This is a genomic window from Streptomyces sp. NPDC021115 (assembly GCF_044333065.1).
Lineage (GTDB): Bacteria > Actinomycetota > Actinomycetes > Streptomycetales > Streptomycetaceae > Streptomyces.
In genome coordinates this window covers 111,895-152,565 of the sequence record NZ_JBIRQF010000021.1, presented here as the reverse complement: position 1 = coordinate 152,565, position 40,671 = coordinate 111,895, and the positions used below count along the sequence as shown (strand labels likewise).

Here is a 40,671-nt window from a genome sequence, read left to right as displayed (position 1 = left end):
GGTTACATTCCGAACCCGGAAGCTAAGCCTTTCAGCGCCGATGGTACTGCAGGGGGGACCCTGTGGGAGAGTAGGACGCCGCCGAACAAATTTTAAGAAAAGGCCCGGTCGGGAGCTTTGGCTCCGGACCGGGCCTTTTCGTCTTTGTAGGCTGAGGCCCATGCGCTATGACATGGTCATCTTCGACAACGACGGCGTCCTCGTCGACAGCGAGCCGATCTCCAACCGGCTCCTCGCGGCCTATCTCACCGAGCTGGGGCACCCCACCAGCTACGAGGACTCCCTGCGCGACTACATGGGCTCCGCCATGCACCGCATCCACGACCTGGTCCTCGAGCGCACCGGGCAGCGGCTGCCCGCCGACTTCGACACCACCTTCCACTCCCGCGTCTTCGCCGCCTTCCGCCAGGAGCTGCAACCCGTCTCGGGCATCGCCGCCACGCTGGACGGCCTGCGGGCGGACGGCATCCCGTACTGCGTCGCCTCCTCCGGAAGCCATGAGCGCATACGCGTCGCCCTGCGGAAGACCGGGCTCTACGACTACTTCGGCGAGGACCGCATCTTCAGCTCCGAGGACGTGGGCCGTGGCAAGCCCGCACCCGATCTCTTCCTCCACGCGGCGAGCCGCATGGGCGCCTCCCCCGACCAGTGCGCCGTCGTCGAGGACAGCCCGCTCGGCGTCCAAGCGGCCGCGGCGGCCGGGATGGACGCGTACGGCTACACGGCCATGACCCCGGCCGACCGGCTCCCGGGCGTCCGCGCCCACTTCTCGGACATGGCCGAACTGCGAATACTGCTCAGCTCTACCCACAAGTAGCGTCGGGGGCCTACGCTCCTCGGCCATGACGGATACGCGCCCGGGCCCGCGGCTGCGGCATGGCCGGGCCTCGCTGGCCATCAGCTTCTTCGTCCAGGGCGCGATCTTCGCTCTGCTCGTGACCCGGATACCCGCGCTCCAGGACCGCTACGGGATATCCGACGGGCTGCTGCCCCTCTTCCTCGCCGCCGTGCCGGTCCTCGCCGGGGCGGGCAGCGTGGCCACCGAACACCTCGTCAAGCGCGTGCGGCCGGGGCGGGTGCTGCGCTGGGTCCAGCCCGTCGTCTCGCTCGCGCTGCTCGCGGCGGGGTCGGGCTCGGCGGTGTGGCAGCTCGCCGTGGCGCTCGCGGTCTTCGGCCTCACCGTGGGGGCGCTCGACGCGTCGATGAACATGCTCGGGGTGAGCCTGCAACGCGCGTACGGGCGCAGCATCATGCTCGGCTTCCACGCCGCGTACAGCCTGGGCGGCATCGCCGGGGCCTCGCTCGCCTGGGTGGGCGCGCACTGGGACCTGCCGCTGCCCGTGCTCTACGCGCCGCTGGTGGCGGCCCTCGTGCCCGTCGCGTTCGTCGCCTCGCGGTGGTACGTGGACGACGCGGGCGGCACGCACGGGGAAGGAGAGGGCGCCGCGGAGCACGGCACCGTGAGCATGAGGCCGCTGCTGCCGCTCTGCCTCGTCATGGCCTTCGCCTACATCGGCGACTCCACGGTCTCCAACTGGTCCGCCAAGTACCTGGAGGACGTGCTGCACAGCTCCGACCAGCTGGCGACGGTGCCGTACAACGTCTACATGGTCACCACCCTCCTCGGCCGTTCCTTCGGCGACCTCGGGGTGCGGCGCTTCGGCGCGGCCGCCGTCGTGCGGGCCGGGGCGCTGCTCGCGGCGGGCGGGTTCGCCGTGGTCGCGGCAGCGCGGGGGGCCTGGGTGGGGATGCTCGGGTTCACGCTGCTCGGGCTCGGGCTGTGCGTGCTGGTGCCGCAGACGTTCGCCGCCGCCGGGCGGCTGTTCCCCGGGGCATCGGACGCGGCCATCGCGCGCCTGAACATCTTCAATTATGTGGGCTTTCTGATCGGTTCGCCGCTCGTGGGCGCGCTGGGGGGCGCGTGGAACTACCGCGGGGCGATGCTCGTGCCGATGGCGCTCGTCCTCGTGACGCTGGCCTACGCGAGGTCGTTCACCCCTGCACCAGCCCGATACGGTGACGGACATGAGCGGCCGCGCACAGTTGATGTGGGATGAGGAAGTAACCGGATACGACTTCGGTGCCGGGCATCCGATGGACCCGGTCCGGCTCGCGCTGACCATGCGGTTGGTCGAGGCGTACGGGCTCGACCGGGCGGTGGAGGTGGTGGCCGCCAAGGCGGCCGGTGACTCGACGCTGCGGCTCGTCCACCGCCAGGAGTACATCGACGCGGTGCGGCGGGCCTCCGCCGATCCGGCGGGCGCGGACGGTTCGTACGGGCTCGGGACCATGGACGACCCGGCGTTCGCCGGGATGCACGAGGCGTCGGCGCTGATCGCCGGGCAGTCGGTGGGCGCGGCGGAGAGCGTCTGGCGGGGTGCTGCGCTGCACGCGGTGAACTTCTCGGGCGGACTGCACCACGCGATGCCCGGCGGCGCCGCCGGGTTCTGCGTGTACAACGACGCGGCGCTCGCGGTGGCCCGGCTGCTGGAGCTGGGCGCCGAGCGGGTCGCGTACGTGGACGTCGACGTGCACCACGGCGACGGCGTGCAGGCGGCCTTCTGGGACGATCCGCGGGTGCTGACGATCTCGCTGCACGAGCATCCGCGCACCCTCTTCCCGCAGACCGGATGGCCCGAGGAGACGGGCGGCGCCGGTGCCGAGGGCTCGGCGGTGAACCTGGCGCTCCCGGCAGGGACCGGCGACGCCGGCTGGCTGCGGGCCTACCACGCGGTGGTGCCGGAGCTGCTGGCCGCCTTCCGCCCGCAGGCGCTGGTGACCCAGCACGGCGCGGACACCCACGTCGAGGACCCGCTCGCGCACCTGGGCGTGACCGTGGACGCGCAGCGCGCTGTGGCCGAGAGCTGCCACCGGCTGGCGCACGAGCACGCGGACGGGCGCTGGATCGCCCTCGGGGGCGGCGGCTACGCGGTGGTGGACGTGGTGCCGCGGTCGTGGACGCATCTGGTGGCGATCGCGGCGGGGCGGCCGGTGGAACCGGAGTCGGCGGTGCCGGAGGAGTGGCGGCACGAGGTGTACCGGCGGACACGGCTGGAGGCGCCGCGGCGGATGACGGACGGCCGCGAGCCGCGCTGGCAGGACTTCCACGAGTCCGGCTACGACCCGGCGGACCGCCTGGACCAGGCGATTCTCGCGACCCGCCGGGCCGTCTTCCCTCACCGCGGCCTGCTGCCCTGAGCCCGGGGCGCACCGCGCTCTCGTACGCCAGTGTTAGGCCGACCGTGGTAACTCGGGGCGTTCCCCTTCGGGCGCGGACGGTGATCCAGCAGCATCGGTGGGGTGTTGAGTACCGCCGCGCTGCGTGCGCATCTGCTGGCGGCGCGGCTCGCCGGGCCGGTGGCCACCAGCCGGGAGGAGAGCCTGCGCCGCTATCGGCTCTTCGCCGCCCGCGACCCCCGGGTGTTGCTCGGCCTTGAGCCCGAATACGACTGGTCCTTCGCCGAATTACTTCGCCTCATGGGGAGTAAATGCGGGGTTTCGGTCAACCCGGCCCATGTCTCCGGTCACGACGTGATCGACCCGGAGCGTACGATCGCCGCCCTCCAGACCTTCGCCGACCGCCTCCGGGTGGCCGCCGAGACCCGGGCGCCGGTGCTCCTGGGCACCGGCCACCCCCACCGCCTCCTGGGCTTCTACGCCGCGTTGGCGTCGGCCCTCTCGGCGGCGGGATGCCCGATCCTCACCCCCGCGCAGGGTAGATGTGTCGACATAACGACTCGCTTTGGCGTACGTACGTACCAGCTCACCTACGTACGGGGAGTCGCGATGGTGCGGGAGCCCGGCGCCCGCGCGACCGCGAGTGAGCCGGGAGCCCACAGCCATTCGCCGCTCCCGGTTCGCGTCGCCCTCGCCTGTGCCGCGGAGTCCGGAGGCCCCCTGCCGGGGCTGGTGATCGGGGACCACGGATGGGTCTGCGGGGCAGGTCAACTGGGGTTTGCCGCCATCGGCCTTGGCGACACCGACGACCCCGCGCTGTTCGTCGGGGAGGCCGAGGGGCAGGTGTCCGTCGCCGTTCCACTTGATGACGCTGTGCGGTCTGGTTACTACCGGCCGCTTACTCGCTATGTACTCAATCGAGCGTGTCTGTCACAGTAGGCGTGCGATCGCTACTCCTCTTCCCCACTCGCATCACCCGCCCCTAACCTGGGGATGAGCGCGCATGCGAGCAGGAGTCACCGGAGGGGAAGCCGGTGCCCGACATGTGCGGAAGGTTCAGGTGGTGTGTCATGGCTGCTGGCGAACGGCCTCTGAATGAGGTTCAGTTTCTGACCGTGGCGGAAGTCGCCTCGGTGATGCGAGTCTCCAAGATGACCGTGTACCGATTGGTGCACAGCGGTCATCTGCCGGCGATCAGGGTGGGCAGGTCCTTCCGGGTCCCGGAGCAAGCGGTGCATGAGTACCTCCGCGAGTCCTATGTGGGGGTGGAGTCCGCTTAAGCCGACGACCCTCGGATTACGTGGTTCGCCCGGTGGCGGGTAGGCTGGCCCGATGTAGGTCGTGTGGGCTCGGACGCCCCGCACCGAGTGATTCGAAGTGAGCGAGGGTAGTCGTGGGCTCTGTTATCAAGAAGCGGCGCAAGCGGATGGCGAAGAAGAAGCACCGCAAGCTGCTCAAGCGCACGCGCGTCCAGCGTCGTAACAAGAAGTAGGACCAGCGGCGCTGTGTTCGTCCCGCAGCCCTTCCACCCATGGGTGGAAGGGCTGCGGTGCGTGCGGGCGGGGGTCCGGCTCAAAAGGTCGCACCGCGCGGCGAGTGGTCATCACAGCGCAACATCGAGCGGTTACGGTGTTCCGCACAACCCAGCTCGACAGCCCCAGCTCGGACGAGGGTGGGAAGGAAGGCGCTGATCTTGGGAAAGGTCGTGCTCGTCACCGGAGTCGCCCGTCGGCTGGGGGGCCGCTTCGTGCGGCGCATACAGCGCGAGCCGGACGTCGACCGGGTCATCGGGGTGGACGCCGTCGCCCCCGAACACCAACTGGGCGGGGCCGACTTCGTCCGGGCCGACATCCGCCACCCCACGGTCGGGAAGCTGCTCGCCGAATTCGGCGTCGACACCGTCGTCCACATGGATATCAACGGCACCCCGCTCGGCACCCGCGGCAATCGCACCTCGGTCAAGGAAACCAACGTCATCGGCACCATGCAGCTGCTCGGTGCCTGCCAGAAGGCGCCCTCGGTCCAGCGGCTCGTGGTGAAGTCCAGCACCAGCGTGTACGGCTCCGCGCCCCGCGACCCCGCCGTCTTCAGCGAGACCACCCCGCCCAAATCGCTGCCGAGCGGTGGCTTCGCCAAGGACACCGTCGAGGTCGAGGGGTACGTACGCGGCTTCGCCCGGCGCCGCCCGGACGTCGCGGTGTGCGTGCTGCGCTTCGCCAACATCCTGGGGCCGTGCGCGGACTCCCCGCTCGCCGAGTACTTCGCGCTGCCGGTGCTGCCCACCGTGATCGGCTACGACCCGCGGCTCCAGTTCGTCCACGAGAAGGACGCCATCGAGGTGCTGCGGATCGCCGCCTCCGAGCCGCGCCGCGGCACGCTCAACAGCGGCACGTTCAACATCGCGGGCGACGGGGTGCTGCTGCTCTCCCAGGCCGCCCGGCGCCTCGGCCGCCCCACCCTGCCGCTGCTGCTGCCCACCCTGCGATGGGCCCGCACCGCGCTGCGGTCCGTCGGCGTCACCGACTTCTCGCCCGAGCAGATCCGGCTGCTCACCCACGGCCGGGTGGTGGCCACGACCCAGATGCGCGAGACGCTGGGCTTTGACCCCGAGTACACCACCGCAGGCGCCTTCGCGGACTACGCGCACAGCCGCGGTCCCGGGCTGCTCCCGCCCGAGACCCTCGCCCGTACCATCGACCGGCTCGCGGCGCTGCTGCCCGCCGGCGCCCAGAAATGAGGAGCGCGACCACCATGGCGGACGCCAAGGTCATTCCGTTCGGTGAGGAACCCCGGTCCCGGCGGAAGGGACTGCGCACGGGCCGTTCGAACCGGTCCCAGGGTCCGCTGAAGCCCGTACCGCAGCAGCGCGACGAGGAGCTGGAGCACCACCCCGAGACCTCAGCGGCCGCCGCCCCGCCACCGCCCCCGAACCCGCCGAAGCGGGCGCCCGGCGGCGGTGACTGGGAGCGCAAGCTCGCCCACGGGCTGAGCTTCCTGCGCCGCCGGATCACCGGCGAGTACGAGGTCGACGACTTCGGCTACGACGAGGACCTGACCGACCAGGTGCTGATGTCGATGCTCCGCCCGATGTATGAGAAGTACTTCCGGGTCGAGGTGAAGGGCATCGAGAACATCCCGGAGGACGGCGGCGCGCTCGTGGTCGCCAACCACTCCGGGGTGCTGCCGCTGGACGGGCTGATGCTCCAGGTCGCCGTCCACGACAACCACCCGGCCCAGCGCCATCTGCGGCTGCTCGCCGCCGATCTGGTCTTCGTGCTGCCCGTCGTCAACGAACTCGCGCGCAAGGCCGGTCACACCCTCGCCTGCTCCGAGGACGCCCAGACGCTGCTGGAGCGCGGCGAGGTCGTCGGGGTGATGCCGGAGGGCTTCAAGGGCATCGGAAAGCCGTTCGCCGACCGGTACAAGCTCCAGCGGTTCGGGCGGGGCGGCTTCGTCTCGACGGCGCTGCGCGCCGGGGCGCCGATCGTGCCGTGCTCGATCGTGGGCGCGGAGGAGATCTATCCGATGGTCGGGAACGCGAAGACGCTGGCCCGGCTGCTGGGAATCCCGTACTTCCCGATCACGCCGACGTTCCCGCTGCTCGGGCCGCTGGGGGCGGTGCCGCTGCCGACGAAGTGGACGATCCAGTTCGGCGAGCCCATCCCGACGGACGGGCATCCGCCGGAGGCCGCGGACGACCCGATGCTGATGTTCAACCTGACGGATCAGGTAAGGGAAACGATCCAGCACACGCTGTACAAGCTCTTGGTGCAGCGCCGCTCGGTGTTTTTCTGAGGCCGACGCTTTCTTGAGCGCTGGCGGTGAGGGTCCGGCGGCGGGACCGCCGGACCCTCACCGCGTCACCGCGTGTCGTCGCCGTCGAGATCGAGCCCCGGCAGCAGGTCGGGCAGCAGCGGCGGGATGGTGATGTCCGGCTGGGACGGCTTGCCGCCGCCCGTGTCGCCCTTGCCCGTGGACGGGCTCGGCGTCTCCGCGCCGGTCGGCGGCTCCAGCAGCCCCCCGGTGCCGCCCACCAGGCCCTGCTCCTCGGGGTCGGCCGACGCCGACGGGCGCGGCCGGTCGGGGGCGTCACCGGCGTGGCTGTGGCTCGGCGGGGCCGGGGAGGACGCGGACTGACCGCGCTCCGGCTCCACCACGCCGGGGCGCGGCGGCAGCTCGCCGCTCGGCTGACCGGACTGCCCGTGCTGGTCCCGGGAGGTGGGCAGCAGCGAGCGCAGCGGACCGACCTCATCGTCTATGGCGTCGAAGACCGAGCTGACCTGCTCGCCGACGTCCATCAGCTGGACCGGCAGCTGCTCGCGCAACCGGCTCCAGCCGTCACGGTGCGCCGTGGCGAAGGTGGACAGCTCCCGCATCGCGCCGAGCGAGCCGTCCCGCTTGTACACCGCGCGCAGCAGCCGGTGGCCCTCGGAGGCGTCATGCCGCATCCCCGACAGGGCCCGGCGGACCTCGCCGAGCTGATCGTGGTCGAGGTCGCCGGAGCGGGCTCGCTCCATCAGCCTGCGCGCCTCGCTCAGCCGGGTGGACGCCTGGTCGAGATAGATCCGGCCGCGGTCGGCGTCGCCGTCGGCCATCTCCAGTTTCAGGTCCTCCATGCCCCGCTTGACCCCATACAGGGTGTCGCCCGGGAGCGCGTCGGAGCTGGCAGCGGCGACCCCGCCGAAAGCGCCCGCCGCGACTCCCACGGTGAGCCCCCCGGCCGCGAGCCCCTTGGACCAGCGGGAGCGGGGCCGGAGTCTGGCCACCGGGGGTTTCGCGCGGTGGGCACCGCTGCTGCGGCGGCGCTGCTCGGGCACATGGGACGCGCCGTCGGCGAAGGCGGCCTCCATGGCGGCGATCAGCTGGGCCCGCTGGGTGGTTTTGACCTCGGCGGACAGCGTCGGCGTGGGCAGCTCGCCGAGCTGCCGGGTCAGGCCCACCAGCCGCTGCTGGCCGTGGTGGTCCGCCGCCGGGCCGGACGGGGCGGCCGCGGCCCCGGTCTCGGCTCCGGTCGCCCCGGTCGTGTCCTGGGACGCCTGGTGCCGGCTCTCCAGAGCCTCCAGGGCCTCCAGCGCCTCGGCGAAGGCGTTCGCCCGCCGGTGCGCCGATACGTTCGCGATCACGGGCGGCACCTCCTCTTCTCGTGACGGTCGACTCCCCAGGACACCTGGAGGTTCCGTGCCATGCGCGCGTCCACCCGATCGAGTGAGGGAACTACGGGCAGGGTACGACCGCGAGGTGCCTGCATCTCCCACAACGAGCGGCGCGGCACAGGGGTTACGCCCTCCCGATGATCGGACCACACCTCGCGGCCGCGCCGTCCGGGGCCTGCGGGGTCAGCGCGCGTCGTCCGGCAGCAGCCGCGCCAGGGTGCGCACGGCCCGGTACTGAAGCGTCTTGATCGCGCCCTCGTTCTTCCCCATGACGCGGGCGGTCTCGGCGACCGAGAGGCCCTGGAGGAAGCGGAGCGTCACGCACTCCTGCTGCTGCGGGTTGAGTTTTCGCACCGCCTGGAGCAGCGCCGCGTTGGAGAGGGACTCCAGGACGGAGTCCTCTGGGCTGCGCTCGACCTCGTTGGCGTCGAGCATCTCGCCGGTGGTGACCTCCAGCCGGAAGCGGCTGGATTTGAAGTGGTCGGCGACGAGGTTACGGGCGATCGTCACCAGCCAGGCGCCGAAGTCGCGGCCCTGCCAGGTGAAGGTCCCGATGCGGCGCAGGGCGCGCAGGAACGTCTCGCTGGTGAGGTCCTCGGCCGTGGCCCGGCCGCCGACCCGGTAGTAGATGTAGCGGTACACCGTGTCGGCGTACTGGTCGTAGAGCCGGCCGAAGGCCTCGGCCTCGCCCGCCTGGGCGCGCTCCACGAGGTCCATCATCCGGCGGCTGTCGCTGTCCGCGCTGGGCCGCCGGGCGGTGGAGGTGGAGGTGGAGGTGGAGCCGCGGGAGCGTCTGCCGACCGCCGCGCCGCCGTCGGTGAGGGCATAGCACGGACCGGCGGTGCCGGACCGGCTGACCGTGCCGTGGGCGGGACCGGCCGGACGTGCGGCACCGGCCGCACCGGCGGGCACGGGCGAGGCGAGGGCGAGGGCGGGGACGGCATACGCGGTGGGGACGAAGCCGCGCAGACAGTCGAGGACCGTTGCGCGCAGCGTAGCCAGGCCCGAGGCGTCAACCCCGACGTGTGGGTACACGGGACTCCCAGAGGCAGAGCTTCCATCACGTGCAGTACGGGACCGTTCACCCGCCGTAGGGACGCGTGGGTACCGGTTTGCGTCTAAGGAGAATAACGCTTCGTATAGGCGGTGCTACACCCAGTTGCTCAAATCATCGTTTCCGTCTGCTTCGTTATGGATTGATGACGGATCAAGTGCCGAATGAAGTAAGAGAGTTGATCGAAAAGCTTCGCTGCTTGTGCGCTGGTATGGCGTGTTGTGACAAACCAGCGGTAAGGGGACTGGCGGGGGCGCTATGGGGCAGCAAACGCGGATTGACTGAAACGGGACGGGAGCGGTCGCTCGATGACCGTCCGGATCGCTGCCCATGCCGTCACGCAGCGCGACGATCAGTCAAGGCCGGGCATGCCCGGTCACCCTCGTTCGGCGACGGTCGGTCACGGTGACGGGGCGCCGCCGGAGGGCGCCGGGGTGTACCTAGCGGCGTCGGCGGTGGAGGGCCACGGCCGCGGCCGTACCGCCCGCCACGGCGCCGACGCCCGCCGCGGCCGGGATGCCGATGCGGGCCGCCTTGCGGCCGGTGCGGTAGTCGCGCAGCCGCCAGCCGCGCTCGCGGGCGTGCTTGCGCAGCTGCCCGTCGGGGTTCACGGCGTAGGGGTGGCCGACGATCGACAGCATCGGGATGTCGTTGGAGGAGTCGCTGTACGCCGCGCAGCGGCTCAGGTCGAGCCCCTCGGCCGAGGCCAGCGCCCGTACGGCCTCCGCCTTGGCCGGGCCGTGCAGCGGCTCGCCGACCAGTTTGCCGGTGTAGACGCCGCCGACGGACTCGGCCACCGTGCCCAGCGCCCCGGTCAGCCCAAGCCGCCGGGCGATGATCGTGGCGGTCTCGACGGGGGCCGCGGTCACCAGCCACACCCGCTGCCCGGCGTCCAGGTGGGCCTGGGCGAGGGCCCGGGTGCCGGGCCAGATGCGGTCGGCCATGTACTCGTCGTAGATCTCCTCGCCGATCGACATCAGCTCGGCGACCCGGTGGCCCTTGACGATCGACAGCGCGCTGCTGCGCACGTCCTCCATGTGCGCCGGGTCCTCGACCCCGGCCATCCGGAACCACGTCTGCTGCCAGGCGAAGCGGGCCAGCTCGCGTTTGCGGAAGAAATGGCGCTTGTAGAGGCCGCGGCCGAAGTGGAAGAGCGCGGCGCCCTGCATGACCGTGTTGTCCAGGTCGAAGAAGGCGGCCGCCTGCTCGTCCCCGACGACGGGGAACTCCGGCTCGGCGGCGGTCTGCGGCGGCGGAGTCCCGGCCGACGACTTGCGCGCCGCCTCGGCCGAGGCCTCACCAGCGAGGACACTCCGCTCCGTAGCGGGCTGTCGACGTCGGGTGAACCATCCCAGTGCGGCCATGGAGCGAGCATAGTCACGCCCGAGGTGCTTCCCGTTACGCCCCGGTGTCGAGCGGATTCAGGTTGCGCGAAAGGGGGCGGACGCGGGCATCCGGAGGCGGGCCGCCGTCAGCCGCCGAGGGCGGTGCGCAGCCGCTTGGGATCGACCCGCCAGAAGTCGTGCTGGGCGCCGTCGACCAGGATTACCGGAATCTGCTCCCAGTACTTGCGGTACAGCTCCTCGTCCTGGGTGATGTCCTTCTTCTCCCAGGGGGTGCCCAGCTCGCCGCAGACCTTCTCGATCACGGCCTCGGCGTCCTCGCAGAGGTGACAGTCGGGCTTGCCGATCAGCGTCACCGTGCGCTCGCTGGGCTTCTTGCGGGGGGTGCGACGCAGCAGCGGACTCATGCGTCCCATTGTGCGCGCCCTCCCGGCCGCTTCCGCCGCGTTCGGCGGTGGGGCCCGGACCGGTTTACGATCGTGGGCGATTTGTTGCTGTCCGGGGGTAAAGCGGTGAGGAGTGAGGGCCCGTGCTCCCCTCGGTGTCTTCGCGGTGCATGCGTGTCCACGGGGAACGGTGCGACGCTGGTGGTGGTTCCGTGGCCAGGTCGAATGGGTGCGTGACACCGGTCACTTTGCTCGGACAAAGCGGACACCATCTTTGTGCACGCGTTCACAAAGACATAGCCTGGCGTCGATGGGGCGGCCTCACGCCAACCGGCCGCCCGCAGCCCCGCTCTACCCGCAGGAGCACCGTGGCAACTGGCCGAACTCACCGACCGGCGACCCGAAGCCGAGGAATCCCCGAGGCCACCGTCGCCCGGCTACCGCTGTATCTGCGCGCCCTGACCGCGCTCTCCGAGCGCTCGGTGCCCACGGTGTCCTCCGAGGAACTCGCGACCGCCGCCGGGGTCAATTCGGCCAAGCTGCGCAAGGACTTCTCGTACCTCGGCTCGTACGGCACCCGGGGTGTCGGCTACGACGTGGAGTACCTCGTCTACCAGATCTCGCGGGAGCTCGGCCTCACCCAGGACTGGCCGGTCGTGATCGTCGGTATCGGTAATCTCGGCGCCGCGCTCGCCAACTACGGCGGTTTCGCCTCCCGTGGCTTCCGGGTCGCCGCGCTGATCGACGCCGATCCGGCGATGGCCGGAAAGCCGGTCGCGGGCATCGCGGTGCAGCACACCGACGAGCTGGAGAAGATCATCGACGACAACGGGGTGTCGATCGGTGTCATCGCGACCCCCGCCGGTGCCGCGCAGCAGGTCTGTGACCGCCTCGTCGCCGCCGGGATCACCTCGATCCTCAACTTCGCGCCGACCGTGCTGTCCGTTCCGGAGGGCGTGGACGTCCGCAAGGTCGACCTCTCCATCGAGCTTCAGATCCTCGCCTTCCACGAGCAGCGCAAGGCGGGCGAGGAGGCCACCCCGCCCGAGCGGGAGACGGCCGGGACCGGCGAGCCGGGTGTCGCGACGACGCCGAAGCCGACCGCCGCCGCCTCGCACCGCCCGGCCGCCGGTGGCGACGGCAATCGGCAGGGACCTGACGGGGACGTGCCCGCCGTGATGCCGGCATGAGCCTCCTCGTCGTCGGTATGAGTCACCGCAGCGCGCCCGTGAGCGTGCTGGAGCGCGCTGCCCTGGTGGGGGACGAGCAGGCGAAGCTGTTGCAGGACGCGCTCGCCGCCGAGCCCGCCACCGAGGCCGCGGTGCTGGCCACCTGCAACCGGATCGAGCTGTACGCCGATGTGGACAAGTTCCACGCCGGAGTGGCCGAACTGTCCACCCTGATCGCCCAGCACACCGGCGTCGGCCTGGACGAGCTGACCCCTTATCTCTATGTGCACTACGAGGACCGGGCCGTTCACCACCTCTTCTCGGTGGCCTGCGGGCTGGACTCGATGGTCGTCGGCGAGGGCCAGATCCTCGGCCAGATCAAGGACGCGCTCGCGCTCGGGCAGGAGCTGCACACCGCGGGCCGGATGCTGAACGACCTCTTCCAGCAGGCGCTGCGGGTCGGCAAGCGGGCGCACAGCGAGACCGGGATCGACAAGGCCGGGCAGTCGCTGGTGACCTTCGGCCTGGAGCAGCTGGCCGGGGACGCGCCGGTGCCGGAATGGGCGGCCGGGAAGCGCGCGCTGGTGATCGGCGCGGGGTCGATGTCCTCGCTGGCCGCGACGACCCTCGCGCGGGCCGGTGTGGCAGAACTGGTGATCGCCAACAGGACGTTGGAGCGGGCCCTGCGGCTCGCCGAGTCCCTGGCGGGCCAGCACGCCGGGCTGGGTGACGGCATCGCCGTCGCCGACCTCGCGGCCGACGCCGCGCGCGAGGCCGCCCCGGAGCGGCCCGGCCTGATCGCCCGTGCCGTGCCGCGCGACCGGGTCGCGAACGAACTGCCGCACGCCGACATCGTCGTCTCCTGTACGGGCGCGACCGGCCTGGTGCTGACCGAGGACGATCTGCGCACCGCGCTCACCCAGCGGGCGGGCTGTCCCACCGCCGGGCACACCGCCACCGTCTCGCTGCTGGATCTGGCGATGCCGCGCGACATAGACGCGGCGGCGCACCGGATCGAGGGGCTGCGGCTGGTCGACATCGAGTCCCTCGCCGAGGCGGCCGCCACCCCCGACGACGACTCGGGTTCCTCCGCGGTGGCGCTCGCCGCCGACGTCGACAAGGTCCGCGGAATCGTCTCCGCCGAGGTCGCCGCCTTCGGGGCGGCCCAGCGCGCCGCGCACATCACGCCGACCGTGGTCGCGCTGCGTACCATGGCGGCAGATGTCGTCGCGAGTGAGATCGCCCGGCTCGACGGTCGCCTGCCCGATCTGGACGACAAGCAGCGCTCGGAGATCACCCAGACGGTGCGCCGGGTCGTCGACAAGCTGCTGCACGCGCCCACCGTGCGGGTCAAGGAGCTGGCGAGCACTCCGGGCGGCGCGGGCTACGCGGACGCGCTGCGCGAGCTCTTCGACCTCGACCCCCAGGCGGTTGCCGCCGTCAGCCGGGCCGATACGGGCTCGGCCGCCGCGGCCGCCGCCGAACCGAACGACCCGAAGGGAGGCCGGGCATGACCACCGCCCCCGCCACCCCGCTGCGGCTGGGGACCCGCCGCAGCGCGCTCGCCAAGGCCCAGTCCGGCCTCATAGCCGACGCGGTGCGCGAGCTGACCGGCCGCCCCGTCGAGCTGGTCGAGATCACCACGTACGGGGATGTCTCGCGCGAGCAGCTGGCGCAGATCGGCGGCACCGGGGTCTTCGTCTCGGCGCTGCGCGAGGCGCTGCTGAGCGGCGAGATCGACTTCGCCGTCCACTCGCTGAAGGACCTGCCGACCGCCGAGCCGGAGGGCCTGACCCTGGCCGCGATCCCGCGGCGCGAGGACCCGCGCGACGCGCTCATCGCGCGCGACGGCCTCACCTTCGAACAGCTGCCGCCCGGCGCCCGGATAGGCACCGGATCGCCGCGCCGTGCCGCGCAGCTCAACGCGTGGGCGCGGTCGTTCGGGCTCGATGTCGAGACCGTGCCGATCCGCGGCAACGTCGGCACCCGGATCGGCTACGTCCGCTCCGGTGAACTGGACGCCGTGGTGCTCGCCGCCGCCGGGCTGATCCGCATCGGGCGGATCGGCGAGGCGACCGAGATCCTCGACGCCGACCATGTTTTGCCCGCCCCCGGCCAGGGGGCCCTGGCAGTCGAATGTGCCGCGGCCGACGCGGAGCTGACTGCCCTGCTCGCCGGCCTCGACGACCCGCACACGCGGGCCGCCGTGACCGCCGAGCGTTCCCTGCTCGCCGCCCTGGAGGCCGGCTGTAGCGCACCCGTGGGGGCGCTGGCCGACCTGCTGGGCGACGGTCAGGTTGTCACCGAAATGCGCCTGCGCGGCGTCGTCGGCACCACCGACGGCTCGACGCTGGTGCAGCTGTCCACCACCGGTCCCGTACCCGCGTCGCCCGACAAGGCCGCGGACCTCGGTCGCGAACTCGCCGCCGAGATGCTCGCCAAGGGTGCGGCCGGTCTTATGGGGGAGCGAGCACTTTGAACCCCAATGCCCCTAACCACCCCGGCTGCGGGCACGTCACCTTCCTCGGTGCGGGCCCCGGAGATCCGGGCCTACTGACGCTGCGGGCCGTGGAGGCACTCGCCGCCGCTGACGTGCTGATCGCCGACCCGCACGTGCTCGACGTGGTACGTACGCACGTCAGGCCGGGCGTGGCCGCGGAAGCTCAGGGCACGCCAGGGCAGGCGGGCTCTGACGTGTCGTCAGGCGCCGCCGAGGTCCCGGTACTCCGGGACAGCACCAATCTTGTCATGGCGGCCGCGCGCGGCGGCAAGCGGGTCGTCCGTGCCGTCGCGGGCGACCCCGGCCTCGACGGGAACGCCGCCGACGAGATGCTCGCGTGCGCCGCCGAGGGCGTCGTCTTCGAGGTGGTCCCCGGTGTCGCGTCCGCGGTGGGCGTGCCCGCCTACGCGGGTGTGCCGCTGCGGGACTCCCAGGGCGCCGATGTGCGCTTCGTGGACGCCCGCAGCGCCGACGAGCGCTGCTGGAGCGAGGTCGGCTCGTCCGACGCGACGGCCGTCGTCTCCGCCACCCTGGAGACGGTCGCGGCCGCCGCTGGCGAGCTGGTGTCCGCGGGCCGCAAGCCGGACACCCCGCTGACGGTCACCGTCGCGGGCACCACCACCCGCCAGCGCACCTGGACCGCGACGCTCGGCAGCATCGCGCAGGTGCTGAAGTCCGCGAAGGTGCTGCCGTCGCCGCAGGGCTCGCAGCCCGTGATAGCGGTCGTCGGCGAGAGCGTCGCGGCCGAGCGGCGCGATCAGCTGTCCTGGTTCGAGTCCAAGCCGCTGTTCGGCTGGAAGGTCCTGGTGCCGCGCACCAAGGAGCAGGCCGCCTCGCTCTCGGACCAGCTGCGTTCGTACGGCGCGGTGCCCAGTGAGGTGCCGACGATCGCCGTCGAGCCGCCGCGCACCCCGCAGCAGATGGAGCGCGCGGTCAAGGGCCTGGTCACCGGGCGCTACGAGTGGATCGCCTTCACCTCGGTCAACGCGGTCAAGGCGGTGCGCGAGAAGTTCGAGGAGTACGGGCTCGACGCCCGCGCCTTCGCCGGGATCAAGGTCGCGGCGGTGGGCGAGCAGACCGCCAAGTCGCTGATCGACTTCGGTGTGAAGCCGGACCTGGTGCCCAGCGGTGAGCAGTCCGCGGCCGGGCTGCTGGAGGACTGGCCGCCGTACGACCCGGTCTTCGACCCGATCGACCGGGTGTTCCTGCCGCGCGCCGACATCGCCACCGAGACCCTGGTCGCCGGGCTGATCGAGCTGGGCTGGGAGGTCGACGACGTCACGGCGTACCGCACCGTGCGCGCCTCGCCGCCCCCGGCCGAGACCCGTGAGGCCATCAAGGGCGGCGGGTTCGACGCGGTGCTCTTCACCTCGTCGTCCACCGTGCGGAACCTCGTCGGCATCGCGGGCAAGCCGCACAACGTCACTGTCATCGCCTGTATCGGCCCGGCCACCGCGAAGACCGCGGAGGAGCACGGCCTGCGGGTGGACGTGCTGTCGCCCGAGCCCTCGGTGCTCAAGCTGGCCGAGGCGCTCGCGGACTTCGGCGCGGCGCGGCGTCAGGCCGCGGTCGAGGCCGGGGACCCGGTCACGCGCCCGAGCGAGCGACGGCCCGGATCGCGAAGGAGGGCACGCTCTTGAGCACCACGTACGGCGGCTTCCCCGGAGCGCGGCCGCGCCGGCTGCGCACCACCCCGGCGATGCGCCGCATGGTCGCCGAGACCCGGCTGCACCCGGCCGAGCTGATCCTGCCCGCGTTCGTGCGGGAGGACGTCAGCGAGCCGGTGCCGCTCCAGTCGATGCCGGGCGTCCTCCAGCACACCCGGGACAGCCTGCGGAAGGCCGCGGCCGACGCGGTCGCGGCGGGCATCGGCGGGATCATGCTGTTCGGTGTGCCGGAGGAGTCCAAGAAGGACGCCGTCGGCACCCCCGGCACCGACCCCGACGGCATCCTCCAGCAGGCCATCCGCGACGTGCGCGCCGAGGTCGGCGACGACCTCGTGATCATGTCCGACCTGTGCCTGGACGAGCACACCGACCACGGCCACTGCGGCGTCCTGGACGCCGAGGGCCGGATCGACAACGACGCCACCCTGGAGCGCTACGCCGAGATGGCCCGCGTCCAGGCCGACGCGGGCGCCCACACGGTCGGCCCGAGCGGCATGATGGACGGCCAGGTCGGCGTCATCCGCGAGGCGTTGGACGGCGCCGGGCACCAGGACGTGTCGATCCTCGCCTACACCGCCAAGTACGCCTCCGCGTTCTACGGCCCGTTCCGCGAGGCGGTCGGCTCGTCCCTCAAGGGCGACCGCAAGACCTACCAGCAGGACGCGCCCAACGCCCGCGAGGCGCTGCGCGAGCTGGAACTCGACCTGGCCGAGGGCGCCGACATGGTCATGGTCAAGCCCGCCCTCCCGTACCTGGACATCCTGCACCGCATCGCCGAGGCGACGGACGTGCCGGTGGCCGCGTACCAGATCTCGGGCGAGTACGCGATGGTCGAGGCGGCCGCCGCCAACGGCTGGATCGACCGCGACCGCGCCATCATGGAGACCCTGACCTCCATCCGCCGCGCGGGCGCGGGGATGATCCTCACCTACTGGGCCACGGAGGCCGCGCAGCGGCTGAACCGCGGCGAGTAGTTCGTCCGAGCCGCCGATGGCCCCCACCGCTATGGTGGGGGCCATCGCTGCGTATACGTCGTGGGGGAGGACGGTTGTGGCTGAGGATCCGCCGAAGAAGAACCCCGGATGCTTGGCCGTGCTCCTCACCAGCCGCAGGGAAATCATCCTGCAACTCCGGGACGAGAAGCCCGACATCTGGTGGCCGGGGCACTGGTCCCTCCCGGGAGGCGGACGGGAACCGGGTGAGGCTCCGATCGACACCATCCTCCGCGAGATCAAGGAGGAGACCGGCATCGTGCCGGACACGATCGAGGAGGCCGCGGTGACCCCGTACGACCCCCTCAAGACTCCGCCACACGTGTTCCTGGGCACCTGGGACGGCGAGGAGGGCGAACTCGTCCTCGGTGAAGGCCAAGCGCTACGGCTGGTTCCGCTTGACCGCTTGCCTGAGCCCATGCCGCCCCACATCCGGCACTACATCCTTCAGCTCACCTCGGCCGTGAAGCCCGCGCTTCCTTACCCTGGCGTCAGCGCAGGGCCTGCATGACGCGGTTGCACAGCGTCTCATCTGCGATCGTCTCGGCATCGCGCCAAGCCGCGGCGGTGACCTCTTCGGTCTGGAGTTCGCCGACATCGGCCGCGGTGCGGAAGAGGAACCGGAAGTCGATGTGCTGGTGCTCGGGTTCGCCCTTGGCGTCGTTCGCAGGAATGGGGTGCACGTTGATGTGCAATGGGCTCGTCCCGGCCGGGACGACAACGGAGGCAGGAATGCCGGTCTCCTCCGTCAGCTCACGCTGTGCCGCGTCGATGAGCCGAACGTCGTCGGCCTCGAGGTGCCCGCCGGGCAGCAGCCAGCGGTCGAGTGCCAGATGCCGGATGTGCAGCACGCGGCCGGCGGGGTCGGCGAGGATCGCCCCGGCCGTGGCGTGCCCCCGGAACTCCTTGCGTGAGGTGAGGTCGGCCCCGGCATTCAGGAGGTCGAGAAGGGGTGCGAGCCGCTCCTTCTCGCCTGGGTGGTTCTTGAGGTAGTCGTCGACGGTCTCACGGATGTGTTCGGCCGTGATGGGCACGGGCGGTCTCCTATCGGTTGAAGTAGTCGAGCCATGTCCCTGCGATTGCGGCACGATCGGTCGGGCCGAGCTCATGCATACCGGGCGCCAGCTCACCGCGGGCGAGCATGGTGGAAGCGACCAGGATCTCGGCCTGTACGAGGAAGATGAACGGTCCCACGCTGGCTCCGTGCAGGAAGTTGACGGCGTTGCCCCCGTTGAGCAGGTAGAAGTAGTGTCCGGTGGTCAGGTACCGGGTGACGTTCTCGCCGATGTGGGCGCGCTCGTACACGTCCGGCAATCCGCCGAGCTCGAGCTCGTCCTCGCTACTGGTCACGGTCGCCACGTACGCCCCGTTCCGCAGCCGGGGGAAGTCCTCACCGCGCAGTGAGAGCGAGCCGGTCGCACACAGTACGAGACCAGCTTCCCCAAGGCCGCTCATCCGGTCGCGGGCCACGGAGAAGCCCTGGGAGAGCGCCTGTGTGCGGCGCACGGGGTCGATGTCGTAGACAGTCACCCGTACGCCCTTGGCGTGCAGCAGACGGGCGATGCTCGAACCGAGCTTTCCGAAGCCGATCACCAGGGCCGTACGACCATGCAGGATGTCGCCGCGGCTGCGCATGAGCGCCTCGGTCGAAAACACAACCGACTGCCCGACGAGGAAGTCTTCCGGATCCTTCAGGGGCGAGCGGGCCACGGACACGACCGGGCAGGGAAGCTTCTCCAGATCGGAGTAACGCCTGTGCCCGTTCTCGGTGTCCTCGACCACGCCCAGGATGCGGCCCGAGAAGCGGTCGCACAGTGCGTCGAGGGCTGTAGTGAAGTACCCGCCGACATCGAGCAGGACGACCGGGCGGTTGGCCGCACGCGTCTCGACGTAGCGCACAGAGCGGTCGACGTCGGCGAACATCTCACGGGACAGCCTGTCGCAGGTGTGCCCGTCGGCCTCGACCTGGCGTAGCGCCTCGATTCGTACGGACTTCGGCTTGGGCAGTACGGCACGCAGATCGGTCACGCTCGCCACGGCCCGCACGAACGCCGGACGCTCGGGAAGAAGGTGTGTGATCAGGAACGACGCCGGACGCTCGACTGGAGCGAAGCGCGCGGTGACACGTCCGAAGTAGGCGTCAAGATGAGCACGTTCGAAGGATTCCATTCCTGCCTCTGCTCCCGGCACCGGTTTGTCGTGCTGAGCCGATCTGCGCTTGCTCCAGGGCCCAACGCAGCCTGTCAGGAGCTGTGAGCCTTTCGTCCTGGGGCAGCTCGCACCATCCGCCGAACCACTCGCCGCACTGGTACGGATTCGGGGCGACGAGCCATGAGCCCTTTGACAGCAGCCGTACCGGAGAGTCGGCCCACCCGCCCCGGCTGCTGGTCGGAACGGCGAAGTAGAGGTGCTCGCCCGGCCGGTCGTAGAGCACCGGGCCGATCCGTTCCCCGGCTTCTCTGAGCCGTGCGAGCGCGAGGAATCCGGCGTCGGCGGGCACCCGCGCGACATCCCACTCCTGGCCGATCGCGAGCAGGTGCAAGCCGGGTACGACATCCTTGATGAGCGGAGCGGCGCGCAGCGCCTCGCGCAGGCACATCACGTGCCCCCTCTCTGTTGGACGATGCGACCGGCATCGACGAGGCGCATGCCACCGAGCCTCAGTTCGGTGGAGCGGACCACGATGAGGTGTCGCTCTGTGATGTCTTCCATGGCTTGAGCATCGCGCCGAACCAACGGCCTCGGAATGACTGGCCGTTGTACTTCTGTTGCACTTCCGGGCCACAGCCATCACGGAGCGTGCTTCCATAACGTGACAAGAGGGAGGTAGTCCGTGACCAGCGTGCCGCTGTGGACCGGCCGCGAAGCGAGTGCTCTGCGCGCTGCGCTCCGGATGAGTACGCGTGCATTCGCTGAGCACCTGGGAGTCGCGCTGCGCACGGTGGCGAAGTGGGAGAAGCTCGGCGCGGGCACCGTTCCGAGGCCGGATACGCAGGCCATCCTCGACACTGCGCTCGCGCATGCTGACTCGCTGGCGCACGGGCGTTTCGACGTGCTGCTCTCGGGGTCCACGGACGCCCGAGAGGGGAGGACCGCGGTTTGGCCAGCGGATTACGAGACGTGGACGGAGGACATCGACCGAGCCGTCGTGTGTCTCAATCGTCAGAACTTCTCGTTCGCGTACACCCTGCTGAATCGGTGGATCGGAGGTCACGACCCACGCTCTTTCGACGACAAGGGCCGGTATCTCTACGGTCGGTCGCTGGTCCTCCTGGGCGACCTCCAACGCGACCAGGGCGCGATCCTCGGCCCGCTCTCGGCGCACCACTCGTACAACACCGCGCGCAGCCTGTTCGCTGAGCTCGACGTTCCGCGTCGCGTCGCGCAGATTGAGCTGTCGCTTGCTGTGGTCGACGAGATGACGGGGAAGCTCGATGTCTCCGCCCGGCAGTACGAGCGGCTCGCCACCGACGAGCGCCTGAGTGGGCGCGACCGTGCCCGAGCCCGTCTGTGGGTGGGTACGGCCCTCAGCAAGGGCGGGAGCAATGACTACGCGGTCAAGGTGATGACGGCCACGACTTACGATTTCGAGGACTTGGTGGAGCCCGAGGATTGGGCGGTCGCGCATCAGAAGATCGCACTTGCCTACCGCGGAGCGGGTGACCTCACTCAAGCACTCCAGTACATCGACATCGCGCGTTCTTCCGCTACGGTCGACTCTCCCATGCAGCGCGTGCGGCTGGACACCGCGCACGGGCACATCCTTCTGTCCGACCCTGCCACCCGGGATGATGGGTTTTCCGTCCTCGACGGCGCGGCGCAGGTGGCGATGCAGTACGGGCTGAGACACCAGCTACGCAGCATCGAGGGCATCCGGCGGTCGTGCGACGGCCCGTCGGCCGCACTGTCGAGGTAAGTGGCCAGCGCGGATGATTCAGGGAGTGTCAGTGCCGGACCGAGAGCAGCGCGTGATCACTGATGCGCAGTGGGACGACGCCAAGCTGATTTGGGACTTTCACCAGATGGGGCACGAGGCGCGCCCCTGCTCGGCGGCGATCTGCCTCGGCAGCCACGATCTCGGAGCCGCGACGTTCGCGGCCAGGCAATACCACGCCGGTCTGTTTCCCGTGCTTGTGTTCAGCGGTGGCAACAGTCCGACCACGGCGCCCCTCTACCCCCGTGGCGAGGCCGTGCACTTCCGTGAACAGGCACTCGGCCTCGGTGTACCCGCTGACGCGATCCTTCTTGAGCCCAACGCTGGAAACACCGGCCAGAACATCACGTTCTCGCGTGAGGTGCTGCGCAAGGCAGGCGTCGAGGTCGACTCGGTGATGCTGATCGCCATGCCGTACATGGAGCGGCGCGCGTACGCGACGTGCCGCAAAGTGTGGCCCGAGGCCGAGGTCGTGTGTGCCTCCGATCCACTGGACTTCGCCGATTACGTCAAGACCATCGGCGACGAGAAGCTGGTCATCGACACGATGGTCGGCGACTTGCAGCGAGTGATCGAGTATCCGAAATCGGGCTTCGCCATCGAGCAGGAAGTACCGGGCGATGTCCTTGCCGCCTACGAGCGACTCCTTCGTTCGGGATGCGACAGCCGACTTCTCACAACCTGACCCTGTGCCCCACACGCCTGGGTTCGATCATTGAGGGCCGAAAGCCAATACCAAATGCAGGCACTCCCTGCTCGGCAAGGTATGCCGTCACTTGGCCGGGCTGCGGGCTTGACCTGTTCGAAGTAGTCGGCGGCGACCGTGTCATGCGACTTCCGGACAGCGGCCAGGTGGCCGAGAAGCCCTCCCCAACGGCGTAGGTCTGGTCGTCGGGGCATCGCCGAGTTGAGACCAAGAGGCGGCGCGGCGACGTGGGAAGTCCGTGCCCTGGCCGCGGAGTGCCCTCCAGTCGTAGGGGGCAGTTCGCCGTCCCGCACCCTACGACCCGAGAGAATGCGCAGGTAGTGATAGGCGCCACATGGCTGAGATTCCGTGAATGTGGCAACGGTCAGGGCTGCGTCATATGGCGTAGACGATTTACTCAAGCCTGAGCCGAACGCGATGCCGCCCCTTCCGAAACCCCGTCCCAGCAGCGGTTGTTCGCGCAGGTTTTTGCGGCTAAGCCCAGTGAACCCCTAAAGGTGAGGTAAGCAACTACCCGTCACCGTGCGTTTTGCGGCCAGAGTTGATGCCGCAGTGGTCACCGGCGGACCGGTGTTGTGCGCGGGACCCGATATGCTCGTCTCAACATCTTCTCTCGCGGCGTAATCCGTCGGTCGGTTGACCCGATCGGGGCCGATCGGCTCCGCTATCGAGAGGAGGTGTTGCGTATGGAGAACCCGCCGGATGGCGGGGAGCGGAAAGACCCGGAGATCGTCAAGAAGGTGATCGGTTGGCTGACGCTTCAGGCACTGAGTGCCTGGCTGCGTCATCTGATCGACAGCTCCCTTTAGACGTCTAAGGCCCCCTGCTGCAACAGAGGGCCTTCCGGGAGCCCGCTCCCAGACGCTGGCCCTGTGCCTCCGCCAACGGCGTCATGAACCGTGGAGATACAGGGCCTCTTCCATAACCGATACACGCGGACCGCGGTCCCAACCGTGCGGCCAACGACGTCTAACGTCGCGCATTTCCGCTTGAGCATCTACCAGTTCTGCCGCTAAAAGACACGGCAGTCCAGGTCGAGCCCCGGGAAGCCGACGATGTGTCCCGGCTGTGGCATTCGGATGGTACCTCTAAACTGGTCCTGTCGACGAGAGAGAGCACACGGATGGCACGGGGCTTGGCCAACTTCAGCTCCACCGAGCTGCGAGCCCACCGAATGAACCTCTACGCGCGTCCGAACATGGTGTCGATGACTGCCGAGCAGCTCGCTGAAGCTGTCGGCGCGACGAAAGCACAGATCCTCGCCTATGAGAACGGGCATCGAGTGCCAGACCCTCCGCGCGTGCGAACTCTCGCTCGGGCTTTGGGGATCCATCCTTGGCAGCTCATGAACCTCGATGAGCGTGACACGTGGACGCTCGCCGATTTCCGCCGCGCATCCGGGCTGCGAGCCCAGGACGTCGTAGCCCGCCTTGGAATCTCACCCAAGAACTACCGCCGATTTGAGACCGAGGGCATCGTGCCGAGCCGCCGTCCTCAGTTCATCGACGAGGTCGCCGCGGCCATGAGCATGCCCCGTCAGATGGTCGTCATGGCCATCGACCGGACGCCGGCCGTGCAACGTCGCCAGGCCCGTGCTTTCGAGCTGGTCGTGGCCATGGCCGAGCGCTACGTGCCCAAGCCCGGGCCATGGGTGGGGCCAGCACTCAATGACCCGAATCTGATCGAACTGGCGGCCGCGTACGGCCGACCCGTCCAGCGGATACGCCGCGTCCTGATATACGAACTGGGCGAACTCCGACAGAGTCAAGTACGCGCCCGGCGCGAGCGTGTCATCGCGGACTACGACACCGACCTCAGTCGCCAGGCCGGTGCTCGGCATGCGCTGAACCGCTGGCATGAAGTCTTCGAAAGAGAGCTGTTCCGGCTTCCCGGGCGCCTGGAGTCATTCCACCGCACTGCTCAGCCCTCGGATGTCTGGCAACTCCTGGTCGACCTCTTGAACGTCGATGCCCTCGGACCCTCCGATGCTGGCACGTGGGCGGTCACCACCCTGCTGAGCACGGAGCCCCAGGTGCTGCCCCCCTATCTGGTCGAGCAAGGCAGTGTCGAAGATGTCCAGGTGTGCCGTCTCTCTACCCCGGGCGCCAACCACGTGCTCACCTACGCTGGCCTGTACGCGGCGTTGTACCCCGGGGCTCGTAGGCCAATCCGCCCGAGTAACCGCGTCAGGTCCCGCGGTGGCGCTAGCCCGGAGACGTTCACGCTCCCCAATCGGATCGAGCGACTGACGGTGCCTCACCCGGTCCTGGAAACCATGCGGATTGTGTCGGCGAGGGCCAAGACCACCCTGCCGGTCGGGCTGAGTCCCACCTATGAGCTCACGGTGGGAGTGAACTCCCTGTCTGCCGCACCCAGAGGTTTCCTTTCGCCCATCGACGACCCGGAGTGAAGCTTACCGACGTGCGCCAGCCGGAGCAGCCGGGACCTACTCGTGCGCTGCGAAAACGGCCACAACCCGCCCGCTCAGTGGTCGTCCCGGCGCTGCGGGGCGAGCTTCGCCCAGGCGGCGAACGCCGCCGCCACGGCCAGCAGGCCGAGGCCGATCCAGAGGTTGATGCGGATGCCGTCGGCCTTGGCGAGTTCGGCGGGGCCGTCAGTGAGGCCGAGGACGGTGAGGACGGCGCCGTACAGGCCGAGGAGTGCGGCGATGAGCCAGCGGACGTCGAAGGTCTTTCCCGGGGTCATGGGGCTCTCTCCGTTCATACGGCTACGACCAGCCAGACGCTCAGGGCCGCCGTCAGGGCCAGGATGATGCAGCCGAGGACGACCGGGGACTTCCACCAGGGCTGGCGTACGGATGCCTCGTGGGCGTCGGGGGAGTCGGGGTCGGGGAGGCCGTGGACGAGGCCGCGGAGTTCGGATTCCGGCTTCGGCTTCGTGACGAAGGTGACCGCGACCGTGACGACGGCGTCGACGACGAAGGCGAAGAGGGCGCCGTAGAAGTTGGCCATCTGGGCGTTGATGGTGTCGTGCGGGCCGACCTCGCCGCCGGGGTAGAACCAGCCGATGTGGTAGGCGGAGAGGTGGGCGACGGCGGCCGCGGCGGTGCCGGAGAGCATGCCCCAGAAGCCCGCCCACGGGGTGACCCGCTTCCAGAACATCGCCAGCAGGAAGGTCGCGAACAGCGGGGAGTTGAAGAAGGAGAAGAGGAGCTGGATGTAGTTCTGGATGTTGTCGTACTCGGAGGCGACGAACGCCGCCGCGACGCTCACCGCGATGCCCGCGACCGTGGCGTAGCGCCCGGCCCTGAGGTAGTAGCGGTCGTCGCGGCCGCGGACCACGTACGGCTTCCAGATGTCGTACGTGAACACGGTGTTGAAGCCGGATATGTTGGCCGCCATGCCCGCCATGAAGGCGGCGAGCAGGCCGGTGAGGGCGATGCCGAGCACCCCGGTCGGCAGGAAGCGCTGCATCATCTCCGGGATGACGTCGTTGTACGTGGGCCCGCCCGGCTGGCCGAGCCTGGGGATGATGACCAGGGCGATCATGCCGGGGACCACGGTGAACAGCGGCAGCGCCATCTTGGGGAAGGCCGCGATGAGCGGGGTGCGGCGGGCGGCGTTGAGGTCCTTGGCGGCCAGCGAGCGCTGTACCTCGGCGAAGTTGGTGGTCCAGTAGCCGAAGGCGAGGACGAAGCCCTCGCCCATGGCGAGGCCGATCCAGTCGCCGAGCGGGTTGGTCCAGTGGCCGGGGGTGGTGCCCTGCCAGGTGTGCAGCAGGGCGGGGTCCTGGACGGCGTCCTTGAGGCCGCCGAAGCCGCCGACGGTGTGCAGCCCGATGACCACGATCGGGATCAGCCCGGCGAGGATGACGAAGAACTGGAGCACCTCGCCGTAGATCGCGCCCGCCAGGCCGCCCAGGGTGATGTACGCGAGGACGAAGACCGCGGACAGCACGATGGACAGCCACAGCGGCCAGCCGATCAGCAGCTTGACGATCAGCGCGAGGGCGAAGAGGTTGACGCCCGCCAGCAGCATCTGCGCGACGGCGAAGACGACGCTGTTGAGCAGGTGGGTCTGGTTGTTGAAGCGGCGGCGCAGATATTCGGAGACGCTGTGCACCCGCGTCGAGTAGTAGAACGGCATCATCACGACGCCGAGGAAGACCATCGCGGGGATCGCGCCGAGCCAGTAGAAGTGCACCGCGGCGGCCCCGTACTGGGCGCCGTTGGCCGCGCCGCCGATGATCTCCAGGGCGCCGAGGTTGGCGGATATGAAGGCCAGGCCGGTGATCCAGGCGGGCATGGAGCGCCCGGCGAGGAAGAAGTCGCCGCTGGTGTGGACGGCGCGCTTGGTGGTCAGGCCGATGGCGATGATCGCGCCGAAGTAGACGGCGAGGAGGAACCAGTCGACGGCCCCGAGGTTCAGGGTGCCGGTCATGTCCGGGTCTCCCCCGGATCGGGAGTGGAGCCGATGACGAGGTCGGCGGCCTCGCGGCCCGGGGCGACGCGGCGGGCGTTGGCCTCGTCCGTGGTGAGGACCCAGCGTTCGGCCTCGGCGCGCTCCTTGCCGAACCGCTCGTGGCGGTCGATCAGCCGCCGTACCCGCTCCTCGGAGTCCAGCTCGACCCACCAGGTCTCGTCCAGCAGGTCGCGGACCGGGCGCCAGGGCGCGTCGTCCAGCAGCAGGTAGTTGCCCTCGGTGATGACGAGCGGGACCTCGGGGGCCACCGGGATGGAGCCCGCGATGGGCTGCTCCAGCTCGCGTTCGAAGCCCGGCGCGTACACCGGCTCGCCGGGGCGCGGGTCCTTCAGGCGCCGCAGCAGCGCGGTGTAGCCGTACGGGTCGAAGGTCTCCGGGGCGCCCTTGCGGCCCAGCAGGCCGAGGCGGCGCAGCTCGGTGTCGGCGAGGTGGAAGCCGTCCATCGGGACCAGGACCGCGCGCTCGGGGCCGAGCGCGCCGACCAGGTACTCGGCGAGGGTGGTCTTTCCGGCCCCGGGCGGTCCGGCGATGCCGAGCAGCCGGCGGTGGCCGGAGTCGGCCAGGCGCCGGGCGCGCTCGAGGAGTTGCTGGGGAGTCATGGCGGGTCTTTCGGGGAGTCCGGGTGGGTGCTTCAGGCCACGGTGTGGGCGTGGGCGGCCTTGATCTGGCCGGCGATGTACGAGCGGGCGTGGGCGGCGAGGTCCGGGCCGTCCGCCCACAGGTTCCGCCAGACGGCGAGGTCGTGGGAGAGGCCGGGGGCGACGACCGCCGACGAGAAGCTCTCGAAGGTGACCGGGCCCTGGTAGCCGATGTCGGCGAGGGCGTGGAAGAAGGCGGGGAAGTCGATGGTGCCGGAGCCGAGGTAGCCGCGGTGGGACTCGCCGATGTGGACGTAGCCGAGGCGGTCGCCGCAGGCGCGGACCGGGCGGGAGAAGTCCTGCTCCTCGATGTTCATGTGGTACGTGTCCAGGTGGACCACGACGTTGCCCGCGCCGATCTCGTCGATCAGGTCCAGGCACTGGCGGGCGGTGTTGACGACGTTGCTCTCGTACCGGTTGACCACCTCCAGGCCGAGCGTCACCCCGAGGCCGTCCGCCTCGGCGGCCAGCCCGCGCAGCGCCCGGACGGCGTGCTCGCGCCCGCGGGCGGTGGTGGGGCGGCCGTACTTGCCGAGCGCGCTGTAGAGCACCCCGCCGAAGTAGTCGCCGCCGAGGTCGTGGGTGATGCGCAGGGCCTGGCGCAGCAGCGCCTCGCCGCGGGCCGCGGTCTCCGGGTCGTCGGAGGAGACGTCGGAGTCGAAGGAGAGGCCGCGGGAGCAGGCCACGCGCAGGCCGTGGTCGGCGAGGACCCGGCGGGTGTCCTTCACGTCCACCAGATCCGGGTCGTGGAGGGAGATCTCGACCAGGTCGTATCCGGCCTCGCGGCTGCGGGCCGCGGCGGTCCGGGCGCCCTCGGGCGTCCAGTCGCCGGTCCACACCAGGGCGTGCACTCCGAGGTCGTTCATCGAGGTCCCTTCGCTTGCTTCGGTGCGTGATGCCTGCCTGATGCTACGCATCTTTTGCGTGAAGGCAATACATAAGTGTGCTTGGGGCTGGTCGTAAAGGGCGGTACGGTGTGGGCGGTACCGAACACAGCGTGAACAGCGTGAACACGGAGGACAGGGCTCAGTGGCGGAGGCGGTCTCGGCAGGTCAGGCGCATCCGACGGGCCCAGGGGCGGTGCTGGCGCTCATCCGCGGCGGCCGGGCCACCACCCGCGCCCAGCTCATGGCCGCGACCGGACTGTCCCGGTCCACGATGGCCTCCCGACTGGAGGCACTGAGCGAGGCCGGATATCTGGAGGTGTCCGGCGCGGCCGACTCCACGGGCGGCCGCCCCGCGGGCTCCTTCCGGCTGCGCCGCGACGCCGGGGTGCTGCTCGTCGCCGACATCGGCGGCAGCCATGTGCACACCGCGCTCGCCGACATGGCGTGCGAGGTCCTGGTCTCGCACCGCCGCGACCTCAGCGTGGCCGAAGGCCCGGAGGCGGTGCTGGGACAGGTCGCCTCCGACTTCCGGCGGCTGCTGAAGGAGGCGGGTGAGCCCGCCGATCGGGTGCGCGGCATCGGCATCGGGGTGCCCGGGCCGGTGGAGGCCGGTACCGGACGCGTCGTCAGCCCGCCCATCATGACCGGCTGGGACGGCTACACCGTGCCGGACTTCTTCCGCGGCGCCTACGACTGCCCGGTCCTCGCCGACAAGGACACCAACCTGATGGCCCTCGGCGAGCACCGCGTCAACTGGCCGGACCGCCGCCATCTGCTCTTCGTCAAGGCGGGCACCGGCATCGGTTCCGGCCTGATCCTCGGCGGCGCGCTCCACCACGGCTCACAGGGCGCCGCGGGCGACATCGGCCACATCCCCGCACCGGGGCTCGACGAGACCTCGCCGGACGCGCCGGTGTGCCGCTGCGGCAACTCCGGCTGTCTGGAGGCCCTGGCGGGCGGCTGGGCCCTGGTCCGCGACCTCACCGCCGCCGGGCACGACGTCGCCACCACCGACGACGTCGTGGCGCTCGTCCGCTCCGGCAACGGCGACGCCGTAAGGCTGCTGCGGCAGGCGGGCCGACTGCTCGGCCAGGGCGTGGCCGACGCGGTCAGCCTGCTCAACCCGTCCATCCTGGTCGTCGGCGGCGGGCTCGCCCACGCCCAGGAACATCTGATCGCGGGCATCCGCGAGGTCACCTACCGGCGGTCCCTGCCGCTGGCCACCCGCGATCTGCGCGTCGTGCTGTCCCCGCTGGGGACCCGCGCGGGCGTCACGGGCGCGGCGCACATGGTCGCCGACGCCCTCTTCGACCCCGCGACGGTCGACGCCCGGCTGCGTTAGCTTCCGGTCCGGTCCGGTCCTGTCCGGTCCGGTCCGGCTCAGCGGGCGGCGGTCGTCCAGGAGTGGGCGACGTCCACGATCACCTTGCCGTCCGACTGGAAGACCCGGAACGGCAGCCGCGCCCGCACCCCGAGGCCGATCTGGGTGTCGCCCTCGAAGCTGGCGGCGTAGCGGGTGTCCCGGAAGGTCTTGTAGCCGGAGACGTCCACGCCGGGCAGCGGCTGCCGGGCCTTGCCCGGGTACGTCCGCTCGCGCGCCTCGTAGTCGTAGCTGGGCGCGCCCACCCGGATGTCCAGGATCGCGCCGCCGCCCACGGCGATCGGGTCCCCGGAGCCGTCCTGGTGCAGCGCGTCGACGTACCGCACGTCATAGCGCACCTGTTCGGCGGCGGTGCCGCCCTTCACGTCGAAGACCATGCGGTCGAAGCACTCGTGCTGACCGGTCCTGATGTTCTCCAGCGGCTTGTGGTTGCCGGAGGGTGCCGTCTTGTCGCCGCTGCCCCAGCCGGTCGCGCACGCCGCGGCCGTGCCCGCACCGGTGGCCTGCGCCGCTTCCGCCGTTCCGGCCGTCACCGCCAGTCCGGCGCCTGCCAGCACGAGCGCCGCGAACGAGGTTCCCCACCGTCGCATGTCCTACCCCCAAGTGTCTCGATTGACGGATGATGCATGAGGTTTGACGGGTAGTGGGGTCCGGAGGTTGTCCCCATTCGGGGACTCTGTCGCAAAGGTTACGGTCGGGGCGGTCCCCTACGGGTGGGGTTGTCCGCAGGACCCACCGGCCGGATGGCCGTATGGGCACGCGCGTCCGGTTCGGACAGGCTCGGGCCCATGCCACTGATGACCGGCAAGACCGCCGCGCTGGGCCTCGCGCTCGCCGCCACCGCCTCCGTCCTGGCCACCGTGTCCTCCGCGGACGCGGCCCCGGCCACCCCCTCGGCCCTCAGCTGGGGGCCGTGCGGCGGCGACGGACATGACGCCCGCCAGGAATGCGCCACGCTCTCCGTGCCGCTGAACTACCGCGACCCGGACGGGAAGCGGATCACGCTCGCCGTCTCCCGCGTCCGCAGCGAGCGGCCGGACGCCCGCCGCGGCACGCTGCTGCTGATCCCCGGCGGCCCAGGAGGGTCCGGCCTGAACAAGCCGTCCACGCTCGGCAAGCGGCTTCCGCAGTCGGTGCGGGACGCGTACGACCTGGTCAGCTTCGACCCGCGCGGAGTGGGCCGGTCCACGCCCGCGAGCTGCGAACTGGCGACTGAGGACCGGTCCCTGGCCCGGGCCCGCCCCTGGCCCGCGGCCGACGGCGACATCACGGAGAACGTCACCGCCGCCCGCCGCATCGCCGACACCTGCGCCCGCAACGGCGGCGACCTGCTGCCCACCCTCTCCACCGTCAACGAGGCGCGTGACGTCGACAGCATCCGCCGGGCGCTCGGCGAGCGGAAGCTGTCCGCGTGGGGCATCTCGTACGGGACGTACCCGGGATCCGTGTACGCGCAGCTGTACCCGGAGCGCACCGACCGCTGGGTGCTGGACAGCAACGACGACCCGGACCCGACGCGGGTGGGGCGCGGCTGGCTGGCCAACTTCGCGGTCGGCGCCGAGGACACCTTCCCCGCCTTCGCGAAGTGGGCCTCGGACCCCGGCAGTCCGGTCCGCCTCGCCGACACCCCCGCCGGGGTGCGCCACCGCGTCCTCGGCCTGGCTGCCCGGCTGGACGCCGAGCCGCTGGAGTGGAAGGGCGCCAACCCGCCCGAGCTGAACGGCAATGTGTTCCGCCAGAGCGTGCTGACGGCCCTGTACTCCCAGAGCCAGTTCGAGGGACTGGCCCGGCTCATCGAGGGCGCGGACGACGGCAAGGTGCCCGGCGCGGTGCCGCCGGATCTGACGCAGGACTCCGCGGCCGTGTCGTTCGGCACCCTCTGCAACGACGTGGAGTGGCCGACGTCGGTCTCGGCTTACGCCCGTGACGTCGCCGCCAGTCGCGCGTCCCACCCGCTCACCGCGGGCATGCCGGTGAACATCACGCCGTGTTCTTTCTGGCCGTACAAGCCCCAGGACAAGCCGGTCCGCATCACCGACCGGGGCCCGTCCAACGTCCTGCTCGTCCAGAACCGCCGCGACCCCGCCACCCCGTACAGCGGGGCCCTCAATCTGCGCCGCGCCTTCGGTGACCGGGCGCGGATGGTCAGCGTGGACGCCACGGGCCACGGCGCGGCCTATGTCCCGGCCCCGTACGCCAGCCCTTGTGCGGACCGCGCGGTGACGGACTACCTGGTGCGCGGCGAACGCCCCGAGCGTGACGTGTCCTGCCCGGGGCCGGACGAAGCGCCGGAAGCGCCGTAGGAGCGGACGCTCAGAGGCGCTCGGGGGTGCGGATGCCCAGCAGGGACATGCCCTGCCGCAGGGTGCGGGCGGTCAGGTCGCACAGGAAGAGCCGGTTCTCGACCTCGGACGGGCCGCCCTCCGCCTTCAGGACCGGGCACTGGTCGTAGAAGGTGGTGAAGTGCGAGGCCAGCTGGTAGAGGTACGCGGCCAGCTTGTGCGGCTCGTACGACGCGGACACCTCGGCCAGCGTCTCCGCGAACTGGTCCACATGCAGACCCAGCGCCCGCTCGGCGGGGGCGAGCCGCAGCTCCGGGTGCGCGGCCGCGGACTGCGTCTCGTCGGCGCGGCGCAGGATCGACTGGATGCGGGCGTACGCGTACTGGAGGTAGACCGAGGTGTCGCCGTTGAGCGAGACCATCTGGTCGAGGTCGAACTTGTAGTCGCGGGAGGCGGAGGTGGACAGGTCGGCGTACTTCACGGCGCCGATGCCCACCTGGCCGCCGCGCTCCTGGATCTCCGCTTCCGTGAGGCCGAGCTTCTCGCTCTTCTCCCGGACCACGGCCGTGGCCCGCTCGGTCGCCTCGTCCAGCAGGTCCTCCAGCCGGACCGTCTCGCCCTCACGGGTCTTGAACGGCTTGCCGTCCTTGCCGAGGACCGTGCCGAAGGCGAGCTGGACGGCGTGGGTCTTCTCGTTCAGCCAGCCGATCCGGCGGGCGGTCTCGAAGACCATCTTGAAGTGCAGCGACTGCCGGGCGTCCACCACATACAGCAGGGAGTCGGCCTTGAGGTTCTGCACCCGGTCGCGGATCGCGGACAGGTCGGTGGCCGCGTAGCCGAAGCCGCCGTCGGACTTCTGGACGATCAGCGGCACCGGGTTGCCGTCCGGGCCCTTGACGTCGTCGAAGAAGACGCACAGCGCGCCCTCGGAGCGGACCGCGACGCCGGACTCCTCCAGCAGGCGGCAGGTCTCGGCCAGCATGTCGTTGTAACCGGACTCGCCGACCACGTCGGGGTCGTGGATCTCGATGTCGAGCTTGTCGAAGACCGAGTAGAAGTAGATCTTCGACTCGTCCACGAACTTCCGCCACAGGGCGATGGTCTCCTCGTCCCCGGCCTGGAGGTCCACCACCCGCCGCCGCGAGCGCTCCTTGAACTCCGTGTCGGAGTCGAAGAGCGCGCGCGCCGCCTTGTAGAGCCGGTTCAGATTGGACATCGCCTCTTGGCCGGAGGCGGCGTCCTTGTGGTCCAGCTCGTGGGGGTGCTCGATCAGGTACTGGATGAGCATGCCGAACTGGGTGCCCCAGTCGCCGATGTGATGGCGCCGGACCACCTGCTCGCCGGTGAACTCCAGGATCCTGACCACCGCGTCGCCGATGACCGCCGAGCGCAGATGGCCGACGTGCATCTCCTTCGCCACGTTCGGCTGGGCGTAGTCGATCACCGTCGTGCCCGCGTCGGCCGCGAACGGGACGCCGAGCCGGTCGTCGGCGGCGCGCGCGGCGAGGGTCGCGGTGATGGCGGAGTCCGCGACGGTGATGTTGAGGAAGCCGGGTCCCGAGACCTCGATGTCGGCGATCACCGAGTCGGGGTCGGCGGAGGACGGGGCGACCGGAAGGCGCTCCACGACCTTCGCCGCCAGCTCGCGCGGATTCCCCTTCAGCCGCTTCGCCAGCGCCAGCATCCCGTTGGCCTGGAAGTCGGCCCGGTCGCTTCGTCGCAGCAGCGGGTCCGCGGCAGCGGCCTCCGGCAGGGCAGCCGTGAGGGCGTTCGCGACGCGCTGGTGGACCGAAGCGGCAAGGGAGGGGACCGAGGCCATGGGTGAGGTGCCGTTCCTATAGAGGGCTGGGTTACCAATCTGGCCACCTCAGTATTTCACGGGCCGTCCAACCCTTTCTCCGGGCTGTGGACAACTTCGCCGTGGATTCCGACAACCTGTGGGCAACCCCGAAGGCCCCTCCTCCGTCTGGGACAATGGTCGGTGCCATGACCGCTAGGAAGGAAGTGCCGACCGTGGCTCAGAGCACCGAGACCGACTGGGTCTCCCGTTTCGCGGACGAGGTCATTGCCGAGGCGGAGCGACGCGCGCCCGGCAAACCGATCGTCTGCGCCTCGGGCCTCAGCCCGTCCGGCCCGATCCACCTCGGCAATCTGCGCGAGGTCATGACGCCGCACCTGGTCGCGGACGAGATCCGCCGCCGGGGATACGACTGCGTCCACATCCTGTCCTGGGACGACTACGACCGGTACCGGAAGGTCCCGGCCGGGGTCGACCCGTCCTGGTCCGAGCACATCGGCAAGCCGCTGACCTCCGTCCCGGCCCCGCCCGGCTCCACGTACGCGAGCTGGGCCGAGCACTTCAAGGCGCCGATGATCGAGGCCCTGCGCGCGATGGGCATCGAGTTCCACGGCATCAGCCAGACCGAGAAGTACACCTCGGGTGCCTACCGCGAGCAGATCCTGCACGCGATGCGCCACCGCGAGCAGATCGACGCGGTGCTCGACCGGTACCGCACGAAGGACAAGCCCGCCGCGAAGGGCGCGAAGCAGCAGCAGAAGCAGCAGAAGCCGGTCGACGAGGCCGAGCTGGAGGCCGCCGAGGGCTCGGGCGCGGCCGCCGAGGACGACGGCAGCGCGGGCGCCGCCGGGTACTACCCGTACAAGCCGTACTGCTCGGTCTGCGAGCGCGACCTGACGACCGTCACCGCGTACGACGACGAGACCACCGAGCTGACCTACACCTGCGCCTGCGGCCACGGCGAGACCGTGCTGCTCAGCGAGCACGACCACGGCAAGCTGGTCTGGAAGGTCGACTGGCCGATGCGCTGGGCTTACGAGGGCGTCGTCTTCGAGCCGTCCGGCGTCGACCACTCCTCGCCCGGCTCCTCCTTCGTGGTCGGCGGGCAGATCGTGCGCGAGGTCTTCGGCGGCGACCAGCCGATCGGCCCGATGTACGCGTTCGTCGGCATCAGCGGCATGGCCAAGATGTCCTCCTCCAAGGGCGGCGTGCCGACCCCGGCCGACGCGCTGGAGATCATGGAGGCCCCGCTGCTGCGCTGGCTGTACGCGCGCCGTCGGCCGAACCAGTCCTTCAAGATCGCCTTCGACCAGGAGATCCAGCGCACCTACGACGAGTGGGACGCCCTGGAGCGCAAGATCGGCGACGGCTCGGCGCAGCCCGCGGACGCCGCCGCGTACAGCCGCGCCACCCGCACGGCCTCCGGTGAGCTGCCCCGCACCCCGCGCCCGCTGCCGTACCGGATGCTCGCCTCCGTGGTGGACATCACCACCGGGCACGACGAGCAGACGCTGCGCATCCTCGGCGAGCTGGACCCGGCGAACCCGGTGAAGTCCCTCGACGAGACCCGGCCGCGGCTCGACCGGGCCGAGCGCTGGATCACCACCCAGGTCCCGGCCGACCAGCGCACCCGGGTCCGGGAGGAGCCGGACAGCGAGCTGCTGGCCTCGCTCGGCGAGACCGAGCGGGCGTCGCTGCGGCTGCTGCTCGACGGGCTGGACGAGCACTGGTCGCTCGACGGGCTGACGACACTGGTCTACGGCGTGCCGAAGCTCCAGGCGGGGCTGTCGGCGGACGCCAAGCCGACGCCGGAGCTGAAGGTCGCCCAGCGGGCGTTCTTCGCGCTGCTCTACAAGCTGCTGGTCGGGCGGGACACCGGGCCGCGGCTGCCCACCCTGCTGCTGGCGGTGGGCGCGGACCGGGTGCGCAAGCTGCTGGCGGCCTGAGCCCGCTGGAGACGGCTGAGCCGGGCGGGCCCGCGGCCCGCCCGGCTCACGCGTTCCTGAGGCGTTGCGGGGTGCTTTACGGGGTGTGCTCCACCTGCATTTCCATGCGGTAGCGCTCCTTGAAGTCGTTCACGTACGCGTTCAGCTCGTCGATGCCGAGGTCGGCGACGCCGTAGGTCTCCCGCAGCCGCTGCCCGAACTGGTACGCCGAGGGGTACTTCCCGTTGTCGGCGAGGAACTGGCGGAAGGTCGCGTAGAACACCTCGTCGCGCGGGACGTCGTCCGGCATCGCCGCGGCGGCGGACGGCTCCGGCTGCGCGTACTCGGCGTACGGCTGCTCCTGGCCGCGCTGCTCCGGGACGTACGCGCCCTGTGCGTTCCCCACGCCCTGGCCGCCGAGCTGGCGGACCCGGTTCGGGCCGACCGGGACGGTGACCTGCGACTGCGCGGCCTGGTCCGGCTGCTGCGCCGGTCCCGGCTGCTCGTGCTGCGCGGGATGGGAGGCGGCGGGGTCGTACGGGACGGCGCCCCGGCCGTCGTGCTCCTGCCCCGTGGGCTGCTGGTACACCGGCAGCGGCAGCGAGAGGGGCAGCTCCTGCGGCTGCTGGGGCTGGGGCGGCTGCTGCTGCCCGGGCCCGGGACCTGCGGCGAAGCCGGTGCCGTCCGGCGCGCCGTAGACGCCCGGCTGCGCCCCGGGGTACGCCGTGTCCGGCGTCCGCCCGGCGCCGCCCGGTGCGCCGCCCGACGGCAGCGCGGCGGGGGAGAAGGCGTTCGCCTCGAGACCGGCCGCCTCGAGCCCCGCCGGGGCGGTGTCGGACAGCGGCACCCCGTAGCGCGCCAGCCGCAGCGGCATCAGCGCCTCCACCGGGGCCTTGCGGCGCCACTGCCGCCCGTAGCGGGCCTGGAGCCGGGTCTGGTAGACCAGCCGGTCCTGTTCCAGCTGGATGACCTCGTCGTAGCTGCGCAGCTCCCACAGCTTCATCCGGCGCCACAGCCGGAAGGTCGGGATCGGGGCCAGCAGCCAGCGGACGATGCGGACCGACTCCATGTGCCGGTCGGCGGTGATGTCGGCGATCCGGCCGATCGCGTGCCGGGCGGCCTCGACGGAGACCACGAAGAGCACCGGGATGACGGCGTGCATGCCGACGCCGATCGGGTCCGGCCAGGCGGCGGCGCCGTTGAACGCGATGGTGGCCGCGGTCAGCATCCACGCGGTCTGGCGCAGCAGGGGGAAGGGGATACGGATCCACGTCAGCAGCAGATCCAGGGCCAGCAGGACGCAGATCCCGGCGTCGATCCCGATGGGGAAGACGTTGGAGAAGGCGCCGAAGCCCTTCTTCTCGGCGAGGTCGCGAACCGCGGAGTAGGACCCCGCGAAGCCGATCGCGGCGATCAGCACCGCTCCGGTGACGACCACGCCGATAAGTATTCGATGCGTTCGTGTCAGTTGCATCGCGGCCACCCGCGATCCCTCCCCGTCCTTGGCGACAAGCCTTGGCATGCAGCGCGCCCAGGGTCGCATACACGTCAAGCGCCACTGACGGGAAGGGGTCGGCGGAGGTGGTCGGGCGCCGCCTCAGGAGTCCTTGGAGCCCTTGTCGTCCTTGGACTTGTCAGCGGCCTTGGACCCGTCGGCGCTGGGGGAACCCTTGCCGCCTTCGGTGCCCTTCGCGACGGACTCGACGACCTCCTTGGCCGCGGACTTGGCGTCCTCCATCAGCTTCTTGGCGTCCGGCGTCTTCTCGGTCTCGTAGCCCGCGCCGTCGTACTCGATGGTCACCACGACGTTGGCGGTCCGGGCGACGACGGTCTGGTTCCGGAAGTCGTCGCCGTCCTTCTTCTCCTCGGTACGGACGGTGGTCGCCGCGTCACCGATGGCCGCCTGCTCGGTCTTGGGGTTCTTCACCCCCTTCGCGGAGGTGACCTTGCTCGCCTGCTGGGTGGCGTACTCCTGGGCGCGCTTGTCGCCCGCGCCGAGCCCCGCGTCGGACGGGAAGAGCTTCATGGAGAGGGACAGCGAGCGGTACTTGAAGCCGTCGAGGCCGTTCCACAGGCAGGTGGCGGACGTGTTGGTGTCGGCCGAGGGGAGCGCCTTGCCCTTCTTGGTCTTCGCCTTGGGCACCAGCTCGTCGATGGTGCGGCCGGACAGGGCCGAGCACACATCGGGGAGCTTGCTGAACTTTGCCGCCGCGACGGACGGCGAGGCACTGGGTGAGGAGGGTCTCGACGAGCTCTCCGCGTCCTTTTTGTCCTCGGAGCCGGAGGAGCAGCCTGCGACGAGCATGACCGGGACGGTCGCGCAGGCGAGTATTCGGGCGAGTCGCGGGGCTGAACGGTGCATGGTTCCTTCGCTCAATCTCTGTCGATGGGCGGTGGTCCCGCCCGCGTCATTACCGGCACGGTACGCGGCCGATCGCGGGCGGCCCAATCCCCGAGGTCTCCCGCCCGGGGGCGGCCCGGCTCGCTATTCGGTGAGACGCCCGGTCAGCTCCTGGGCCAAGTCCTGGGCGTTCTGCTGGAGTTCTTCGCTTTCGGGAATGTCCTTTTTGTTGGTCGACCACTGGTCGTACTCAATGGTGGCAATCACATTCGAGGACCGGAAAACGACCGTGATGTCGCGGTGGATTCCGGAGTCCTTGGTGATCAGCTGGTCGTCGAGGAACGCGTCGTCGGCGAGGTCGTCGAGGCGACGCGGGGCGGTGGCGTCCGGGTTCTCCGACGCGTCCCCCTCGCTTGCGGTGCTTTCATCGTCGCCCGCGCCCGGGGTGCCCGTGCCGCCCTTCCCGCTGGTGTTGCCCTTCTCACTTCCGGTGCCGCCGCTGCTGTCCGGGCTCGCGCCGCCCTTGCCGCTGGACGCGCTCGATCCGCTGGACGCGCCGGCCTCCGAGTCGGGCGACGAGGAGGCGGACGCGTCGCTCCCGGCCGACTCGTCCTCGTCCGAGGCGCCGGCGGAGGGCGAGGGCGGGGTGTCCGGAATGCCCGCGGCGGCCGCCTTCTTCTCGTACAGCTCCAGCGCCCGGTCGTCGTCGCTCACGGACGGGTCGTACGAGACGACGCGCTCGAAGTCGAGCGTCAGATAGCGGGTGCCGCTCGGCGTCGCGAGCTTCCAGCGGCAGCCGTCGCGCCGGTCTATGTCGTACGTCACGGTCGCCTGGCCCTCGTACGCCTTGTCGTCCTGGGCGGCACCGGGCAGCAGTCGGCGCAGGGTCTTGGGGCTCACGGCGCCGCATGCCTCGGGAAGGGTGCGATAGCGGCCCGGCTCGGCCGAGACGGTCGAACCGGAGTCGCCGGAGGCGCTGTCGTCGGCTCCGGGCTTCGCGTCGGAGCTGGTGCATCCGCTGAGTCCCGCGGCGGCGAGCACGGCGATGAGCAGGGCGGCGGCCGTGGAGGCGCGCCGTCCACGGGCCGTTCGCTGCGCTGGCTGCACTATTCCGTGTCCCTTCGAGCGAAAACTGCTTGCCGTCCCTGGGCGATGGCTGAAGACAATGTGTACCTCACGGGCCGTCGCGTCTGCCGGTCGGTCGTCGTGAATGGGTCATGGACCCGTTTTTTGCGTTATTCGACTTTCACGGGGGATGAGTAAAACATGTCGTTTGTCGAGGTGTCCGGGGCGAAGGTCCCGATCCGGATGTGGGCGGACCCCGCGACGGTCGAGGGCGGCGCCATGCAGCAGCTGCGGAACGTGGCCACGCTGCCGTGGATCAAGGGCCTGGCCGTGATGCCGGACGTGCACTACGGAAAGGGCGCCACCGTCGGCTCGGTGATCGCGATGCACGGGGCCGTGTGCCCGGCGGCGGTCGGCGTGGACATCGGCTGCGGGATGTCGGCGGTCAAGTCGTCGCTCACCGCGGACGATCTTCCAGGCGATCTGTCGCGGCTGCGGTCCAAGATCGAGCAGGCGATTCCGGTGGGCCGGGGGATGCACGACGACCCGGTCGACCCGGGGCGGCTGCACGGATTCGGGACGGCCGGATGGGACGACTTCTGGGGGCGGTTCGGGGGAGTGGCCGAGGCGGTCAAGTTCCGCCAGGAGCGGGCCACGAAGCAGATGGGGTCGCTCGGATCGGGCAACCACTTCATCGAGTTCTGTCTCGACGATGAGGGTTCGGTCTGGCTGATGCTCCACTCCGGTTCCCGGAACATCGGCAAGGAGCTGGCCGAGTACCACATCGGACAGGCCCGCGGACTGCCGCACAACCAGGATCTGATCGACCGCGACCTGGCCGTCTTCATCGCGGACACCCCGCAGATGGCCGCCTACCGGCACGATCTGTTCTGGGCGCAGGAGTACGCCAAGTACAACCGCGCGATCATGATGTCGCTCTTCCAGGACGTCGTGCGCAAGGAGTTCGCGAAGGCCCGCCCGGTCTTCGAGCCGGTCATCTCCTGCCACCACAACTACGTGGCCGAGGAGCGGTACGAGGGCATTGACCTGCTGGTGACCCGCAAGGGCGCCATCCGCGCGGGCAGCGGGGACTACGGGATCATCCCCGGTTCGATGGGCACTGGTTCGTACATCGTCCGGGGCCTGGGGAACGAGGCGTCCTTCAACTCGGCCTCGCACGGCGCCGGTCGGAAGATGAGCCGGAACGCGGCGAAGAAGCGTTTCTCGACGCGGGACCTGGAGGAGCAGACCCAGGGCGTGGAGTGCCGTAAGGACTCCGGCGTCGTGGACGAGATCCCGGGGGCCTACAAGCCCATCGAGAAGGTCATCGACCAGCAGCGGGACCTCGTCGAGGTGGTGGCCCGGCTCAAGCAGGTCGTCTGCGTCAAGGGGTGACGCCGGTCACGCGCCCTGGGCCGCTCACGACTCCCGGTGGAGCTTGTGCTGGGCGGCCTGGGCGCGGGGGCGGAGCACCATCAGGTCGACGTTGACGTGGGAGGGCCGGGTGACCGTCCAGACGACGGTGTCGGCGACGTCGTCTGCGGTCAGCGGCTCGGCCACGCCCTCGTAGACCGCGGCCGCCTGACCCTCGTTCCCGCGGAACCGGTTCACCGCGAACTCGTCCGTCATGACCATGCCCGGCGCGATCTCGATCACCCGCACCGGCTCGCCGCACAGCTCCAGCCGCAGCGTGCCCGCGATCGCGTGCGCGCCGTGCTTGGCGGCCACGTAACCGCCGCCGCCCTCGTACTGGACGTGGCCCGCCGTGGAGGACAGCACCACGATCGTGCCGTCGCCGGAGGCGACGAGGGCGGGCAGCAGGGCCTGCGTC

General features: G+C 70.5%; 39 protein-coding genes and 1 rRNA gene (1 of these 40 only partly in view). 23 read left to right on the top strand and 17 right to left on the bottom strand.

The features are described 5' to 3' along the window. From rrf to ACH4TL_RS38930, 9 genes are all read left to right on the top strand, one after another. Positions 1-87 (top strand): 5S ribosomal RNA (gene rrf, locus ACH4TL_RS38970); the annotation flags it as partial. Between the two features lie 73 nt (positions 88-160). Beyond that, positions 161-817, top strand: a complete 657-nt coding sequence (locus tag ACH4TL_RS38965; RefSeq protein WP_398325460.1) for an HAD family hydrolase — start codon at positions 161-163, stop codon at positions 815-817. A 25-nt stretch (positions 818-842) separates the two neighbouring features. Continuing rightward, positions 843-2,057 (top strand): MFS transporter, encoded by a 1,215-nt coding sequence (locus ACH4TL_RS38960; RefSeq protein WP_398325457.1) that lies wholly within the window; start codon positions 843-845, stop codon positions 2,055-2,057. Next, positions 2,026-3,198 (top strand): acetoin utilization protein AcuC, encoded by a 1,173-nt coding sequence (locus ACH4TL_RS38955; protein ID WP_398325454.1) that lies wholly within the window; start codon positions 2,026-2,028, stop codon positions 3,196-3,198. The genes ACH4TL_RS38960 and ACH4TL_RS38955 overlap by 32 nt, the downstream gene beginning before the upstream one ends. A 102-nt stretch (positions 3,199-3,300) precedes the next feature. Further along, on the top strand, positions 3,301-4,116 hold the full coding sequence (locus tag ACH4TL_RS38950; protein ID WP_398325451.1) for a phosphatase: 816 nt from the start codon (positions 3,301-3,303) through the stop codon (positions 4,114-4,116). Between the two features lie 131 nt (positions 4,117-4,247). Beyond that, on the top strand, positions 4,248-4,457 hold the full coding sequence (locus tag ACH4TL_RS38945; RefSeq protein ID WP_014053989.1) for a helix-turn-helix domain-containing protein: 210 nt from the start codon (positions 4,248-4,250) through the stop codon (positions 4,455-4,457). 113 nt (positions 4,458-4,570) lie between these two features. Continuing rightward, complete coding sequence (locus tag ACH4TL_RS38940; protein WP_003948845.1) at positions 4,571-4,669, top strand: 30S ribosomal protein bS22; 99 nt, start codon at positions 4,571-4,573, stop codon at positions 4,667-4,669. A gap of 201 nt (positions 4,670-4,870) precedes the next feature. Then, positions 4,871-5,914: an NAD-dependent epimerase/dehydratase family protein gene (locus ACH4TL_RS38935; protein WP_398325448.1), complete on the top strand. Its 1,044-nt coding sequence runs from the start codon at positions 4,871-4,873 to the stop codon at positions 5,912-5,914. Between the two features lie 14 nt (positions 5,915-5,928). After that, positions 5,929-6,972, top strand: coding sequence for a lysophospholipid acyltransferase family protein (locus tag ACH4TL_RS38930; RefSeq protein ID WP_398325445.1), 1,044 nt, complete (start codon positions 5,929-5,931; stop codon positions 6,970-6,972). 65 nt (positions 6,973-7,037) lie between these two features. On the opposite strand, the gene ACH4TL_RS38925 is transcribed toward ACH4TL_RS38930, so the two are convergent. The 4 genes from ACH4TL_RS38925 to ACH4TL_RS38910 all read right to left on the bottom strand — a co-directional run bounded on the left by ACH4TL_RS38925 (position 7,038) and on the right by ACH4TL_RS38910 (position 11,134). After that, positions 7,038-8,300, bottom strand: coding sequence for a DUF5667 domain-containing protein (locus ACH4TL_RS38925; RefSeq protein WP_398325442.1), 1,263 nt, complete (start codon positions 8,298-8,300; stop codon positions 7,038-7,040). A gap of 213 nt (positions 8,301-8,513) precedes the next feature. Further along, on the bottom strand, positions 8,514-9,365 hold the full coding sequence (locus ACH4TL_RS38920) for an ECF subfamily RNA polymerase sigma factor, BldN family (protein WP_398325439.1): 852 nt from the start codon (positions 9,363-9,365) through the stop codon (positions 8,514-8,516). Positions 9,366-9,824: 459 nt separating this feature from the next. Continuing rightward, positions 9,825-10,748: an HAD family hydrolase gene (locus ACH4TL_RS38915; protein ID WP_398325436.1), complete on the bottom strand. Its 924-nt coding sequence runs from the start codon at positions 10,746-10,748 to the stop codon at positions 9,825-9,827. A 107-nt stretch (positions 10,749-10,855) separates the two neighbouring features. Then, positions 10,856-11,134, bottom strand: a complete 279-nt coding sequence (locus ACH4TL_RS38910) for a glutaredoxin family protein (protein WP_398325433.1) — start codon at positions 11,132-11,134, stop codon at positions 10,856-10,858. A gap of 347 nt (positions 11,135-11,481) precedes the next feature. On the opposite strand from ACH4TL_RS38910, the gene ACH4TL_RS38905 reads away from it, so the two are divergent. From ACH4TL_RS38905 to ACH4TL_RS38880, 6 genes are all read left to right on the top strand, one after another. Then, positions 11,482-12,303 carry a redox-sensing transcriptional repressor Rex gene (locus tag ACH4TL_RS38905; RefSeq protein WP_398325430.1) on the top strand — a complete coding sequence of 274 codons (822 nt, stop codon included), beginning with the start codon at positions 11,482-11,484 and terminating at the stop codon, positions 12,301-12,303. Continuing rightward, entirely contained in the window at positions 12,300-13,796 is a 1,497-nt protein-coding gene (locus ACH4TL_RS38900) for a glutamyl-tRNA reductase (RefSeq protein ID WP_398325427.1), read from the top strand. Before ACH4TL_RS38905 ends, ACH4TL_RS38900 begins: the two co-directional genes overlap by 4 nt. Next, positions 13,793-14,761, top strand: coding sequence for a hydroxymethylbilane synthase (gene hemC, locus ACH4TL_RS38895; RefSeq protein ID WP_398325424.1), 969 nt, complete (start codon positions 13,793-13,795; stop codon positions 14,759-14,761). The genes ACH4TL_RS38900 and hemC overlap by 4 nt, the downstream gene beginning before the upstream one ends. Continuing rightward, entirely contained in the window at positions 14,758-16,422 is a 1,665-nt protein-coding gene (locus tag ACH4TL_RS38890) for a uroporphyrinogen-III synthase (RefSeq protein ID WP_398325421.1), read from the top strand. Before hemC ends, ACH4TL_RS38890 begins: the two co-directional genes overlap by 4 nt. After that, positions 16,419-17,423, top strand: coding sequence for a porphobilinogen synthase (gene hemB / locus ACH4TL_RS38885; RefSeq protein WP_398325418.1), 1,005 nt, complete (start codon positions 16,419-16,421; stop codon positions 17,421-17,423). Before ACH4TL_RS38890 ends, hemB begins: the two co-directional genes overlap by 4 nt. Positions 17,424-17,499: 76 nt before the next feature. Continuing rightward, complete coding sequence (locus ACH4TL_RS38880; protein WP_398325415.1) at positions 17,500-17,952, top strand: NUDIX domain-containing protein; 453 nt, start codon at positions 17,500-17,502, stop codon at positions 17,950-17,952. Here the strand turns inward: ACH4TL_RS38880 and ACH4TL_RS38875 are convergent. The 3 genes from ACH4TL_RS38875 to ACH4TL_RS38865 are packed head-to-tail and all read right to left on the bottom strand — an operon-like array spanning position 17,933 to position 20,040. Beyond that, positions 17,933-18,475, bottom strand: a complete 543-nt coding sequence (locus tag ACH4TL_RS38875) for an NUDIX hydrolase (protein ID WP_398325412.1) — start codon at positions 18,473-18,475, stop codon at positions 17,933-17,935. The two genes, ACH4TL_RS38880 and ACH4TL_RS38875, sit on opposite strands and share 20 nt — an antisense overlap. Before the next feature lie 10 nt (positions 18,476-18,485). Then, the gene (locus tag ACH4TL_RS38870) at positions 18,486-19,610 is read right to left on the bottom strand and encodes an adenosylhomocysteinase (RefSeq protein WP_398325409.1); all 1,125 of its coding nucleotides are present in this window, start codon (positions 19,608-19,610) and stop codon (positions 18,486-18,488) included. Then, positions 19,582-20,040, bottom strand: coding sequence for a hypothetical protein (locus ACH4TL_RS38865; protein ID WP_398325406.1), 459 nt, complete (start codon positions 20,038-20,040; stop codon positions 19,582-19,584). The genes ACH4TL_RS38870 and ACH4TL_RS38865 overlap by 29 nt, the downstream gene beginning before the upstream one ends. 234 nt (positions 20,041-20,274) lie before the next feature. Between ACH4TL_RS38865 and ACH4TL_RS38860 the strand changes: the two genes are divergently transcribed. From ACH4TL_RS38860 to ACH4TL_RS38845, 4 genes are all read left to right on the top strand, one after another. Further along, positions 20,275-21,357 (top strand): helix-turn-helix domain-containing protein, encoded by a 1,083-nt coding sequence (locus ACH4TL_RS38860; protein ID WP_398325403.1) that lies wholly within the window; start codon positions 20,275-20,277, stop codon positions 21,355-21,357. A 13-nt stretch (positions 21,358-21,370) separates the two neighbouring features. Continuing rightward, positions 21,371-22,060, top strand: a complete 690-nt coding sequence (locus tag ACH4TL_RS38855; RefSeq protein ID WP_398325400.1) for a YdcF family protein — start codon at positions 21,371-21,373, stop codon at positions 22,058-22,060. Positions 22,061-22,767: 707 nt separating this feature from the next. Next, complete coding sequence (locus tag ACH4TL_RS38850) at positions 22,768-22,890, top strand: hypothetical protein (protein WP_398325397.1); 123 nt, start codon at positions 22,768-22,770, stop codon at positions 22,888-22,890. A 314-nt stretch (positions 22,891-23,204) separates the two neighbouring features. Continuing rightward, positions 23,205-24,491, top strand: coding sequence for a helix-turn-helix domain-containing protein (locus tag ACH4TL_RS38845; protein ID WP_398325394.1), 1,287 nt, complete (start codon positions 23,205-23,207; stop codon positions 24,489-24,491). A gap of 74 nt (positions 24,492-24,565) precedes the next feature. Here ACH4TL_RS38845 and ACH4TL_RS38840 read toward each other — a convergent pair whose 3' ends face one another. The 4 genes from ACH4TL_RS38840 to ACH4TL_RS38825 are packed head-to-tail and all read right to left on the bottom strand — an operon-like array spanning position 24,566 to position 28,027. Next, complete coding sequence (locus ACH4TL_RS38840; protein WP_398325391.1) at positions 24,566-24,787, bottom strand: hypothetical protein; 222 nt, start codon at positions 24,785-24,787, stop codon at positions 24,566-24,568. 14 nt (positions 24,788-24,801) lie between these two features. Then, the gene (locus tag ACH4TL_RS38835; RefSeq protein WP_398325388.1) at positions 24,802-26,481 is read right to left on the bottom strand and encodes a sodium:solute symporter family protein; all 1,680 of its coding nucleotides are present in this window, start codon (positions 26,479-26,481) and stop codon (positions 24,802-24,804) included. Beyond that, a complete protein-coding gene (locus ACH4TL_RS38830) occupies positions 26,478-27,122 on the bottom strand; it encodes a nucleoside/nucleotide kinase family protein (RefSeq protein ID WP_398325385.1) in 645 nt (214 codons plus the stop codon). The genes ACH4TL_RS38835 and ACH4TL_RS38830 overlap by 4 nt, the downstream gene beginning before the upstream one ends. A 32-nt stretch (positions 27,123-27,154) precedes the next feature. Then, on the bottom strand, positions 27,155-28,027 hold the full coding sequence (locus ACH4TL_RS38825) for a sugar phosphate isomerase/epimerase family protein (protein WP_398325382.1): 873 nt from the start codon (positions 28,025-28,027) through the stop codon (positions 27,155-27,157). Positions 28,028-28,190: 163 nt separating this feature from the next. On the opposite strand from ACH4TL_RS38825, the gene ACH4TL_RS38820 reads away from it, so the two are divergent. After that, on the top strand, positions 28,191-29,390 hold the full coding sequence (locus ACH4TL_RS38820; protein WP_398325379.1) for an ROK family protein: 1,200 nt from the start codon (positions 28,191-28,193) through the stop codon (positions 29,388-29,390). Between the two features lie 38 nt (positions 29,391-29,428). On the opposite strand, the gene ACH4TL_RS38815 is transcribed toward ACH4TL_RS38820, so the two are convergent. Further along, positions 29,429-30,019 carry a hypothetical protein gene (locus ACH4TL_RS38815; protein WP_398325376.1) on the bottom strand — a complete coding sequence of 197 codons (591 nt, stop codon included), beginning with the start codon at positions 30,017-30,019 and terminating at the stop codon, positions 29,429-29,431. A 198-nt stretch (positions 30,020-30,217) separates the two neighbouring features. Here ACH4TL_RS38815 and ACH4TL_RS38810 point away from each other — a divergent pair, with 198 nt between their 5' ends. Continuing rightward, positions 30,218-31,732: an alpha/beta hydrolase gene (locus ACH4TL_RS38810; RefSeq protein WP_398325373.1), complete on the top strand. Its 1,515-nt coding sequence runs from the start codon at positions 30,218-30,220 to the stop codon at positions 31,730-31,732. Between the two features lie 10 nt (positions 31,733-31,742). On the opposite strand, the gene argS is transcribed toward ACH4TL_RS38810, so the two are convergent. Next, positions 31,743-33,530 carry an arginine--tRNA ligase gene (argS, locus tag ACH4TL_RS38805; RefSeq protein WP_398325370.1) on the bottom strand — a complete coding sequence of 596 codons (1,788 nt, stop codon included), beginning with the start codon at positions 33,528-33,530 and terminating at the stop codon, positions 31,743-31,745. Positions 33,531-33,697: 167 nt separating this feature from the next. Here argS and lysS point away from each other — a divergent pair, with 167 nt between their 5' ends. Next, a complete protein-coding gene (gene lysS / locus ACH4TL_RS38800) occupies positions 33,698-35,455 on the top strand; it encodes a lysine--tRNA ligase (RefSeq protein WP_398325368.1) in 1,758 nt (585 codons plus the stop codon). Positions 35,456-35,531: 76 nt separating this feature from the next. On the opposite strand, the gene ACH4TL_RS38795 is transcribed toward lysS, so the two are convergent. The 3 genes from ACH4TL_RS38795 to ACH4TL_RS38785 all read right to left on the bottom strand — a co-directional run bounded on the left by ACH4TL_RS38795 (position 35,532) and on the right by ACH4TL_RS38785 (position 38,882). Next, entirely contained in the window at positions 35,532-36,908 is a 1,377-nt protein-coding gene (locus ACH4TL_RS38795) for a DUF2637 domain-containing protein (RefSeq protein WP_398325365.1), read from the bottom strand. A gap of 123 nt (positions 36,909-37,031) precedes the next feature. Then, positions 37,032-37,796 carry a hypothetical protein gene (locus ACH4TL_RS38790; protein WP_398325362.1) on the bottom strand — a complete coding sequence of 255 codons (765 nt, stop codon included), beginning with the start codon at positions 37,794-37,796 and terminating at the stop codon, positions 37,032-37,034. 123 nt (positions 37,797-37,919) lie between these two features. Further along, on the bottom strand, positions 37,920-38,882 hold the full coding sequence (locus tag ACH4TL_RS38785; protein ID WP_398325359.1) for a DUF3558 domain-containing protein: 963 nt from the start codon (positions 38,880-38,882) through the stop codon (positions 37,920-37,922). A gap of 159 nt (positions 38,883-39,041) precedes the next feature. Here ACH4TL_RS38785 and ACH4TL_RS38780 point away from each other — a divergent pair, with 159 nt between their 5' ends. Beyond that, the gene (locus ACH4TL_RS38780; protein ID WP_398325356.1) at positions 39,042-40,235 is read left to right on the top strand and encodes an RtcB family protein; all 1,194 of its coding nucleotides are present in this window, start codon (positions 39,042-39,044) and stop codon (positions 40,233-40,235) included. Positions 40,236-40,259: 24 nt separating this feature from the next. On the opposite strand, the gene ACH4TL_RS38775 is transcribed toward ACH4TL_RS38780, so the two are convergent. Continuing rightward, positions 40,260-40,671: the 3' portion of an SDR family oxidoreductase gene (locus tag ACH4TL_RS38775; RefSeq protein ID WP_398325353.1), read on the bottom strand. Its footprint extends 344 nt past the window's final position; 412 of the gene's 756 nt are visible here — the last part of the coding sequence; the start codon falls outside the window, past its right edge; the stop codon is at positions 40,260-40,262.

Excerpts from the sequence above, each read along its gene's own strand:
- ACH4TL_RS38835 (WP_398325388.1), bottom strand. The coding sequence starts at position 26,481 with ATGACCGGCACCCTGAACCTCGGGGCCGTCGACTGGTTCCTCCTCGCC.
- ACH4TL_RS38825 (WP_398325382.1), bottom strand. The coding sequence starts at position 28,027 with ATGAACGACCTCGGAGTGCACGCCCTGGTGTGGACCGGCGACTGGACG.
- ACH4TL_RS38780 (WP_398325356.1), top strand. The coding sequence starts at position 39,042 with ATGTCGTTTGTCGAGGTGTCCGGGGCGAAGGTCCCGATCCGGATGTGG.
- ACH4TL_RS38840 (WP_398325391.1), bottom strand. The coding sequence starts at position 24,787 with ATGACCCCGGGAAAGACCTTCGACGTCCGCTGGCTCATCGCCGCACTC.
- ACH4TL_RS38870 (WP_398325409.1), bottom strand. The coding sequence starts at position 19,610 with ATGGAATCCTTCGAACGTGCTCATCTTGACGCCTACTTCGGACGTGTC.
- ACH4TL_RS38795 (WP_398325365.1), bottom strand. The coding sequence starts at position 36,908 with ATGCAACTGACACGAACGCATCGAATACTTATCGGCGTGGTCGTCACC.
- ACH4TL_RS38865 (WP_398325406.1), bottom strand. The coding sequence starts at position 20,040 with ATGTGCCTGCGCGAGGCGCTGCGCGCCGCTCCGCTCATCAAGGATGTC.
- argS (WP_398325370.1), bottom strand. The coding sequence starts at position 33,530 with ATGGCCTCGGTCCCCTCCCTTGCCGCTTCGGTCCACCAGCGCGTCGCG.
- ACH4TL_RS38915 (WP_398325436.1), bottom strand. The coding sequence starts at position 10,748 with ATGGCCGCACTGGGATGGTTCACCCGACGTCGACAGCCCGCTACGGAG.
- ACH4TL_RS38955 (WP_398325454.1), top strand. The coding sequence starts at position 2,026 with ATGAGCGGCCGCGCACAGTTGATGTGGGATGAGGAAGTAACCGGATAC.
- ACH4TL_RS38790 (WP_398325362.1), bottom strand. The coding sequence starts at position 37,796 with ATGCACCGTTCAGCCCCGCGACTCGCCCGAATACTCGCCTGCGCGACC.
- ACH4TL_RS38960 (WP_398325457.1), top strand. The coding sequence starts at position 843 with ATGACGGATACGCGCCCGGGCCCGCGGCTGCGGCATGGCCGGGCCTCG.
- ACH4TL_RS38910 (WP_398325433.1), bottom strand. The coding sequence starts at position 11,134 with ATGAGTCCGCTGCTGCGTCGCACCCCCCGCAAGAAGCCCAGCGAGCGC.
- ACH4TL_RS38845 (WP_398325394.1), top strand. The coding sequence starts at position 23,205 with ATGGCACGGGGCTTGGCCAACTTCAGCTCCACCGAGCTGCGAGCCCAC.
- ACH4TL_RS38945 (WP_014053989.1), top strand. The coding sequence starts at position 4,248 with ATGGCTGCTGGCGAACGGCCTCTGAATGAGGTTCAGTTTCTGACCGTG.
- ACH4TL_RS38815 (WP_398325376.1), bottom strand. The coding sequence starts at position 30,019 with ATGCGACGGTGGGGAACCTCGTTCGCGGCGCTCGTGCTGGCAGGCGCC.
- ACH4TL_RS38965 (WP_398325460.1), top strand. The coding sequence starts at position 161 with ATGCGCTATGACATGGTCATCTTCGACAACGACGGCGTCCTCGTCGAC.
- ACH4TL_RS38830 (WP_398325385.1), bottom strand. The coding sequence starts at position 27,122 with ATGACTCCCCAGCAACTCCTCGAGCGCGCCCGGCGCCTGGCCGACTCC.
- ACH4TL_RS38900 (WP_398325427.1), top strand. The coding sequence starts at position 12,300 with ATGAGCCTCCTCGTCGTCGGTATGAGTCACCGCAGCGCGCCCGTGAGC.
- ACH4TL_RS38850 (WP_398325397.1), top strand. The coding sequence starts at position 22,768 with ATGGAGAACCCGCCGGATGGCGGGGAGCGGAAAGACCCGGAGATCGTC.
- hemC (WP_398325424.1), top strand. The coding sequence starts at position 13,793 with ATGACCACCGCCCCCGCCACCCCGCTGCGGCTGGGGACCCGCCGCAGC.
- ACH4TL_RS38810 (WP_398325373.1), top strand. The coding sequence starts at position 30,218 with ATGCCACTGATGACCGGCAAGACCGCCGCGCTGGGCCTCGCGCTCGCC.
- ACH4TL_RS38930 (WP_398325445.1), top strand. The coding sequence starts at position 5,929 with ATGGCGGACGCCAAGGTCATTCCGTTCGGTGAGGAACCCCGGTCCCGG.
- ACH4TL_RS38855 (WP_398325400.1), top strand. The coding sequence starts at position 21,371 with ATGATTCAGGGAGTGTCAGTGCCGGACCGAGAGCAGCGCGTGATCACT.
- lysS (WP_398325368.1), top strand. The coding sequence starts at position 33,698 with ATGACCGCTAGGAAGGAAGTGCCGACCGTGGCTCAGAGCACCGAGACC.